Raw genomic sequence first — 57,671 nt, 5'->3', positions numbered from 1 at the left:
TGCTGGTGGTGAGCGACCGCAACGTGCTCGACGCGCAGTTGCGGGAGGCCATCTTCGACTTCGAGCGCACCACCGGGGTGGTGGCGAGCATCACGGGCGAAGCCGGCAGCAAGAGCGCGCAGCTCTCGCAGGCGCTGAAGGACGGCAAGAAGATCATCGTCTGCACCATCCAGACCTTCCCGTTCGCCCTGCAGGCGGTGCAGGAGCTGGCGGCGACCGAGGGCAAGCGCTTCGCGGTGATCGCCGACGAGGCACACAGCTCGCAGACCGGCGAGGCGGCGGCCAAGCTCAAGCAACTGCTCTCCGCGCAGGAATGGGCCGAGCTGCAGGACGGCGGCGAGGTCGATACCGAATGGCTGCTGGCGGCGCAGATGGAGGCCCGCGCCGGCGGGGGGGCGGGGCTGACCTACGTCGCCTTCACCGCCACGCCCAAGGCCAAGACCCTGGAGCTGTTCGGCCGCCCCGGCGCGGACGGGCTGCCGCAGCCCTTCCACGTGTATTCGATGCGCCAGGCCATCGAGGAGGGCTTCATCCTCGACGTGCTGCGGCACTACACGAGCTACAAGCTGGCGTTCAAGCTGGCGCACGAGGGGCGCGAGTACGACGAGCAGCAGGTCGAACGCAGCGCGGCGATGAAGGGCATCATGCAGTGGGTCCGGCTGCACCCGTACAACATCGCGCAGAAGGTGCAGATCGTCGTCGAGCACTACCGCGAGAACGTGCAGCCGCTGCTGGCCGGCCGTGCCAAGGCGATGGTGGTGGTGGGCAGCCGCAAGGAAGCCGTGCGCTGGCAGAAGGCCATCCGTGCCTATATCGCCCGGCAGAGCTACCCGCTCGGCGTGCTGGTGGCGTTTTCGGGCGAGGTGCATGACCCCGAGAGCTATCCCCAGGCGGTGACCGAGGCCAGCCGCGACCTGAATCCGGACCTGAAGGGCCGCGACATCCGCGAGGCCTTCGCGGAGGCCCGGTTCCACCTGCTGCTGGTGGCCAACAAGTTCCAGACCGGCTTCGACCAGGCGCTGCTGTGCGGGATGTACGTGGACAAGCGCCTGGGCGGCATCCAGGCGGTGCAGACGCTGTCACGCCTGAACCGCGCCCATCCGGGCAAGGACACGACCTACATCCTGGATTTCGTCAACGAACCGGCCGACATCCTCAAGGCCTTCAGGACCTACTACGACACGGCGGAGCTGGAGGCCGCGACCGATCCGCACCGCATCTACGACCTGCGCGCCAAGCTCGATGCGACGGGCTGCTACGACGACTTCGAGGTCGACCGGGTGGCCCGGGTCGGCCTGGACCCGCAGGGCACGCAGAAAGCCCTGGAGGCGGCCATCGCGCCGGTCGCCGACCGGCTGCTGAGGCGCTACAAAGCGGCGCAGGCGGAGCACGCCGCTGCCGCCGGGCAGGGCAACGACGGGGCGGCCAGGGCCGCCAGGGACGTGCTCGACGCGCTGCTGCTGTTCAAGAACGACATGGGCGCGTTCGTGCGCCTGTATGCGTTTCTCGGCCAGATCTTCGACTACGGCAACAGCGCCATCGAGAAGCGCTTCCTCTTCTACAAGTGGCTGATCCCGCTGCTGGAATTCGGCCGCGAGCGCGACGTCGTGGACCTCGGCAAGGTGCTGCTGACGCACCATGCGCTGAAGAACCGCGGCAGGCAGCCGATGGGGCTGAACCAGGACGGCCGCTGGAAGCTGCCGCCGCTGGACGCGGTGGGCAGCGGCGCGGTGCAGGAGAAGCAGCAGGTCTACCTGGTCGAGATCATCGAAAAGGTGAACGGCCTGTTCGAAGGCGACCTGAGCGACGATGACCAACTCGTCTACGTGAACGGCGTGCTGAAGGGCAAGCTGCTGGAGAACGAGATGCTGGTGCGGCAGGCCGCCAGCAACAGCAAGGAGCAGTTCGCCAACTCGCCGGACCTGAAGGACGCGCTGCTGCACGCCATCATGGATGCGCTCGACGCACACACGACGATGAGCACGCAGGCGCTGGGGTCGGAGCGGGTCCGCGACGGCCTGCGCGACATCCTGCTCGGCCCGGCGCAACTGTACGAAGCGCTGCGCGCCCGCTCGGGCGCGGGCGCCGCGGCGCCGTAGCCGTCGCTCCCCGCCTGTGCCGAACCGCCCTGAAGGGGCGTCGGCGCGCCCGAAGCGGGCCGGGCCACCGGTCGAATACGGCGCAGATCCGATGCTGGCCAGCACCCGGAGCTTGCTGCCGGCACGTCGGGCGCGCGCCGAAGCCGCCACCCTGCCGGTCGTGGCTGCTGCGGCGCACGATGAGTCGGGCCGGCTTCTGCGGCAGAATGCACGCCCCCGGTGCAACCCGCAGGACGACGATGAGCTTCAAGGTGACGGTGCGGCCGAGCGGCCAGACGTTCGAGGTCGGCCCGGACGAGAGCATTCTCGAGGCCGCGCTGCGCAGCGGCGAGGTCATCCCCTACAGCTGCCGCAACGGCAGTTGTACCTCGTGCGCCGGGCAGGTCGTCGAGGGCCGCGTCGCCTACCCGCGCGGCGTGCTGCCGCCGGGGCTGAGCGCGCGCGAGGCCGAGGCCGGGCGCGCGCTGCTGTGCCAGGCGCGCGCGTGCAGCGACCTGGTGCTGGACGTGAGCAGCGAGCGCGCGCCCGGCGAACCCGTGGTCAAGACGCTGCCGGCGCGCGTGGTCGCGCTGCACCGGCTGGCGCCCGACGTGATGCGCCTGTACCTGAAGCTGCCGGCGACCGAGGACTTCGTCTGGCGCGCCGGGCAGTACATCGACATCCTGCTGCGCGACGGCCGCCGGCGGGCGTTTTCGATCGCCAACCGGCCGGGTGCCGACGAGTTCCTCGAACTGCACGTGCGCCTGGTGCCCGGCGGGGAGTTCACCACGCAGGTGTTCGAGCAGATGCGCGAGCGCGCGATCCTGCGCCTGCAGGGGCCGTTCGGGCGCTTCTTCCTGCGCGAGGCGTCGCCGCGGCCGTGGCTGCTGATGGCCGGCGGCACCGGCTTCGCGCCGCTCAAGGCGATGCTCGAACAGGCGCTGCAGGGCGGGCTGAACCGCGCGGTGCACCTGTACTGGGGCGCGCGCGACCGCGCCGGGCTGTACCTGAACGAGCTCGTCGAGGGCTGGGCGGATACCGTGCCGGGGCTGCGCTACACGCCGGTGCTGTCCGAGGCCGATGCCGGGTGGCGCGGACGTACCGGCCTGGTACACGCGGCGCTGCTCGCCGACCACCCGCAGCTCGCCGGCTACGACGTCTACATGAGCGGGCCGCCGCCGATGATCGAGGCGGCGCGGGCGGGTTTCACCGCCCACGGGCTGCCCGCCGAGCAGTTGTTCTTCGATTCCTTCGACTTCGCGAGCGACGTCCGCGCGGCGCCGTGAGCGGCGCGCTCAGGCCTCCGGCAGCGGGATGAACTCGGTCTCGCCGGGCACCGTGGCGAAGCGGCCTTCGGCCCAGTCGCGCTTGGCCTGCTCGATGCGCTCGCGGCGGCTCGACACGAAGTTCCACCAGATCGTGCGCGGCGGCCCGTCGAGCGGGGCGCCACCGAGCAGCATCACCCGCGCCGGCGCGGCGCTGCGCAGCAGCGGCGCACCGCCGGCCGCGAGCACCGCGAGCTGGCCGGTGTGCAGGGGTTCGCCGTCGAGCTCGATGTCGCCCTCGGCCACGTACACCGCGCGTTCGGCGTGCTCCTCGGGCAGCGGCAGTGCCGCCCCGGCGGCGAGGCGGGCGTCGAGGTAGAAGGTCGGCGCACGCACCGCCGCCGGCGCGCGTTCGCCGTAGGCACTGCCGGCGATCAGCGTGAGCGCGGCGCCGCCGAGCGTGAAGCACGGCAGCGCCGACGCCGGGTGGTGATCGAAGGCCGGTTCCATCTCCTCGTCGGCCTGCGGCAGCGCGACCCAGGCCTGGATGCCGTGCAGCCGGCCGCCGGCGGCGCGCACCTCGGGCGCACTGCGCTCCGAGTGCACGATGCCGCGCCCGGCGGTCATCCAGTTGAGCTCGCCGGGGCGGATCGGCTGCACGTAGCCGAGGCTGTCGCGGTGCAGGATCTCGCCCTCGAACAGGTAGGTGACGGTGGCAAGCCCGATGTGCGGGTGCGGGCGCACGCTGATGCCGGCGCCGGGGGCGAAATCCACCGGCCCGAGGTGGTCGAGGAACACGAACGGCCCGACCTGGCGCCGGGTGCGGTGCGGCAGCAGGCGCCGCACGGTGAAGCCGCCGAGATCCTGCTCGCGCGGTTCGATGAGTCGTTCGATCGCCATCCCGATCCCCTTTGCGTCACGCCCCAGTGGCCGTTCCGACTGTAGGCGATAGCAGGCTCGGCGCGCAAAATGCCGCAGTGCGGCATGCAATGATCACGATGCGCAGTTGCAGCATCAGAAGCATGAAATCGCTGGAACGCCAGCCGGCATTCGCCACAAATTATTTTGATCGTGCGAAAAAATCTCACGTGAAGCAAATAGTTGGGGTATTGACGCAGCGCAGCAGCGCGCCCATATTGCAACGCAACATCCATGTTATGTGGGTGTTGCTCCTCCTTCCTCCTTGGTGGTTTGGGCCGGGATCCCCTCCCGGCCTCTTTTTTTTGCGCGCGTTCTGTCCGGTGTCAAACAATGCGCCTGCACACACGACACGGTTTCAGGATAACCTTCGGCCCGTCGCGAATAGCCGGCCGTTTCCGGTGATGGTGGTGCCGCGTCTCACTCCACCACGACGGGCGCCTGCGATTTTTGCGCCGTTTCGCGAGCCCCGATACCGTTTTTCATGAGGACCTCCATGCATCTGCCGCTCGGATTTGCCGATGTCAGTCCGTTTGCCTGCCGCCGTGTCCTGGCGGGCGCGTTCGTCGCCGTGCTGGGGTGGGCGGCACTGCCTGCCGGCGCCCAGGAGGCCCGCCCGCCCGCACCGGTGAGCTACGTCGAGGTGGTGCCGCGCAACACGCCGAAGCAGTTCGAGTACACCGGCAAGACCGAGAGCTCGCGCCAGGTCGAAGTCCGGGCGCGCGTCGAGGGCTACCTCGACAAGATCGCCTACATCGAGGGTTCGGTGGTCAGGACCGGCGACCTGATGTTCCAGATCGACCCGCGCCCGTTCCAGGCCGCCCTCGACAACGCCAAGGGTGCGCTCGCGCAGGCCCAGGCCAAGCTCACCAACGCCACCGCCACGCTGAAGCGCGTGCGCCCGCTGGCGAAGGAGAACGCACTGTCGCAGAAGGACCTCGACGACGCGGTGGCCGCCGAGCTCGAAGCCAAGGCCGCGGTGGTGTCGGCCCAGGCCGGCGTGCGCAACGCCGAGCTGAATCTCGAATACACCACGATCCGCTCGCCGCTGAACGGCCTGTCGGGGCGCTCGACGCAGCGCGAGGGCTCGCTGGTGCAGCCGGCGTCCTCGCAGCCGCTGACCACGCTGGTGCAGCTCGACCCGATGTGGGTCAACTTCGGCATCGGCGAGAACGACGTGCTGCGCTACCGCACCGGCATCGCCGCCGGCACGCTGCGCACGCCCGGCGAGGACAAGGTCGAGATCGAGCTGGTGCTCGCCAACGGCCAGGCCTACCCGCTGAAGGGGCGCATCAACTACGTCGATCCGGTGGTCGACGCGCAGACCGGCACGCTGAACCTCCGCGCCGAGGTGCCCAATCCGCAGGGCGTGCTGAGTCCGGGGCAGTTCGTGCGCGTGCGCATCCAGGGCATCGAACTCGTCAACGCGGTGCTGGTGCCGCAGCGCGCGGTGCTGCAGGGGCCGCAGGGCAAGTTCGTCTACGTGATCGTCGACGGCGACAAGGCCGAGGCGCGTCCGGTCGAGGTCGGCGAGTTCTACGGCGATCAGTGGATCGTGCCGAAGGGCCTGAAGGCGGGTGACAAGGTCGTCGTCGATGGCGCGATCAAGCTCGCGCCCGGTGCGCCGGTGAAGGTCCTCGGACCGGCCACCGAAACGCCGGCCGCCCCCAAGTAAGCGGAGCGCCACCATGATCTCGCGCTTTTTCATCGACCGGCCGGTGTTCGCGGCCGTGATCTCGATCGTGCTGACGCTGGCCGGCCTGGCGGCGATGCGCGTGCTGCCGATCGCCCAGTTCCCGGACATCACGCCGCCGCTGCTGCAGATCTCGACCTCGTACCTCGGCGCCACCGCCGACACCGTCGCCGGCACCGTGGCGGCGCCGATCGAGGCGCAGGTCAACGGCGTCGACGACCAGATCTACATGCAGTCGGCCGCGTCGCCTAACGGCGACCTGACGATCAACGTGTACTTCAACATCGGCGTCAACGTCGACAACCGGCTGACCGACCTGACCAACCGCGTCAACCTGGCCAGCCCGCAGCTGCCCTCGGACGTGCGCCAGAACGGCGTGACGATCAAGAAATCCTCGTCGAACATCCTCATGGTGCTGGCGATCCAGTCGGACGGCTCGCGCAGCTTCGACGAGGTCGCCAACTACGCCAACATCAACGTCCTCGACGAGATCAAGCGCATCCCCGGCGCCAACCAGTCGTCGCTGTACGGCCTCACCGACTACGCGATGCGCATCAACCTGCGCCCCGACCGCATGGCCGAACTCGGCATCACCGTCGACGACGTCAAGACCGCGATCCAGCAGCAGAACGCGCAGTTCGCCGCCGGCAAGATCGGCCAGCCGCCGACCAGCGCGCCGGTCAGCATGACCATCCCGGTGACCGCGCAGGGCCGCCTGACCGAGCCCGAGCAGTTCGCCAACATCATCCTGCGCTCCAACCCCGACGGCTCCAGCATCCGCATCAGCGACATCGGCGGCGCCGAGCTCGGCATCCGTTCCTACGACGTCGACGGGCGCGTCGACGGCAAGTCGGCGACGCTGATCATCGTCTACCAGCAGCCGGGCGCCAACGCGCTGACCGTCGCCGACGCCATCAAGGCCAAGATGGCGGAGCTGTCCGGGCGCTTCCCCTCCGGTGTCAGCTACACCATCCCCTACGACACGACGACCTTCGTCAAGCTGTCGATCGAGGAGGTGGTCCACACCTTCTTCGAGGCGCTGGCGCTGGTCGTCGTCGTGGTGTTCGTGTTCCTGCAGAACTGGCGCGCGACGCTGATCCCGGTGATCGCGGTGCCGGTGTCGATCGTCGGCACCTTCGCCGGCATGTACATGCTCGGCTTCAGCATCAACACGCTGACGCTGTTCGGCATGGTGCTGGCGATCGGCATCGTCGTCGACGATGCGATCGTCGTGGTCGAGAACGTCGAGCGCAACATGCACGAGTTCGGGCTGAGCCCGAAGGAGGCCGCCAAGCGCGCGATGGACGAGGTCACCGGGCCGGTGATCGCGATCGTGCTGGTGCTGTGCGCGGTGTTCATCCCGGTCGCCTTCCTCGGCGGCATCACCGGTCAGCTCTACAAGCAGTTCGCGATCACCATCGCGGTGTCGGTGGTGCTGTCGGGCATCGTCGCGCTGACGCTGTCGCCGGCGCTGGCGGCGCTGCTGCTGAAGCCCGCGCACGGCGAGAAGCACGGCTTCTTCCGGTGGTTCGAGGCCGGCTTCAACAAGCTGACCGGCGGCTACGCGGCCGGCGCCGGCTGGCTGATCCGGCGGGCGCTGATCGGCCTGCTGCTGTTCGGCGGGCTCGTGTTCTCGGTCGGCGGGCTGTTCAAGGCCATCCCCACGAGCTTCGTGCCCGAGGAGGACCAGGGTTACCTGGTGGCGGTGGCGATCCTGCCCGACGGCGCCAGCCTCGACCGCGCCAACGCGGTTTCCGACCAGGTCGAGGCGATCCTGCGCAAGCACCCGGAGGTGGCGCACATCCTGACGATGTCCGGCTTCAACACGCTGGACTCGCTGAACAAGCCGAACGCCGCGACCTACTTCATCGTGCTGAAGGACTGGCGCGAGCGCACCACGCCGGAAACCTCGGCCGATGCGATGCGGCTGAAGCTGCTGCGCGATTTCGCGACCATCTCCGACGCCGTGGTGCCAGTGTTCAACCCGCCGTCGATCCCCGGCCTCGGCGGCAACGCCGGCGGCTTCGAGTTCTGGATCCAGAACCGCGGCAGCGGCGATGCGCTGGAGCTGCAGAAGGTGATCAATGAGTTCATCGCCGAGGCGGCGAAGCACCCCGAGCTCGGGCCGCTCAGCTCGACCTTCCGCGCCTCCTCGCAGCAGCTCTACGTCGACCTCGACCGCGACAAGGCGCAGGCGATGAACGTCGACGTCAACAAGGTCTTCGACCTGATGCAGGGCCTGTTCGGCACCGTCTACGTCAACGACTTCAACAAGTTCGGCCGTACCTACCGGGTCCTGCTGCAGGCCCAGCCGGAGTACCGCACGCGGCCCGACGACATCAACCGCGTCTACGTGCGTTCCGACACCGGGCAGATGGTGCCGCTGTCGGCGCTGGTGCAGTTGCGCTACGTGTCGGGGCCCGACGTGGTCAGCCGCTTCAACGTGTTCCCCGCGGCGCGCCTGAACGGTGCCGCCGCCGCCGGCTACTCGTCGGGCCAGGCGATCGCGACGATGGAGGCCGTTGCCGCCAAGGTGCTGCCCGAGGGCTTCGGCTTCGCCTGGGCCGGACAGGCCTTCCAGGAGAAGCAGGCCGGCGCCTCCTCGGCGATCGCCTTCGGCTTCGGCCTGGTGATGGTGTTCCTGATCCTCGCCGCGCAGTACGAGAAATGGAGCCTGCCGTTCAGCGTGATGGTGGCGGTGCCGTTCGGCGTGTTCGGCGCGCTGCTCGCGGTGCTGCTGCGCGGGCTGAGCAACGACGTCTACTTCCAGATCGGCCTGGTGACGCTGATCGCGCTGGCCGCGAAGAACGCGATCCTGATCGTCGAGTTCGCGGTGATGAAGCGCGAGGAGGGCCTGCCAGTGATCGAGGCGGCGCTGGAGGCGGCGAAGCTGCGCTTCCGCCCGATCGTGATGACCTCGCTCGCCTTCATCCTCGGCTGCGTGCCGCTGGCGATCTCGACCGGCGCCGGCGCCGCCAGCCGGCACTCGATCGGCACCGGCGTGATCGGCGGCATGATCGGGGCCACGGTGCTCGCGATCTTCTTCGTGCCATTGGCCTTCCGCCTGTTCGAGGGCATGAGCGAGGGCTTCGGCGGCAAGAAAAAAGCCGCAGCGGCTGCGCTCGCAGAGGAGACCCCCCATGCATAAGCGCAGCGTTTCGTTGCTGGTTTCGGGCGCGCTCGCCGCGCTCGCGTCCGGTTGCATGCTGGTCGGCCCCGATTACGAGCGCCCGCCGGTGCAGGTGCCGTCCGACTGGCGGCTGCCGGCGGGTACCGCGGCCGAGCTGACCAACAGCCCGTGGTGGCAGCAGTTCGGCGATCCGGTGCTGGATCGGCTGATCACGACCGCGCTCGAAAACAACCGCGACCTCAAGCTCGCCGCGGCGCGGGTCGAGCAGTTCCAGGGCCAGCTCACCGCGACCACTGGCGAGCAGTTCCCGCTGCTCGACGCCGCCGGCACCGCCGGCCGCGAACGCCTGTCGGCCGACCAGCGCCTGCCCGGGGAGTCGGCGACCGTCGGCGTGAACGGCCTGGCGGCGGGCGTGTCCTTCGAACTCGACCTGTGGGGCAAGCTGCGCCGCGCCACCGAATCGGCGCGCGCGCAACTGCTGTCGAGCGAGGAGGCCCGCCGCACCGTGGTGCTGACGCTGGTGAGCGGGGTGGCGACCAGCTACATCAGCCTGCGTGACTTCGACGCGCGCCTGGCGATCGCCCGCAATACGCTCACCAGCCGCGCCGAGTCGCTGCGCATCGCGAAGCTGCGCTTCCAGGCCGGCATCACCTCGGAGCTCGACCTGCGCCAGGCGGAGTCCGAGTACGAGTCGACCCAGGCGGTGATCCCGCAGCTCGAACAGGCCATCGCGCAGCAGGAGAACGCCCTGTCGGTGCTGCTCGGCCGCGATCCGGGGCCGATCGAGCGCGGCCGCGCGCTGGGCGACCTGCGCGCGCCGGCGATCCCGGCGGGCCTGCCCTCCGACCTGCTCGAACGCCGCCCCGACATCCGCGACGCCGAGCAGCAGTTGATCGCCGCCAACGCGCAGATCGGCGTGGCGCGCGCGGCGTACTTCCCGACGATCTCGCTGACCGGCCAGGTCGGCACCGCCTCGACCCAGCTCGGCGAGCTGTTCACCGGGCCGGCGCGGGTGTGGCAGTACGCGCTGCCGATCTCGGTGCCGATCTTCACCTTCGGGCGCATCGAGGGCAGCGTGGCAGCCACCGAGGCGGTGCAGCGCCAGGCGCTCGAAAGCTACCGCAAGTCGATCCAGACCGCCTTCCGCGAGGTCGACGACGGCCTGATCGCCGCGCGCAAGACGCGCGAGCAGGGCGAGGCCCAGCGGCGGCAGACCGAGGCGCTGGCGCGCTACCTGAAGCTCGCGCGCCTGCGCTACGACAACGGCTACACCAGCTACCTCGAAGTGGTCGATGCCGAGCGCAACCTGTTCAACGCCCAGTTGTCGCTGGCGCAGACCCGTGGCAGCGAACTGGCCGCGCTGATCGGCCTCTACAAGGCGATGGGCGGTGGCTGGGTCGTCGATGCCACCGCGAGCGCCCCGGCCGCCCAGGGCCTGGCCGGACAGGCACGCCCCGCCAGCGCCGGCTGAACGTCGGATCCCCCTCTGCCGCCACCGGCCGCCCGGCCGGTGGCACCTTTCCCGCCCCTCGCCACTGCCGCGCCACCGATCGCGGCGTGCGCCGGTTTGTTGATGCCGGTCAACCGCCGGTTTTGATTTACCCGCAGCCCTCTCCTATACCGTTCCCGAGTACGGCGCCCGACTCCACCCGAAGGAGGTAGAGGCCGTATGCAGGCCGCACCCCCGATGGCACGGAGCCGGGGCCGGCCGATTGCCAGCGCCGATGGCGCCGACCACCGTGGAGACATGTCGTGGCGAACGGGAACGGGGACGCGGCGGGTCGCGCCGCGGAGGGTTTGGGGCTCGGCGCGCTGACCGCGCTGGTGATCGGCTCGATGATCGGCGGCGGCATCTTCAGCCTGCCGCAGAACGTGGCGGCCTCGTCGGGCGCGGGCGCGGTGCTGATCGGCTGGGTGATCACCGCCGGCGGCATGCTGACGCTCGCCTTCGTGTTCCAGACGCTCGCCAACCGCAAGCCCGACATCGACGGCGGCGTCTACGGCTACGCCCGCGCCGGCTTCGGCGACTTCATGGGCTTCAACACCGCGTGGGGTTACTGGATCAGCGCCTGGCTCGGCAACGTCTCGTACATGGTCGTGCTGTTCTCGGCGTTCGGCTACTTCGTGCCGGCCTTCGGCGAAGGCAACACGCTGCCGGCGGTGCTCTGCGCCTCGGCGCTGCTGTGGGGGCTGCACTTCCTGATCCTGCGCGGCGTCAAGGGGGCGGCGTTCATCAACGCCATCACCACCGTCGCCAAGCTGGTGCCGATCGCGATCTTCGTCGTGCTGGTGACGCTCGCGTTCCGCGTCGAGCAGTTCAAGCTCGACTTCTGGGGCAGCCCGACGCTCGGCTCGGTGCTCGACCAGGTCAAGGGCATGATGCTGGTGACGGTGTGGGTGTTCATCGGCATCGAGGGCGCCGGGGTGTACTCCTCGCGCGCACGCAGCATGCGCGACGTCGGCCGTGCCACCGTGCTCGGCTTCTTCATCACGCTGGCGCTCTTGGTGGCGGTGTCGGTGCTGGCGATGGGCATCCTCGGCCAGGCCGAGCTCGCGCAACTGAAGAACCCGTCGATGGCCGGCGTGCTGGAAAAGGTCGTCGGCCCCTGGGGCGCGGCGCTGATCAACGTCGGCCTGATCATCTCGGTGGGCGGCGCGCTGCTGGCGTGGACGCTGCTCGCGGCCGAGCTGCCCTACCTGGGCGCGAAGGACGGGACCTTCCCGCGCGCGATCGGCGAGGTCAACGCCAACGAGGCGCCGGCCAACGCGCTGTGGCTCACCAACGGGCTGGTGCAGGTGTTCCTGATCATCACGCTGTTCGCGAAGGGCACCTACCTGGCGCTGCTGTCGCTCGCCACCTCGATGATCCTCGTGCCCTACCTGCTGTCGGCCGGCTACGCGCTGCTGATCGCGTGGCGCAGCGAGAGCTATGCCGCCGCCGATGCCGAACGCGGCAAGGATCTGCTGATCGCGGCGATCGCGACGCTCTACGGCATCTGGCTGCTGTACGCGGCGGGGCCGCAGTACCTGCTGCTGAGCGCGCTGCTCTACTTCCCCGGCATCGTCTTCTACGCCAAGGCACGCAGCGAGAGCGGTGCCCGGCTGTTCCAGCCCTTCGAGCTGGGCATCTTCGCGGTGCAGATCGCCGCCGCGTTGTTCGCCGCGTGGGAACTCTACAGCGGCGCCGTCAGCCTCTAGCCCGCCCGCCGGGATGCGGACGGCGGGCGCGAGCCGAATCCAAGCACGCAACGACGTGCGAACCGAGGAAGCAGGAGGAAGCATGGAGACGAACACCTACGGGGTGCATTCCGAGACCGGCCGGCTGCGCAAGGTGATGGTCTGTCGGCCGGGGCTCGCGCACCTGCGCCTGACGCCGTCGAACTGCGACGAGCTGCTCTACGACGACGTGATCTGGGTGCACCAGGCCCGGCGCGACCACTTCGATTTCACCACCAAGATGCAGGAGCGCGGCGTCGAGGTGCTCGAAGTGCACGAACTGCTGGCGAAGACGCTCGAAAACGCCGAGGCGCGTGCCTGGATCCTCGACCGCAAGATCGGCCCGGGGACGGTCGGCCTGGGGCTGGTCGACGAGCTGCGCGCCTGGCTCGAGAGCCTGCCGACCGAGCAGCTCGCCGAGTACCTGATCGGTGGCGTCTCGGCCTCCGACCTGCCCGACGCCTACGGCGGGCAGATGATCAAGCTGTTCCGCGACTACCTGGGGCATTCGTCCTTCCTGCTGCCGCCGCTGCCGAACACGGTGTTCACGCGCGATACCACCTGCTGGATCTACGGCGGGGTGACGCTGAACCCGATGTTCTGGCCGGCGCGGCGCCAGGAAACGCTGCTGACCACGGCGATCTACCGCTTCCACCCGGACTTCGCCGGCGCCGGCTTCAAGGTCTGGTTCGGCGACCCCGACGTCGATCACGGCATGGCCACGCTGGAAGGCGGCGACGTGATGCCGATCGGCAGGGGCGTGGTGCTGATCGGCATGGGCGAGCGCAGCTCGCGCCAGGCCGTCGGCCAGGTGGCGACCGCGCTGTTCGCCGCCGGGGCGGCCGAGCGGGTGATCGTCGCCGGGCTGCCGAAGTCGCGCGCCGCGATGCACCTCGACACCGTGTTCACCTTCTGCGACCGCGACCTGGTGACGATCTTCCCGGAGGTGGTGCACCAGATCGTGGCGTTCTCGCTGCGCCCGGGCAGCGGCCCCGGCGGCGTCGACCTGCGCCGCGAGGACAAGCCCTTCCTCGACGTGGTCGCAGAGGCTCTGGGGCTGAAGGCGCTGCGCGTGGTGCAGACGGGCGGCGATTCCTACGAGCAGGAGCGCGAGCAGTGGGACGACGGCAACAACGTCGTCGCGCTCGAACCGGGCGTGGTGGTCGCCTACGACCGCAACACCTACACCAACACCCGGCTGCGCAAGGCCGGCGTCGAGGTGATCACGATCACCGCCAGCGAGCTCGGCCGCGGGCGCGGCGGCGGGCACTGCATGACCTGCCCGATCGCGCGCGATCCGGTCGACTACTGAGCCCGTCCCGCCGGACGCCTTGCCGGCGGGCACGCCCGCCGCGAATTCCAGGGGAATCGCCATGGCCTTCAATCTGCGCAACCGCAACTTCCTGAAGATGATGGATTTCTCCCCGCGGGAGATCCGTTACCTGATCGACCTCTCGCGCGACCTCAAGCGCGCCAAGTACGCCGGCACCGAGCAGAAGCACCTGCGCGACAAGAACATCGCGCTGATCTTCGAGAAATCCTCGACGCGCACGCGCTGTGCCTTCGAGGTCGCCGCGCACGACCAGGGCGCGCACGTCACCTACATCGACCCGACCGGCTCGCAGCTCGGCCACAAGGAGACCGCCAAGGACACCGTGCGCGTGCTCGGGCGCATGTTCGACGCCATCGAGTACCGCGGCTTCGACCAGGCGATCGTCGAGGAGATGGCCGCCTTCGCCGGCGTGCCGGTCTACAACGGCCTCACCGACGAATGGCACCCGACGCAGATGCTCGCCGACGTGCTGACGATGCTGGAGCACAGCGACAAGCCGCTGCACGACATCGCCTACGCCTACGTCGGCGACGCGCGCTTCAACATGGGCAACTCGCTGCTGGCGATCGGCTGCAAGCTCGGCATGGACGTGCGCATCGGCGCACCGAAGGCGCTGTGGCCGAGCGAGGAGCTGATCGAGCAGTGCCGCGAAGTCGCCGCCGAGACCGGCGCGCGGATGACGCTCACCGAGGACCCGCGCGCGGCGGTGCAGGGCGTGGACTTCATCCACACCGACATCTGGGTGTCGATGGGCGAACCGTTCGAGAAGTGGGGCGAGCGCGTGAGCCAGCTGTTGCCCTACCAGGTCAACCCCGAGCTGATGGCCGCCGCCGGCAACCCGCGCGTGAAGTTCATGCACTGCCTGCCGTCGTTCCACAACGCCGAGACCAAGGTCGGCAAGCAGGTGGCCGAACAGTTCCCCGCGCTCGCCAACGGCATCGAGGTCACCGAGAGCGTGTTCGAGTCGCCGGCGAACATCGCCTTCGAGCAGGCGGAGAACCGCATGCACACGATCAAGGCCGTGCTGGTCGCCACGCTGGCCGACTGAACGCCCCCCGCGCCGCGGCCCGGCACCGGCCGCCCGCCCACGCGGGCCGCCGGTGCCGGGCACCCATCGAGGTAATCCCCCATGCGTGTCGTCGTAGCCTTGGGCGGCAACGCCCTCCTGCGTCGCGGTCAGCCGATGACCGCCAACAACCAGCGCGAGAACGTGCGCATCGCCGCCGAGCAGCTCGCCAAGGTCCACCGCGCCGGCCACCAGTTGCTGATCGCCCACGGCAACGGGCCGCAGGTCGGCCTGCTCGCACTGCAGAACGCGGCCTACGCCAAGGTCGAGGCCTATCCGCTCGACGTGCTCGGTGCCGAGACCGAAGGCATGATCGGTTACATGATCGAGCAGGAGCTGGGCAACCTCGTGCCCTTCGAGGTGCCCTTCGCGACCATCCTGACGATGGTCGAGGTCGATCGCGACGATCCGGCCTTCCAGCATCCGAGCAAGCCGGTCGGCCCGGTCTACACCAGGGCCGAGGCCGAGCGGCTCGCCGCCGAGAAGGGCTGGACCATCGCGCCCGACGGCGAGCATTTCCGCCGCGTGGTGCCGTCGCCGCGGCCCAGGCGCATCTTCGAGCTGCGCCCGATCCAGTGGCTGCTGGAGAAGGGCACCATCGTGATCGCCGCCGGCGGCGGCGGCATCCCCACCGTGTACGACGACGCCGGGCGCATCCTCGGCGGCATGGAGGCGGTGATCGACAAGGATCTGTGCTCCTCGCTGCTCGCCCGCGAGCTCGGCGCCGACCTGCTGGTGATCGCCACCGACGTCGACGCCGTGTACCTCGACTGGGGCCAGCCGACGCAGCGCGCCATCCGCCGCATCCATCCCGACGCCCTCGAGGCCTACCCCTTCGCTGCCGGCTCGATGGGGCCGAAGGTCGAGGCGGCGTGCGAGTTCGCGCGGCTGAGCGGCAGGACGGCGGTGATCGGCGCGCTCGACGGCATCGAGGGGATCATGCGCGGCGAGGCCGGCACCGCGGTCAGCACCGCGGCCACCGAGACCCTGTTCTACTGACGTGCGGCGCGCGGCTCGGCGCGCGCCGCACGAGGAGAGCCCCGATGTCCCTGGGAACGCGCAAGATGGGGCTCGGCATGGCGACCATGCTGGTCGCCGGCAACATGATCGGCACCGGCATCTTCCTGCTGCCGACCACCCTCGCCGCGGTCGGCGGCATCTCGGTGTTCGGCTGGGTGGTGGCGACCGCCGGGGCCTTCGCGCTCGGCGCGGTGTTCGCCAAGCTCGGCCAGCTCGATCCGCAGCCCGGCGGCCCCTACGCCTACGCCCGCGATTTCCTCGGCCCCTACGTCGGCTTCCAGACCAACTACGTGTACTGGTTCGCCAACTGGGTCGGCAACGTGGCGACGGCGGTCGCGGTGGTCGGCTACCTGATCGAGTTCTTCCCCTTCCTCGCCCACCCGGTGGCGCGCATGCTCGCCAACCTGGCGGTGATCTGGGCGCTGACCTTCGCCAACATCCTCGGCCCGCGCGCGGTGGGCTGGCTCGAATCAGCCACCATGGGGCTCGCGCTGGTGCCGATCCTCGGCGTCGCCTTCTTCGGCTGGCTGTGGTTCGACCCGGCGGTGTTCATGGCCGGCTGGAACGTCAGCGGCGAGTCGGACGCGGCCGCGGTGTCGCGCGCCGCCGCGGTCGCGCTGTGGGCCTTCATGGGGGTGGAGAGCGCCTCGGTGTCGGCGGGGGTGATCGAAAACCCGCACCGCAACGTCCCGCTCGCCACGCTGCTCGGCCTGGCGATCGCCGCGGTGGTGTACGTGCTCTGCTCGACGGTGATCATGGGCATCCTGCCCAACGAGGTGCTGCGCAACGCGCACGCGCCCTTCGCCGAGGTCGCCCGCCTCGCGCTCGGCGATGCCGCGGTGTGGGTGATCGCGCTGTGCGCGGTCCTGAAGAGCGTGGGCTCGCTCGGCGGCTGGATCCTGCTCACCGGGCAGACGGCCAAGGCCGCCGCCGACGACGGCATGTTCCCGGCGGTGTTCGCGCGCACCAACGCGCACGGCGTGCCGGCGCCGGGCCTGCTGATCGTGGCGGTGCTGATGAGCGTGGTGGTGGTGGTCACCGCGTCGCCGACCGTCGCCGGACAGTTCGCGCGCGTCATCGACATCGCGGTGATGCTCACCGTCCTGCCCTTCCTGTACGCGTCGATCGCGGTGTGGAAGGTGTGCTACGTCAATGCCGTGCCGCGCGCGGTGCTCTACCGTTACATGGTGATCGGGCTGCTTGCCGCCGGTTACTGCGTGTGGGTGATCATGGGCGCGCACCCCACCGTGGCGCGCAACGGCATGATCGTGATGCTGCTGAGCGTGCCGCTCTACCCGTTCTTCATCCGCTCGATGCGGGAGGCCGCCGAGCGCAAGCGCTTCGAGGCGCTGATGGCGGAGAACCCCTGAGGCGGCGTGCAGGCGGGACGGTGGAGGGGAGGGGGCGAGATGAACCTGAAGGGCAGGCCCCTGCGCTTGCCGCTGTGGCCGCTGCCGCTGGTGTACGTGGGGGTGAGCATCGTCTGCGCCTTCGTGCTGCCGCGCCTGGAGCGCACCTACCTCGCCGACGTCCACCTCGGCATCGCCGTGAGCTCGGCCCAGGCCATGCTCTCGGCGATCGCCTCGGGCATGATCGCGCTGACCGGCTTCGTGTTCGCGCTCGCCTTCGTGATGGTGCAGTTCAGCGCGGTGGCCTATTCCCCGCGCCTGGTGGCGTGGCTGAGCCGCGACCCGACGACCTTCCACTCGCTCGGCATCTTCAACGCCACCTTCGTCTACGCGATCGCCGCGCTGGCCTGGGTCGATCGCGACGGCAGCGGCGAGGTGCCGGCGTTCTCGATGCTGCTGGTGACGGTGCTGCTGCTGCTCAGCATCATCGCCTTCGCCCGGCTGGTGCAGCGGATCAACGACATCCAGATCGCCAACGTGCTGGCCTTCATCGGCCGCGAGGGCCGCGAGACCCTGCGGACGATGTTCCAGCGCCTGGACGCGAGCGGGGCGGCGGCGGCCGATTCCTGGAAGCGGGCCGCCGAGGAGATGAGTCGCCGCCCGGTCACGCAGACGCTGCACTACCCGGACGAGCCCTTCACGGTCGCCCGCTTCGAGATCGGCACGCTGGTCCGGCTGGCGCGGGAGGCCGACGCGGTGATCGTGATCGAGTGCGCGGTCGGCGACACGCTGGTCGAGAACACCGTGCTGATGCGCGTGTACGGCGGCACGCGGCCCCTCGACGAGACGCGCCTGCGGCGTACCCTGCACCTCGCGCGCGAGCGCACCTTCGAGCAGGACCCGAAGTACCCGCTGCGGCTGCTGGTGGACATCGCCATCAAGGCGCTCTCGCCGGCCATCAACGACCCCACCACCGCGGTGCAGGCGCTCGACCAGATCGAGGACCTGCTGCGCCGCCTCGGCCGGCGCGTGCTCGACGCCGGCTGCGTGCACGACGAGCAGGGCGTGCTGCGCCTGGTGTTCCCCACGCCGTCGTGGGAGGACTACCTGACGCTCGCCTTCGACGAGATCCGCCAGTACGGCAGCGGTTCGGTCCAGGTCATGCGCCGGCTGCGCGCGGCGCTGTTCGGTCTCGCCGATGCGCTGACCGAGGCCGAGCGCAAGGCGACGGTGCTGCGCTACATCGAGCACCTGAACCTGGTGGTCGAACACTCGGTGCTCGATGCCGAGGACCAGACCATCGCGCTGCAGCAGGACCCGCAGGGCCTCGGCCTGACGCGCCGCGAGACCGAGCGGCGCGGGCCGCGCGCGGCATGACGATGATGCCCGCGCCAGCGGCCGGCGCACGCCTGCGCGCGCCGCGCACCGCCGCGGTGGCCGGCATCCTGTTCTCGCTGCTGCTGATGGCGAGCTTCTCGCTGCTGCGCCTGGCGATCACGGCCGAGGCGCAGGAGGCGGGGACGTGGCTGAAGACCCGCGCGAACGTCGTCACCCTCGCGCTGAACCTGGTGCCGTTCGCCGGCATCGCCTTCCTGTGGTTCATTGGCGTGCTGCGCGATCGCCTGGGGGAGCGCGAGGACCGCTTCTTCGCCACCGTGTTCCTCGGCAGCGGGCTCCTGTTCCTGGCGATGCTGTTCCTCTCGGCCGCCGTCACCGGCGGGTTGATCGTCGCCAACCTGTCGGCGCCGGCCGGGCTCAGCGGCTCGACCACCTTCAGCTTCGCCCGCGCGATCACCTACGAGGTGATGAACGTCTACGCGATCAAGATGGCGGGGGTGTTCATGATCTCGACCTCGACGCTGGCGCTGCGCACCGGCTTCCTGGCGCGCTGGATCACCTGGCTCGGCTACGCTTTCGCGCTGCTGCTCCTGCTCAGCAACCGGCACATCGAGGGCGTGATGCTGATCTTTCCCGCGTGGGTGCTGCTGATCAGCCTCTACATTCTGATCGACAACCTGCGCGCGCCGCCGCCGGCCCCGCCCGGCGCCGGCGGATGAGCACCCGCCGGCAGCGCGCGCCGGCCACGTCCTTCCCACCCACCACGACCGATGCCCCGTCGCGCATCGCAAGGAGCTGGCCATGAACCTCGCCAAGTACATTCTTCCCCTGCCGCTGGCGTGCCTGTTCGCCCTGACGCTGCTGTGCGGCCTGGCGCTGCCGGCACCGGCGCGTGCGGCCTCGGCGGCCGAGATCGACCGCGACGTCAGCGCCGCGCTGCAGAAGCTCTACGCGCGCTCGCCGGCCGCCAAGGCGCTGGGCGCCAAGGCCCGGGGCATCCTGGTGTTTCCGAATGTGATCAAGGGCGGGCTGATGGTCGGCGGCCAGTTCGGCGAGGGCGCCCTGCGCAGCCGCGGCAAGACGGTCGCCTACTACAACACGGCGTCGGCGTCCTTCGGCCTGCAGGCGGGGGCGCAGACCTTCGGCTACGCGCTGTTCTTGATGGACAACGAAGCGCTCGACTACCTCAACCGCTCCGACGGCTGGGAGATCGGTGTCGGTCCGAGCGTCGTCGTCGTCGACGAGGGCCTGGCCAAGACGCTGACCTCGACCACGGTCCAGAAGGGTGTCTACGCCTTCATCTTCGGCCAGCAGGGGCTGATGGCGGGCGTCGGCCTGCAGGGGTCGAAGATCACCCGCATCCACCCGTAGCCGGCGCGCGCGCGGCGCGCTGACGTGCATCAACCCGGCGCGCCGCGCCGTCGCCTAGAGTTAGCGGCATGCCGGCGCGAGGGCCGCAGGGCGGCGCAGGAGCCCCGCCCGAGGCTGTGCGTGCCGCGGTGGCGAGGAACAGACGATGAACGACAAAGCAGCGAACAAGAAATCCCACAAGGCCAAGCACGACAAGCCGCAGCCCGCGGAGGTGGCCAGCGAACTGCCGGTCGTCGCCCCGCCCACCCTGCCCGACGGACAGGATCGTGACGCGCGCATCGCCGCGGGCAAGGCGCGGCGCCAGCAGGTGTCGCGCGGCGTGCACGCCGAGTGGATGCCGCCGTCCGACCGGCGCGATCCGGTGGAGATCCTGATCGAGTCGAGCGCCGGCCGCCTGCCCGAACTGCTGCCGATCCGTTACGGGCGCATGCTGCAGTCGCCCTTCACCTTCTTCCGCGGCGCTGCGGCGGTGATGGCGGCGGACCTGGCGCGCACGCCGGCCAGCGGCATCCAGGTGCAGGCCTGCGGCGACTGCCACCTGCTGAACTTCGGCGCCTTCGCGACCCCCGAGCGCAAGCTGCTGTTCGATCTCAACGACTTCGACGAGACCCTGCCCGGCCCGTGGGAATGGGACCTGAAGCGCCTCGCCGCGAGCTTCGTGATCGCCGGGCGCAACAACGGCTTCCCCGACGCCGCCGCGCAGGACACGGCGCGCGCCGTCGCCCGCAGCTACCGCGAGCACATGGACGAGCTCTCCGGGATGCGCGCGCTCGATGTCTGGTACGCGCATATCGAGATGGACGCGCTGCTCGAACGCTTCGAGGACGCGGACACGGTGCGCCGCGCGCGCAAGCGCATCGCCAAGGCGGCGGCGCGCGACGTGCTGGAGGAGGACTACCCGGCGCTGGTCAGCGAGGAGGGCGGCAAGCCGCGCATCCGCGACAACCCGCCGCTGATCTATCACCCCGAGGCGTCGGGTACCGCGGCGTTCGAGGAGACGCTGCGCACGGCCTTCGCCGGCTACCGCGAGTCCCTGCCCGACGACCGGCGCCTGCTGCTCGACCGCTACCGCATCGAGGACCTGGCGATCAAGGTGGTCGGCGTCGGCAGCGTCGGCACCGCCTGCGGCATCCTGCTGATGCTCGCCGAGGTCGACGACCCGCTGTTCCTGCAGGTCAAGGAAGCGCGCACCTCGGTGCTCGAACCCTACCTCGGCCGCAGCCCCTACGCCTGCCGCGGCCAGCGCGTGGTCGTCGGCCAGCGGCTGATGCAGTCGGCCTCCGACATCTTCCTCGGCTGGACCGTCAGCCCGAGCGGGCGGCATTTCTACGTGCGCCAGCTGCGCGACATGAAGATCAAGCCGATGGTCGAGCTCTTCGACGTCGACGTGATGACCGCCTACGCCGAAGCCTGCGGCTGGGCGCTGGCCCGCGCCCATGCGCGCTCCGGCGACGCGGCGCGGATCAGCGGCTACCTCGGCAAGAGCGCGCGCTTCGACGATGCGCTGACCGCCTTCGCCGCCGCCTACGCCTACCAGAACGAGCGCGACCACGCGGCGCTGATGCAGGCGGTGCGCGCGGGCCGCATCGAGGCCTATCTGGAGCGCTGACGGCGATCGCGCCGGGCGGCAGGGCCGTGCGGCGGGCAGGGGGCAGGCGATGCGGACGGGAAACGGGCGGAGCAGCGGGGTGGCGGCGCGATGGCTGCGCGGCTGCGGGCCGGTGCTCGTGCTGCTGCTGGGACTCGCGGGGTGTGTCGGTGTCGGCCCGGGGACGGTCGGCCGCGATCGCTTCGACTACAGCGAGGCGATCGCCGATTCATGGAAGAGCCAGATGCTGCTCAACCTGGTGAAACTGCGCTACGGCGATACCCCGATATTCCTGGACGTCGGCCAGATCGTCAGCGGCTACACCGTGCAGAGCACCTTCTCGGCGCTGGGGAGTGCGTTCAACACCAGCGGCGTGGTACCGGGGGTGCCGAACGGCAGCGTCAGCCTCGGCGCGCAGGGCCAGTTCATCGACCGCCCGACCATCACCTACGCCCCGCTCGCCGGCGAGCGCTTCGCCCGTTCGCTGATGACACCGATCCCGCCGCCGGCGCTGATGAGCCTGATCGAGGCCGGCTACCCGGTCGACGTGGTGCTGCGGCTGACCACCGACGGCGTCAACGGCCTGCGCAACCGCGTCGGCGGTGACCTGCGCGCGCGGCCCGCCGACCCGGCGTTCTACGTGCTGCTCGACCGCCTGCGCCGCACCCAGTTGTCGGGCGCCATCGGCATGCGCGTGCAGCGCAGCCAGGGCAACGAGGCGATGCTGATGACCCTGCAGCAGCGCGCCGATCCGGACGTCGCGGCGAACACCCAGGTGATCCGGCAACTGCTCGGGCTCGACCCGAACGCCCGCGAGTTCCGCGTCGTCTACGGCGCGACCGCCGCCAACAACCGGGAGATCGCCGTGCTCAGCCGCTCCGTGCTGCTGATCCTGGTGGATCTGGCGTCATCCATCACGGTCCCCGAGGCGCACGTCGCCGATCAGCGCGTGACCCCGACCGCGGAGCCCGAGGTCGGCCCGGGCGGCCCGCTGCGGCCGCTGATCCGCGTCGGCAGTTCGCTGGAACGCCCCGCCGATGCCTTCGTCGCGGTGCCCTACCGGGGCTACTGGTTCTGGATCGACGACCGCGACATGCCGTCGAAGCGGGTGTTCAGCTTCATGCATTTCATCTTCGCGCTGACCGAGACGGGCAGTAAGGAAGGCATGCCCGTGGTCACCATCCCCACCGGCTGAGCCGGCGCCGGCGGGCTGGCGGGTGCGCCTGCCGCCACGGGCGGTGGGCGTGTGGTATACGGGACGCGCGAACGCGCGTGCGCCCGCCCCGGCTGCGCGCGGCGCGTTCACGCACGATGTTTGGCATCGGTTCACGACAAGGTGGTAGCGACCATGAGCAATTCCTCACACGATTCCGGCCTCGCCACGGTATTGCTGGAGCGGCTGGAGCAGCAGCGGCTCCCGCGCGCCCTGAAGCTGAAGGAGCGCGTCGACCAGGGCGAGGTCCTCGCCCCGTATGACATCGCCTTCCTGGCCGAGGTGTTCGCCGACGCCCGCGACGTGATGCCGCTCGTCAACAAGAACCCGCAGTATCAGGACCTCGTCGCGCGCGTGATGCACCTGTACAAGGAGATCACCGAGAAGGCGCTGGAGAACGAGCAGAACAGGAAGGCGTAAGCCTCGTGCGTCGGGCGGCGCCGTGATGCCCGGCGCCGTCCGACGCTGGCCGCGCGGGCGCCGCGGGACTACAATCGCCGCCCCGTTTTGCCTTTGCGGATCAACGCCATGCGTTACCCCGACGAATTCGACGTGATCGTGGTCGGTGGCGGCCACGCCGGCACCGAAGCCTGCCTGGCCGCCGCGCGCATGGGCGCGCGCACGCTGCTGCTGACGCACACCATCGAGACCGTCGGTGCGATGAGCTGCAACCCGGCGATCGGCGGCATCGGCAAGGGTCACCTGGTGCGCGAGATCGACGCGCTCGGTGGCGCGATGGCGCATGCCGCCGACCGCGGCGGCATCCAGTTCCGCACCCTCAACTCGCGCAAGGGGCCGGCGGTGCGCGCCACCCGCGCCCAGGCCGACCGCGCGCGCTACCGCGCCGCGATCCGCCACATCGTCGAGAACCAGCCGGGGCTCGCGGTGTTCCAGCAGGCGGTCGACGACCTGCTGGTGGACGGCGGGCGCGTCGCCGGGGTGCGCACGCAGACCGGCATCGAGTTTCGCGCGCGTGCGGTGGTGCTGACCGCCGGCACCTTCCTCGCCGGGCGCATCCACGTCGGGCTGGAGAACCACGAGGGCGGGCGCATGGGCGATCCGCCCTCCAACCGCCTCGCCGCGCGGCTGCGCGAACTGCCCTTCAACGTCGGCCGGCTGAAGACCGGCACGCCGCCGCGCCTCGACGGCCGCAGCATCGACTTCGCCGCGCTGCAGGAGCAGGCGGGCGACACACCCTGCCCGGTGTTCAGCTTCCTCGGCCATGTCGACGAGCACCCGCGGCAGGTGTCGTGCTGGATCACCCACACCAATGCGACCACGCACGCGATCATCCGCGAGGGGCTCGACCGCTCGCCGATGTACACCGGCGTGATCGAAGGCGTGGGGCCGCGCTACTGCCCCTCGGTCGAGGACAAGATCGTGCGCTTCGCCGACAAGGAGCGGCACCAGATCTTCCTCGAACCCGAGGGGCTCGACACCCACGAGTTCTATCCCAACGGCATCTCGACCAGCCTGCCGTTCGACGTGCAGTTGCTCCTGGTGCGCTCGATCCAGGGGCTCGAACGCTGCCACCTGACGCGCCCCGGCTACGCCATCGAGTACGACTTCTTCGACCCGCGCGACCTGCACCCCACGCTCGAAACCAAGCACCTCGGCGGGCTGTGGTTCGCCGGCCAGATCAACGGCACCACCGGCTACGAGGAGGCGGCGGCGCAGGGCCTGCTCGCCGGCCTCAACGCCGCGGCAGCCGCGCTCGGGCGCGAGGGCTGGTGGCCGCGGCGCGACCAGGCCTACATCGGCGTGATGGTCGACGACCTCGTCACCTGCGGCACGCGCGAGCCCTACCGCATGTTCACCTCGCGCGCCGAGCACCGCCTGCACCTGCGCGAGGACAATGCCGACCTGCGCCTGAGCGCGATCGGTCGCCGGCTGGGGCTGGTCGACGATGCCCGCTGGGTGGCCTTCGAGGCCAAGCGCGAGGCGATCGAGCGCGAGGGCCAGCGCCTGCGCGACTGCTGGGTGCGCCCGGCCGAACTGCCGGCCGGGGCGGCCGAGGCGGTGCTCGGTGCGCCGCTCGCGCGCGAAACGCGCGCCTTCGAGCTGCTGCGCCGCCCCGAGGTCGACTACGCCGCCCTCACCACGCTGGTCGGCAGCGCGGGGGTGGCGCCGGCGGTGGCCGAGCAGGTCGAGATCCAGGCCAAGTACGCCGGCTACATCGAGCGCGCGCAGTTCGACATCGCCCGCACGCAGCGCTTCGAGGACGCCGCCCTGCCTACCGGGCTCGATTACCGCAATGTGCGCGGGCTGTCCGCCGAGGTCTGCGAGAAGCTCAACCGCGTGCAGCCGGCCACCGTCGGCCAGGCCGGCCGCATCCCCGGTGTCACCCCGGCGGCGATTTCCCTGCTGCTGGTGCACCTGCGCCGCGCCGAACTGCAGCGCCGCGCCGGCGTCTGAGCAGCGCCGCGGCCGGCGGACGGCCGCACCGCGGGCTATTTTTCAGCTAGTGTCACCACGGCCCGCGCCGCGCGGGCCGGACGGGCGCCAGGTGGGCGCACCTCAGCACGGGGATGTCGATGAAACTCAATGTGAACGTCGAGGCCACGCCGCAGGAGCTGCGGGAATTCCTGGGGCTGCCCAACGTGCAGCCGCTGCAGGAGGAAATGATGGCGACGATCCGCGAAAACATGCGGAAGGGCGTCCAGGGCTTCGACCCGGTGACGCTGATGAAGCCCTTCCTGTCCCCGCAGGTGCCGATGCAGTCGCTCGAAAACCTGCAGAAGGCGTTCTGGGAAACCTTCAGCAAGGCCAGCATCGCCCGCCGGGACGGCGCCGAATAAGCACGAGCAGCGGCGCGGCCGGCTGCAGCGAGGGGGAGATGGCGAGCAAGATCCTGGTGGTGGACGACGAGCCCAACATTCTGCTGTCGCTCGAATTCCTGATGAAGCACGCAGGCTTCCAGGTGCGCACCGCGGGCGATGGCGATGCCGCGCTGGCCGCGGTGGCGACCGAGGTGCCCGACCTGGTGCTGCTCGACGTGATGATGCCGCGGCGCGACGGCTACGAGGTCTGCCAGGCGATCCGGCAGAACCCGGCGCTCGCGCACGTCAAGATCATCATGCTCACCGCCAAGGGGCGCGACGTCGAGCGCGAGAAAGGGCTGGCGCTCGGCGCCGACGACTACATCATCAAGCCCTTCGCCACCCAGGAACTGGTGAACAAGGTCAAGGAACTGCTCGCCGGCGGCAGCTGAGCCGCCCGCCGCGCCGGGCCTGCCGGCGGCGACGTCGTCACGAGGGGAACACCGACATGAGCGTTCGCGCGAAATTCTGGGCGCTGCTGCTCGCGCCGCTCGCGTTCACCGGGGTGTTCGCGGCGGTCTCGCTGTGGAAGCTGCCCGAGATCGTGCCCGACCCGTACACGCAGAGCCAGGTGATGACCTTCTACGCCGCCGGCGGGCTGCTCGCCTGCTTCGCCTACGCGCTGGTGTGGGCCTTCATCGACACCGCCTTCGTGCGTCCGCTGAAGGCGCTGCTGCACGGCGCGCGCATCATCGCGCGCAGCAACCCCGCGCACGAACTGCTGATGCCGCGCACCCACCTGCTGGGGTCGCTGCCGACGATCGTGCAGGAGCTCGGCGCCAGCCTGCACAAGGCGCGCCGCGAGGTCGCCGCCGCCACCGCCACCGGCACGCGCGAGATCGAGGCGCAGAAGTCGCGGCTCGAAGTGGTGCTGCGCGAACTCTCCGAAGGCGTGCTGATGTGCGACGCCGATGCGCGCATCGTGCTCTACAACCCGGCGGCGCTGAAGCTGCTGCCCAACCCCGACACGCTCGGCCTCGGCCGCCCGGTGTACGGCGTGCTCACCCGCGCGCCGATCGAGCACACCCTCGACTGGCTGCGGTTTCGCCAGAGCCAGGCCGGCGAGGGCGCGGCGCCGGCGTCCGATGCCGAGTTCATCTGTTCGAGCGCCGACGAATCGGTGCTGTTGCAGTGCCGCATGAGCCTGCTGCCGGCGCCGGGGGGCGCGCGCAGCTCCTTCGTCATCACCTTCCGCGACATCTCGCAGCAGGTGGCGCCGGGCACGCTCGGGCCGAGCGGCTTCAAGGAACTGGTCGAGGACCTGCGCCGCGAGCTCGCCAGCCTGCGCTTCGCCGCCGAGAGCCTGTCGCTTTACGAGGACATCGAGCCGGCGCAGCGCAAGGCCTTCGAGCAGGTGATCTTCGACGAGAGCGCGGCGCTCACCGAGCGCGTCGAGTACCTCGCCCACCACGTGCGCGCGCTGTTCGCGGCGCAGTGGCCGACCGCCGACGTGTTCAGCGCCGACATCATCGGCAGCGTGCTGCAGCGGCTGGAGCGCGCCGGCGGGCCGGCGGTGACGATGGTCGGCGAGCCGCTGTGGCTGCACTGCGACGGCCAGTCGCTGATGCAGCTGCTGGAGTTCTGCATCGGCCAGCTGCACGCGGCGCACCCGGGCGGCGCGCTCGAGGTGGAATGCCTGCTCGGCAACCGGCAGGTGTACATCGACCTGGTGTGGCAGGGCGAGCCGCTCGCGGCGGGCGAGATCGAGCGCTGGCTGGCGCAGCCGCTGCAGAACGTGGCCGGCGCGGCGACGGTGGGCGAGATCCTGCGCCGCCATCACAGCGACCTCTGGAGCCAGGCGCACCGGCGCCGCGGCTACGCGGTGCTGCGCATCCCGATGCCGGCGTCGCGCCGGCAGTGGCAGTCGCTGGTCGAGGCCACCCCCGAGCGCCCGGAGTTCTACGACTTCGGGCTCGAACAGACCCCGGCGGAGTTCTGCGCGCTCGCCGGGCGCGCGCTCAGGTCGCTCACCTACGTGGTGTTCGACACCGAGACCACCGGGCTCGCGCCGTCGAAGGGCGACGAGATGATCCAGATCGCCGGCGTGCGCATCGCCAACGGGCGCATCCTCGAAGGCGAGGCGTTCGAGCGCCTGATCAACCCCGGCAAGCCGATTCCCAAGGCCTCGATCAAGTTCCACGGCATCACCGACGAGATGGTGCGCGACCAGCCGCGCGCCGAGGCGGTGCTGCCGCAGTTCCGTGCCTTCGTCGGCGACGACGAGACCGTGCTGGTCGCCCACAACGCCGCCTTCGACATGAAGTTCCTCGAACTCAAGGAGGCCGCGGCGGGGGTGCGCTTCGGCAACCCGGTGCTCGACACCCTGCTGCTCTCGGGGGCGATCCACGACTTCACCGATGACCACACCCTCGACGCCATCGCCGAGCGCCTGGGCGTGGACGTGCACGACCGCCACAACGCGCTGGGCGACGCGCGGGTCACCGCGCGGGTGTTCGTCAAGCTGCTCGACCTGCTCGAAGCGCAGGGCGTCACCACGCTCGGCCAGGCGCTCGAACTGTCCGAGCAGATGATCGCCGTGCGCCGCCAGCAGGCGCGGTTCTAGGCCCGTGGACGGTCCCGGGCGCGACACCGTCGTGGCGCTGGCGCTGGCCGCCGCGCTCGGCTTCAACTATCCGCTGCTCGCGGTGTTCGACCGCCTCGCCGGCGTCTCCGGCATCCCGGTGCTGTACCTGTACCTGTTCGCGTTCTGGCTCGCGGTGATCGTGCTGGCCGCGTGGGTGGTGCCGCGCGTTCCCGACGACCCCGAGTAGCCCCCCGATGCTGTCCGACGCCCTCATCGTGCTCTGCGCGCTCGCCTACCTCGGCGTGCTGTTCGCCGTGGCCTGGCATGGCGACCGGCGCGCCGACGCCGGGCGCTCGCTGATCGCCAATCCCTGGCTGTACACGCTGTCGCTCGGCGTCTACTGCACCGCGTGGACCTTCTACGGCAGCGTCGGGCGCGCGGCGGGCGGCGGCGTGGGCTTCCTGCCGGTGTACCTGGGGCCGACGCTGGTGATGCTGCTCGGCTGGGTGGTGGTGCGGCGCATCGTGCGCATCACCAAGGTCAACCGCATCACCTCGATCGCCGACTTCATCGCCTCGCGCTACGGCAAGAGCCAGTGGCTCGCAGGGCTGGTGACGGTGATCGCGGTGCTCGGGATCATGCCGTACATCTCGATCCAGCTTAAGGCGATCGCGCTGAGCTTCGCGGTGCTGCGCGGCTACCCGGAGATCGCCCGCGCCGCCGTCGACACCACGCAGCCGGTGTGGGCCGACACCACGTTCTACGCGGCGCTGATGCTGGTCGCCTTCACCATCCTGTTCGGCACCCGCCACATCGACAACACCGAGCGCCACGAGGGCCTGGTCGCGGCGATCGCCTTCGAGTCGCTGATCAAGCTGGTCGCCTTCGTCGCCGTCGGCGCGTTCGTCACCTGGGGGCTGTACGGCGGCTTCGGCGACCTGTTCGCGCGTGCCGCCGGGCACCCGCAGCTCGCGCGGCTGCTGCACTGGGAGGCCGTGCCCGGCGGCTACGGCGGCTGGTTCACGCTGCTGGTGCTGGCGATGGCGGCGTTCCTGTTCCTGCCGCGGCAGTTCCAGGTGCTGGTGGTGGAGAATGTCGACGAGTCCCACCTGCGCACCGCGAGCTGGGCGTTCCCGCTGTACCTGTGGGGGATCAACCTGTTCGTGCTGCCGGTCGCGCTCGGCGGGCTGCTGCTGTTCGAAGGGCGCGGGCTCGACCCCGACCTGTTCGTGCTCGACCTGCCGATGCTCGCGCACGAGCCCTGGCTCGCGCTGATCGTGTTCATCGGCGGGCTGTCGGCGGCGACCAGCATGGTGATCATGGAGACCGTCGCGCTGTCGACGATGGTCTGCAATGACCTGGTGATGCCGGTGCTGCTGCGCCTGCGCCGGCTGCGCCTGACCGAGCGCGGCAACATCACCGGGCTGCTGCTGGCGATCCGCCGCGGCGCGATCAGCGTCACCATCCTGCTCGGCTACGTCTACTTCCGCGCGATCGGCGACTCCTACGCGCTGGTCAGCATCGGCCTGGTGTCGTTCGCCGCGGCGGCGCAGTTCGCGCCGGCGATCCTGATCGGCCTGTACTGGCGCCGCGCCAACCGTCTCGGCGCCACGCTCGGGCTGGGCGGCGGCTTCGCGGTGTGGGCCTACACCCTGCTGCTGCCGTCCTTCGCCAAGTCGGGCTGGCTGTCGGCGGATTTCGTCGAGTTCGGGGCGTTCGGCTGGGAACTGCTCAAGCCATACGCGCTGTTCGGCCTCCACGGCCTCGACCCGTACAGCCACGCGCTGTTCTGGAGCCTGTTCTGCAACGTCGGCGGGCTGGTCGCAGGGGCGCTGCTCGGCCGCCAGGACGCCGTCGAGCGGGTGCAGGCGAGCCGTTTCGTCGACATCTACGCGCGCCCGCATGCCGGCTCGGTGCTGTGGCGCGGCTGGCAGGGGCGCGCCGACTTCGGCGCGCTGCGCGGCCTGGTCGAACGCTTCCTCGGCCGCGAACGCGCGGCGAACGCCTTCGACCGCTACGCCCGCGAGCACGGCGTCGACCTCGCGCGCCTCGACCAGGCCGGCCCCGACCTGCTGCACTACGCCGAGAGCCTGCTCGCCGGCGCCATCGGTGCGGCCTCGGCGCAGGTGGTGGTGGCCTCGGTGGTGACGCGCCAGCAGCAGCTCGGCATCGAGGAGGTCATGGCCATCCTCGAGGAGACCTCGCAGGCGATCGAGTACAGCCGCCAGCTCGAACAGAAGTCGCGCGAGCTGCAGGCCGCCACCGACAGCCTGCGCGAGGCCAACGCGCGGCTGCAGGAGCTCGACCGCCTGAAGGACGAGTTCGTCAGCACCGTCACCCACGAACTGCGCACGCCGCTGACCTCGATCCGCGCCTTCGCCGAGATCATGCAGGGCGTGCCCGACATGCCGGTCGCGCAGCGCGCCGAGTTCCTCGGCATCATCGTCAAGGAGAGCGAGCGGCTGACGCGGCTGATCAACCAGGTGCTCGACATGGCCAAGATCGACTCGGGCCGCGTCGACTGGCGCAGCGAGCGCGTCGACCTGCGCGGGCTGCTGAACGACGCCTGCAACGCCACCAGCCAGCTGTTCCGCGACAAGGGCGTGGCGCTGGCGCTCGACCTCGACGCCGCCGCGCCCGCCGCCGCCAGCGTGATCACCGGCGACACCGACCGCCTCACCCAGGTGTTCATCAACCTGCTGTCGAACGCGGTGAAGTTCTGCCCCGACGCGGACGGGCGCGTGGCGGTGCGCCTGCGCGCCGATGCCGCGCGCGTGCGCATCGAGGTCGAGGACAACGGCCCCGGCATTCCCGCCGACCAGCTGCAGCAGGTGTTCGAGAAGTTCCACCAGGTGTCGAGCCAGCAGGCCGGCAAGCCCAAGGGCACCGGGCTCGGCCTGCCGATCAGCCAGAAGATCGTCGAGCGCCACGGCGGGCGCATCTGGGCCGACAGCGCCCCCGGGCGCGGCGCGACCTTCATCGTCGAGCTGCCGCACCAGCCGGTGCCGGCTGCCGATGCGTACGGCGACGTGGCGCGTCTTCCGCAGCCGGCGGCCGGTGGCTAGACTCGACCGCATGAACCCACTGCACTTCACCAAGATGCACGGCCTCGGCAACGACTTCGTCGTCGTCGACGGCGTGCGCCAGTCCGTCGCCCTGACGCCCGAGCAGGTGCGGCGCATCGCCGACCGCCACTTCGGCGTGGGCTGCGACCAGCTGCTGCTGGTCGAGGCGGCCGGCACCCCCGGCGTGGACTTCCGCTACCGCATCTTCAACGCCGACGGCGGCGAGGTGGAGCAGTGCGGCAACGGCGCGCGCTGCTTCGCGCGCTTCGTGCGCGAGCAGGGGCTCACCGACAAGCGCGAGATCGTCGTCGAGACCGCCGGCGGCGTCATCGTGCTGACCGTCGAGGCCGACGACGCGGTCACCGTCGACATGGGCGTGCCGCGCCTCGAACCGGCGGCGATCCCCTTCGTCGCCGAAGCCCGCGCGCCGGTCTACGGGCTCGACGCCGACGGCGAGCGCTTCGAGGTCGGCGCCGTCTCGATGGGCAACCCGCACGTGGTGCTGACGGTACCGGACGTCGACAGCGCCCCGGTCGCCACGCTGGGCCCGCGGCTGGAAGCGCATCCGCGCTTCCCGAAGCGCGTCAACGTCGGCTTCATGCAGGTGGTGGATCGCGGCCACGTGCGCCTGCGCGTGTTCGAGCGCGGCGCCGGCGAGACCCTCGCCTGCGGCACCGGCGCCTGCGCGGCGGTGGTCGCCGGGCGCGTGCAGGGCCGGCTCGACGCGACGGTGACGGTCGAGCTGCGCGGCGGACGCCTGCGCGTGCACTGGGAAGGCGAGGGGCAGCCGGTACTGATGACCGGCCCCGCCACGCGGGTGTTCGAGGGGACGCTCGCGCCATGAGCACGCCGCTGTCCCTGCCCGCCGCCCTGAGCGCGGCCGACGCCGAAGCCGCGGTCGCGCACTTCCTCGCCGAGCACCCCGACTTCTTCGGCCGCCACCTGGAGCTGCTGGCCACGCTCAGCGTGCCGCACCCGGTCGGCGGCGGTGCGACCTCGCTGGTCGAGCGCCAGCTCGGGCTGCTGCGCGAACAGAACGCCGCGCTGCGCACGCGCCTGGCCGAGCTGGTCGAGGTGGCGCGCGGCAACGACCGCCTGGCGGCGCGCATGCAGGCGCTGGCGCTGGCGCTGATCGAGGCGCGCTCGCTCGACGAGGTGCTCACCGTGGTGCCGGCGACGCTGCGCGACGAGTTCAGCGCCGACGCCTGCTGCCTGCGCCTCGCCGCCACGGCGACGGTCGCGCCGCCGGCGGGCGGGGTGTTCATCGATGCCACGCAGTTCGCGCGCTACCAGCACGCGATCGACGGCGTGCGCCCGGTCTGCGGGCCGCTCGACGAGGCGCTGGCGCGCGATCTCTTCGAGACCCTGCCGGTCGCCTCGGCGGCGCTGCTGCCGCTGCGCGGCGGCGGCTGGAACGGGCTGCTGGCGATCGGCAGCCGCGACGCGGCCCGCTTCGGCCCGGGCCTCGGCACGCTGTTCCTGTCGCGCATCGCCGCGCTGGTGGTGCAGGCGCTCGAACCGCACCTGGGCCCTCTGCAGGCCTGAGCCGCCGCGCGCGGGTGGCCTTTCCCGACTCAGCCGGCGTAGCCGAACCAGACGTCGAGGCGGGCATGGGCTTCGTCGACGCCGGTGCGGTCGTGCGACGAAAACAGCTGCACGCTGGCGTGCGGCAGCTCGCTCGCCAGCGTGCGCTGCACGCTCTGCAGGGCGGCCATCGCCGCGCCGCGCTTCAGCTTGTCGGACTTGGTCAGCAGGACGTGCGTGGCCAGGCCGCGGTGCCCGGCCCATTCGAGCATCTGCCGGTCGAGCGGGTTGAACGGGTGGCGGATGTCCATCAGCAGGAACAGCCCCACCAGCACCTGCCGCGTTTCGAGGTAGCGCGACAGCACCTGCTGCCAGTGCAGGCGCACCGCGGTGGGCACCTTGGCGTAGCCGTAGCCGGGCAGGTCGACGAGGCGCACGCCGGGCTCGACCTCGAACAGGTTGATGAGCTGCGTGCGCCCGGGCGTCTTGCTGGTGCGCGCGAGCGCGCGCTGCGCGGTGAGCGTGTTGAGCGCGCTCGACTTGCCGGCATTCGATCGCCCGGCGAACGCCACCTCGCGTCCCGCCTCGGGCGGCAGCTGGTGCAGCGCGTTCGCGCTGGTCAGGAAATGGGTGTGGCGGTAGCGCTGGGTCATCGCGGCACAAGCTCGTCGAAGGGCGCGGTGGCCCCGGGTTGCGATTGAACGGAAATACCGGAACTGGTATACAGCGCCGCTGTTCTGCTCGGTTGCACAGCACTCGCCTGCGGGCTCGGTCGCGGCGCGCAGGCTGTTCGCCCGGTGGTGTCCGAACCGAACCCGGAATGCTACAGGAGTCGATTTGACATGAAGAAGCTGCTTTTGATTGCCGCTGCAGGCGTCCTAGTCGGCTCGACCGGTGTCGTCTGGGCCAAGGGCGACGCGGCCGCCGGCCAGCAGAAATCGATGACCTGCGCCGCCTGCCATGGTGCCGACGGCAACAGCGCGAGCCCCGACTTCCCGAAGCTCGCCGGGCAGAACGAAGCCTACCTGTACAAGCAGCTCACCGAGTTCAAGGGCGGCGCGCGGGTCAACCCGACCATGCAGGGCATGGCGGCGCCGCTGTCGGATCAGGACATGCAGGATCTGGCCGCGTACTTCTCCAGCCAGAAGGTCGCCCGCGGCGAGGCCGACCCCGCGCTGGTCAAGCAGGGCGAGGCGGTGTTCCGCGGCGGCAACCTCGATACCGGCGTCGCCGCGTGCATGGCCTGCCACGGCGTCAACGGCGCGGGCAATGCGGGCGCGAAGTTCCCGGCGCTCGCCGGCCAGCACGCCAAGTACACCGAAGCGCAACTCGTCGCCTTCCGCGCCCTGGGCCGTGCCAACGACCCCGGCCAGATGATGCGCAACATCGCCGCGAAGCTGAGCGATGCCGAAATGAAGGCTGTCGCCTCCTACATCCAGGGGCTGCAGTGAGACGCGGTGCCGCGGGCTCCACGCCCCGCGGCACCCTGCGCACCGAGGGTGGCCCGAGGGCCACCCTTTTTCATTGGCGTGCGCGGCGGGCGAACCTTGCACCGCGCACCCGGTCTATGCCGTGCCCGTGCCCACGATGACCGCTCCCTTGCCCACGCCCGACGCCCCCAGCCCCGACCGGCCCCGTCGTCCGCGCCGCACCTTCGGCAGCCTGCTGCTGGAGCTCCTCGGCTCGATGAACCTCGCGATCACGCTGCTGGTGGTGGTCGCGGTCGCCTCCGTCGTCGGCACGGTGCTCAAGCAGAACGAGCCCTACACCAACTACGTGATCAAGTTCGGGCCGTTCTGGTTCGAGGTGTTCCGCCTGCTCGGGCTCGACGACGTCTACGGCGCCCCCTGGTTCCTCGCCATCCTGGCCTTCCTGCTGGCGTCGACCAGCGTCTGCATCTACCGCAACGCGCCCGGCATGCTGCGGGAGATGGGGCACTTCCGCACCGAAGTGCAGCTGAAGTCGCTGCGCGCCTTCCACAACCGCGCGCAGTGGGCGCTGCCGGGCGGTGAGCGCGAGCGGGTGCTGGCGACGCTGCTCGCGGCGCTGCGCGCGCAGGGCTACCGCACGCGCGTGGTCGAGCAGGCCGACCACACCCTGGTGGCGGCGATGAAGGGGGCGGTGAACCGCCTCGGCTACCTGTTCACCCACCTCGCCGTGGTGGTGATCTGCCTCGGCGCGCTGTTCGACGGCAACCTGTTCCTGAAGCTCAAGGAATGGAGCGGCGACGTGCGGCTCGAAACGCGCGACCTGCCGGCACGCGACTACGGGCCGGCGAGCCGCCTGGTGCCCGGCGCCACGCCGTCGTTTCGCGGCAGCGTGATGCTGCCCGAGGGCAGCGTCGCCAATTTCGTGTTCGTGCGCCTGCGTGACGGTGCCTTCGTCCAGGAGCTGCCGTTCGCGGTCGAGCTCAAGGCCTTCCGCGTCGAGCACTACGCGACCGGCCAGCCGAAGAACTTCGAGAGCGACGTGCTGATCCACGATCGCCAGCACCTCGCCGAGCCGATGGCGGCCACCATCCGCGTCAACCACCCGCTGGTGTACCGCGGCTACGCGATCTACCAGAGCGACTTCGGCGACGGCGGCTCGCTGCTCAAGCTCAAGGCCTGGCCGCTGGCCGGGCAGCGCGCCGAGCCGCCCGCGCTCGAAGGGCGGGTTGGCGAGAAGCTCGCGCTGCAGACGCCGCAGGGGCCGCGCACGCTCGAAATCGACGACTTCCGCCTGTTCAACATCCTGCCGGTGCCCGAGTCCGAGCAGGGCGACACCCCCGAGAAGAAGGTCCGCAACTTCGGCCCGAGCTTCACCTTCCGCCTGCGCGACGCCGCCGGGCAGGCGCTCGAGTACCAGAACTTCATGGCGCCGATGCGCCTCGGCGGGCGCGACTACTTCCTCACCGGGGTGCGGGGCTCGCCGGCGGAGGACTTCCGCTACCTGCACATCCCGGCCGATGCGGCGCTGTCGCCGGCGCGCTTCCTGCGCTTCGTCAACCTGCTCCAGCAGTCGCAGCGACGCGACGCGCTGCTCGACGAGCGCAGTGCCGCCGGTGCCGAGCCGGTGCCCGCCGAGATCCGCGAGGTGCGGCGGCGGCTGGTGGCGCTGTTCGCCGAGGGCGGCGTCGACGCGGTGATCGGGCGCGCCCGCAGCGTGGTGCCGGCCGAGCGGCTCGAGGAGGCCACGCGCCTCTATCTCGACATCCTGCGCAGCAGCCTCGGCGAGCTGTACCTGGCGGTGCTCGCCGAGGAGGGGGTCAAGGTCGACCAGGGCATCGGCCCGACCGAGGAGCGCTTCTTCAACGACGCCCTCAACGCGCTGGCGGTGCTGCCGGCCTACGGCGCGCCGTTCTACCTGCAGCTCACCGGCTTCGAGCAGGTGCAGGCCTCGGGCTTGCAGATCACGAAAAGCAGCGGCCAGAATGTCGTCTACTTCGGCTTCGCGCTGCTGATCGCCGGCGTGTTCCTGATGTTCTACTCCTCGCACCGGCGCCTCTGGTCGCGCGTGGCGCCGACCCCCGACGGCCTGCTGGACGTGCTCGTCGCCGGCACCGGCAATCGCCACCAGGGCGAGTTCGAGCGCGAGTTCGACACCCTGCGCGCGGGCCTCGCGCGCCACTTCGGGCCGGCATCGGGTCCGCACGATCACTAGGAGGTCGCCATGGCCGTCACGCGTGAACAGCTCGTCGAAGACTTCGAACGCCCCTCGCTGCTGCGCCGCCTGTCGTGGTTCGACGGCGCCTGGGCGCTGCTGCTGGTGCTCGGATCGGGCTATGCGTACCGGCTCTACCATCCGTACATGGACGCCTACGAGGTGGCCATCCAGGCCGCTGCCACGCTGGCGCTGATCGCCTGGGGCTGGTACTGGAAGCCGGTGCGCGGCCTCACCCTCGCGGTCGCCGCGCTCAGCCTGTTCGCGCTGTGGCGCTACGGCGGCAGCCTCGCGACGGCGCAGACCGACTTCTTCCTGAAATACCTGCTGGCGAGCCAGCAGGCCTTCATGTGGATGAGCGCGCTGTACGTGTTCGCCACCCTCGCCTACACGCTGATGATGTTCACGGGCTCGGCGTTCGTCGGTCGCACCGCGACCGCGCTGACCTGGTCGGCGACGGCGATGGGGCTCGCCGGCCTGATGGTGCGCTGGCGCGAGTCGTACCTGATGGGGACCGACATCGGCCACATCCCGGTCAGCAACCTCTACGAGGTGTTCATCCTGTTCGCGGTGATCACCGCGCTGCTCTACCTCTACCACGAGGGACGCGCGGCGACGCGGACGATGGGCACCTTCGTGCTGCTGGTGATCTCGGCCTCAGTCGGCTTCCTGCTCTGGTACACCTTCGATCGCGAGGCCTACCACATCCAGCCGCTGGTGCCGGCGCTGCAGAGCTACTGGATGAAGATCCACGTGCCCGCCAACTTCATCGGCTACGGCGCCTTCGCGTTCGCGGCGATGCTCGGCGTGGCGGCGATCCTGGCACAGCCGCGGCCGCTCGCGCCCGAGCGCCGGCGCGTGGTGCTGCCGCTCGCCGCTGCGGGCTTCGTCGTCGCCGGCGCGCTGCTCGCGGCCGGCCTGAGCGCCGGCGACGCGGGCTTCGGCGCGACGCTCGACGCCTGGGCGATGCTGCCGGCGACCGTCGCGCTGCTGTTCGTCGTCGCCGCCTGCCAGGGCCGCCTGGCCGCGCAACTGCCGGCGCCGGCCCTGATCGACGACATGATGTACAAGGCGATCGCGCTCGGCTTCGCCGCCTTCACGGTGGCGACGATCCTCGGCGCGCTGTGGGCGGCGGAGGCCTGGGGCGGCTACTGGTCGTGGGACCCGAAGGAAACCTGGGCGCTGATCGTCTGGCTCAACTACGCTGGTTGGCTGCACCTGCGCCTCACCAAGGGGCTGCGGGGGACGCCGATGGCGTGGTGGGCGGTGATCGGCCTGTTCGTGACCGCGTTCGCCTTCCTCGGCGTCAACATGTTCCTCTCCGGGCTGCACTCCTACGGCACGCTGTGAGCGCGCCGGCGCCCTTTTCCTGACCGGTAAACGATGCGATGACGACCCTGCTGCGCCGCTTCCTGCTCGCGATGCTCGCGACCCTGCCGCTGCTCGCCGGCGCGGCCGATGCGCCCTTCACCGCCGGCAAGCACTACCGGGTCCTGCAGACGCCGGTGGCGACCTCGACGCCGCCGGGGCAGGTCGAGGTGGTGGAGCTGTTCTGGTACGGCTGCCCGCACTGCTACGCGCTCGAACCGGTGATCGAGGGCTGGCTCGCGAACAAGCCCGCGGCGGCGACCTTCGTGCGCATTCCCGCGCCGCTCAATCCGCAGTGGGAGGTCGGCACCCGCACCTACTACGCGCTGGAAGCCCTGGGCTTGCTCGACAAGCTGCACCGGCCGTTGTTCGACGCCATCCACCGCGAACACCGCAACCTGTTCAGCGAGGAGGCGGTGGCGGACTTCGTCGCCGAGCAGGGCGGTGACCGCGACGCCTTCATCCGCGCCTACCGCTCCTTCGACGTCGACGCCAAGACCCGGCGCGCGCGCCAGCTCACTGGCCAGTACCGCGTCACCGGCGTGCCGTCGGTGATCGTCGCCGGCAAGTACATGACCGACATCGGCATGGCCGGGTCGCCGCAGGCGCTGATCGAGCTCATCAACTTCCTCGTGGCCCAGGAACGTGCCCCGGGCTGAGGCGGCGGTGCCGCGCGAGACCGGGCTCGTGGAGCGCCTGCGCCTGCGCCTGCTCAGCTACAACATCCAGTCGGGGCTGTCGACGCGCCGCTACTCGGACTACGTCACGCGCAGCTGGAAGCACCTGCTGCCGGTGCCGTCGCGGATGAACAACCTCGACGGCATCGCCTCGATGCTGAGCGATTTCGACATCGTCGGCCTGCAGGAGGTCGACACCGGCAGCCTGCGCAGCGGTTTCGTCGACCAGGCCGCCTACCTCGCCAGCCGCGGCGGCTTCCCGTTCGTGCACGACCAGACCAACCGCCGCATCGGCATGATCTCGCAGCACAGCAACGCGCTGCTGTCGCGCTTCCGCCCGAGCGCGATCGACGAGCACCGGCTGCCCGGCCTGATCCCCGGGCGCGGCGTGCTCGCGGTGCGCTACGGTAGCGGCGAGGACGCGCTGCACGTGTTCATCCTGCACATGGCGCTCGGCCGGCGCGGGCGCGTGCAGCAGTTCGACTTCCTCATACGGCTGATCGGCGCGCACCGCCACGTGATCGTGATGGGCGACCTCAACTGCCGGGTCGACAGCCCCGAACTGCTCGCGCTGCTGGCGGCGACGGGCCTGTCCGAGCCCGCCCCCGACCTGCACACCTTCCCGAGCTGGAGCCCGAAGCGCCAGCTCGACCATATCCTGGTGTCGCCGTCGATCGAGGTCGAGCACGTCGAGGTGCTGCAGCACACGTTTTCCGACCACCGCCCGCTGGCGATGCGGGTGGCGCTGCCGCGACGCAGCGTGTTCGGGGCCGTGTCGACGTATCAGTAGGCGGGGCTCCGGGCCGGCGGGGGCGGGGCCGCTTGCGGTACCTGCGCCGGCGCCGCAAACGCGCTAGAGTGCCGCTGCCGCGCCCGTTCGCCCCGCTGTCCCGGTAACGCCCCATGCCCCGCTGTCTCGTCGTGCTCTCCGGTGGTCAGGATTCGACCACCTGCCTGTACTGGTCGCTCGCCCGCTTCGGTGCGGCGAACGTCGACACCGTGACCTTCGACTACGGCCAGCGCCACCGCATCGAACTCGACTGCGCGCGCGCGATCGCCGCGCTCGCCGGCGTGCCGCACACGGTGCTGCCGATCGACACCTTCGCCGCCCTCGGCGGCAACGCTCTCACCGAATCCGCGATCGCCGTGCAGGCGGGGGTCGAGGCCGACGGCCTGCCGAACACCTTCGTGCCCGGGCGCAACCTGATCTTCCTGACCTTCGCCGCGGCGCTCGCCTATCGCCGCGGCATCACCGAGCTGGTCACCGGCGTGGCGCAGACCGACTACAGCGGCTACCCGGACTGCCGCGAGGCGACGATCCGGGCGCTGCAGCAGGCGCTGCGCCTCGGCATGGAGTGGGAGGGCACGCTCCACACGCCGCTGATGTTCCTCTCCAAGGCCGACACGGTGCGCCTGGCGCGCGATCTCGGCGCCCTGCCGGCGCTCGCGCTGAGCCACACCTGCTACAACGGCGTGCAGCCGCCGTGCGGCGTGTGCCCGGCCTGCCGGCTGCGCGCGCAGGGCTTCACCGAGGCCGGCATCCCCGACCCGCTGCTCGAACGCTTCGGGGGCGCGGCCGCGTGAGCGCCACGCTGTACCGGCTCGCGAGCGCACCGTTCGAGGCCGCCTGCCACGTCGGCGCGCTGCCCGAGGGGCACCGCGCGCGCCGCCTGCACGGCCACAGCTACCTCGCGCGGGTGCGTGTGCGCCACGCCGCGGCCGATGGTCCGTGCGACTGTGCCGGGCTCGCCGGGCGGCTCGCCGCCACCGTCGCGCCGCTCGACTACGCCTACCTCAACGACATCGTCGCCGAGCCGACCGACGAGAACCTCGCGCGCTGGATCGGCGCGCGGCTCGACCTGCCCGGCGTGGCCGCGCTCGGCATCCAGAGCACCCCGCTCGCCGGCGTCGACCTCGATGCCGGGGGCGGCGCGCACGTGTGGCGGCGCTTTCGCTTCGAGGCGGCGCACCGGCTGCCGCACGTGCCCCCCGGCCACCCGTGCGGGCGCATGCACGGGCACGGCTTCGAGGTCATCCTGCACGCGCAGACCGCGCTCGGCACGCGCGACCTGGCGCTCGACCACGACCACCTTGCGGCGCTGTGGGCGCCGCTGCACGCCGAGCTGCACCACGCCTGCCTGAACGACCTGCCGGGCCTCGCCAACCCGACCAGCGAGCTGCTCGCGGCGTGGATCTGGGCGCGGCTCAAGGGCGTGCTGCCCGAGCTGTCGTGGGTCACCGTGTACGAGACGGTGAGCGCCGGCTGCCACTACGACGGCCACCATTACCGGATCTGGAAGGAGCAGCGCTTCGAGGCCGCGCTGCAGCTCACGCGCGCCGCCGCCGGCGACCCGCGCCGCGGCCTGCACGGCCACAGCTACGTGGTGCGCCTGCACCTCGCCGCGCCGCTCGACACGGTGATGGGCTGGACCGTCGATTACGGCGAGGTCAAGGCGCTGTTCGCGCCGCTCTACCAGCAGATCGACCATCACCGGCTCGACGCGCTGCCCGGCCTCGACCAGGCCGATCCGGCGAGCCTCGCGCAGTGGCTGCGCGAGCGCCTGCACGCGGCGCTGCCGGCGCTCGACCGCATCGACCTGTTCGAGACCCCCGCCTGCGGGGTGGCGCTGTGCTGGGGCGGGCTCGGCCCGGCCCTGCCGGGGTGAGGCGGCGATGGGCTACGCGGTGAAGGAGATCTTCTACACGCTGCAGGGCGAGGGGGTGCGCAGCGGGCGCCCCGCGGTGTTCTGCCGCTTCAGCGGCTGCAACCTGTGGAGCGGGCGCGAGGCCGATCGCGCGCGCGCGACCTGCCGCTTCTGCGACACCGACTTCGTCGGCACCGATGGCCCCGGCGGCGGGCGCTTCGCCGGCGCGGCGGCGCTCGCCGCGGCGATCGCCGCGCAGTGGCCGCGCGCCACCCACCCGAAGGCGCGCCCCTACGTGGTGTGCACCGGTGGCGAGCCGCTGCTGCAGCTCGATGCCGCGCTGATCGAGGCGCTGCACGCGCGCGGCTTCGAGGTGGCGGTCGAGACCAACGGCACGCTGCCGGCCCCGCCCGGGCTCGACTGGATCTGCGTGAGCCCGAAGGCGGACGCCGCGCTCGCGCTGCGCGCAGGCGACGAGCTCAAGCTCGTCCATCCGCAGGCCGAGCCCGAGGCGCAGCCGGAGCGCTTCGTCGACCTCGATTTCGCGCATTTCCTGCTGCAGCCGCTGGACGGCCCGCAGCGGGCCGCCGCGACCGCCGCCTGCGTCGCCTACTGCCTCGCGCACCCACCCTGGCGCGTGAGCCTGCAGACCCACAAGCTGCTCGACATCCCCTGACGGCGCGACGCTAGCCCTCGTAGCGGATGCCGACGATCCAGTAGCTGGCCTCGCCGCCCGGCGTCTGCACCCGCACCTCGTCGTCGCGCTGCTTCTTCAGCAGCGCCCGGGCCATCGGCGAGTCGACGCTGATCCAGTGCTGCTCCGGGTCGAACTCGTCGGCGCCGACGATGCGCAGGGTGCGCGTCGCGCCGTCGGCGTCCTCGAGCTCGACCCAGGCGCCGAAGTACACGCGCGAGCGGTCGGCCGGGGCGCGCTCGACCACCGTGAGCACGTCGAGGCGCTTGGAGAGGAAGCGCACGCGCCGGTCGATCTCGCGCAACTGCTTCTTGCCGTAGGTGTATTCGGCGTTCTCCGAGCGGTCGCCCTGGGCCGCGGCCTCGGCCACGGCGCGGGTCACCTCGGGGCGGCGCACCTTCCACAGGTACTGCAGTTCGGCGTTCAGCCGTTCGTAGCCGGCGCGGGTGATGTAGGGCGAGGCGGGGGCCTGCGGCGGGCGGTAGCGCGACATGGATCGGCCTCAGCGCCAGAACGAGGGCTGGAACAGCAGCAGCAGCGGGAACACCTCGAGCCGCCCGATCAGCATCGACGCGGTGAGGATCCAGACGGCGTCGTCGTTGAGCGGGGCGAAGCTGCCCGCGGTCTGGCCGAGGCCGACCCCCATGTTGTTGATGCAGCCGGCAACCGAGCCGAAGGCGGTGATCAGGTCGACGCCGGTCATCGCCACGCCGACCGAGCACGCGCAGTAGGCGAAGATGTACAGGAAGTAGAACGCGAGCACCGCCTGCATCACCCGCTCGGGCACGGTGCGGTTGCCGAGCTTGACCGGGATCTGCGCCGTCGGCCGGATCAGCAGCTTGACCTCGCGCTGGCTCTGCCGGTACAGCAGCAGGAAGCGCACCGCCTTGATGCCGCCGCAGGTCGAACCCACGCAGCCGCCGAAGAAGCTGCCGAGCAGCAGCACCAGCACCACCCAGTGCGGCCAGTCGGGGTAGCCGGCGGTCACCAGGCCGTTGTCGGTGATGACCGACGCGGTCTGGAAGAAGCCGTGGTAGACCGCCTCCCACGGCGGGAAGGTGCCGCTCAGGTAGAGCCCGGCGATCGCCACGCCGATCAGCGTCCACATGACCTTCATGGCGAAGCGGAACTCCTCGTCGGCGAGGATCGCGCGCAGGCTGCGGGCGCGCCAGGCGAAGAAGAACAGCGCGAAGTTGACCGCCGCCACCAGCGAGAAGAAGCCGGCGACGAGTTCGATCGCCGGGCTCTGGTAGTAGCCGATGCTCGCGTCGTGGGTGGAAAACCCGCCGAGCGCGAGGGTCGCGAAGCTGTGGCAGACGGCGTCGAAGAGGTCCATGCCCGCCAGCAGGAACGCGGCCGTGCAGAGCAGGTTGAGCCCGACGTAGATGAACCAGAGGTTCTTCGCCGTCTCGGTGATGCGCGGCGTGAGCTTCTCGTCCTTCATCGGCCCCGGCGTCTCGGCGCGGTAGAGCTGCATGCCGCCGACGCCGAGCATCGGCAGCAGCGCCACCGCGAGCACCACGATGCCCATGCCGCCGAGGAAGTTGAGCTGGGCGCGGTAATAGACGATCGCCCGCGGCAGCGTGTCGAGCCCCGACAGCACCGTGGCGCCGGTGGTGGTGAGCCCCGAGACCGCTTCGAACACCGCGTCGACCAGCGGCATGTGCGGCGCGTCGGCGAGCATGAAGGGGATCGCCGACAGCAGCGACAGCGTGAACCAGAACGCCACCACCACCAGGAAGCCGTCGCGGTTGCGCAGGTCGATCTGGTGGCGGCGCAGCGGCAGCCAGCAGGCGAGCCCGGTGCCGAGCGACAGCGCGCCGGCCTGGACGAAGGCCATGCCGGCGCCGTCGCGGTAGATCGCGGCGACCAGGACCGGCGGCAGCATCGTCACCGCGAACATCATCAGCAGCAGGCCGAACAGCTTGACGCTGGCCTTGATCGGCGCCACCGGCAGCGGCAGGCCGACGGCGCGTTGCGGGCGCGGGTCGAGTGCCCGCGCGGCGGCGGGGCGGTGGCGTGGCGCGTTCACGGCGCGCAGGCCGGCTGGGCATCAGCGCACATGGGGGTCTCCGCTGGCCGGGTGAGGCGCGCCATCATGCCGGGGCCTGACCGCGCGTCAAGCCGATGCCGTGCCCGGCACCGGCAACGCCGCCTGCGCCAGCGCGAAGGCCGGTGCCGGCGGGCCGAAATAGTTGCCCTGGCCGAGCGGGATGCCGAGTTCGAGCAGCAGCGCGATCACCGCCTCGTCCTCGACGAATTCGGCGATCGCCTCGATGCCGAGCCCGGCGGCGAGGTTCGCGATGGCCTTGACGAAGATGCGGTCGGTGGGGTCGGTGAGGATGTTGCGGATGAAGCTGCCGTCGATCTTCACGAAGTCCACCGTGAGGTTCTTCAGGTAGTGCAGCGAGGAGAAGCCGGCGCCGAAGTCGTCGAGCGCGAAACGGTAGCCGGCCGCGCGCAGCGCGTGGATGAACTCGCGCGCGGTGGTGAAGTTCTCCACCGCGGCGGTCTCGGTGACTTCGAACACGATCGCCGCCGGATCGGCACCGTGGCGCAGCGTGGCGTCGCGGATCAGTTCGAGCAGGTCGGCGCCGCCGAAGTGACGCGCCGACAGGTTGATGGTCAGGTTCACCGGCCGGCCGACGCGCCGGCTCGCGCCCTGGGTGGCGATCGCGGTCTCGACCACCCAGCGGTCGAGTTCGCGGATCATGCCGAAGCGCTCGGCGATGGCGATGAAGGCCGCGGGGCGGATCTCCTCGCCGCCGTCGCCGAGCATGCGCAGCAGGCTCTCGTAGTGGTGCACCTGGCCGCTGCGCAGGTCGACGATGGGCTGGAACACCAGGCTCAGGCGCTCCTCGCGCAGGGCGCTGCGGATGCGGTCCTCCCAGTGGATCTTCTCGCGCATGCGCGCCTGGTCGAGCCCGCCCTCGAACACGCAGAAGGTGTTGCGGCCCTGGTCCTTGGCCTCGTACATCGCGGTGTCGGCGTTCGCCAGCAGCTCGCTGATGTGGCTGCCGTGCTGCGGGAAGAAGGCGAGCCCGATGCTCGCCGAGAACGGCGTGCGCCTGCCCTCGTGCACGAACTCCTGCTCGTTCAGCGTGGTGAGCAGCGCGCGGCACAGCGCCTCGGCCAGCGGCGGTGTGGTCACCGGCAGCAGCACGCCGAACTCGTCGCCGCCCAGGCGGCCCAGCACCGCGTCCGGCGGCAGCGGCCCCGGCAGCAGCCGGGCGACCTGGCGCAGGTACTTGTCGCCGGTCTGGTGGCCGTAGCTGTCGTTGATGTACTTGAACTGGTCGAGATCGATGAACAGCAGGGCGCCGCCGACGCTCGCCTCGCGCGCCCGGTCGACGTGGTGCTGCAGGAGCTCCTGGAAGCGGTGGCGGTTGTACAGCCCGGTCAGCGAATCGTGCGCGGCGAGGTAGGCGAGGCTCTCCTCGCCGCGCTTCTCGTCGGTGACGTCGAGCAGCAGCCCGGCGAGGCGCGGCCCGTCGGGCGTCGCCTCGGCCGAGCCGATCAGGCGCAGCCAGCGGTACTCGCCGCCGCGGTTGCGCACGCGCAGGTCGAGCGTGTGGCTGCGCACCGAATGCCCCGGGTGGGTGAGGAAGCCGCCCACCCAGAGGCGGTCCTCGGGGTGGACGAAGGTGCTGCAGAAGTCGCCCTGCAGCCACACGGCGACCGGGTGCCCGAGCAGTTCCTCGACTTCCGGGGCGACGTAGACGAAGCGGCCCTTGCGCGGATCGGCTTCCCACACCACCGCGCGGATGCCGTTCAGCAGCGCCGCCAGCCGGCGCGTCTCCTGGCGCATCGACTGCTGCTGCGCGCGGGCGCTGGCGTCGCGTTCGCCGAGGGCGCCCGCGAGGCGATTGACGGCATTGCCGAGTTCACCGACGTCGCCCGGCGGCAGCCCCGGCACGCGGTGCTCGTACTCGCCGCGCCCGAGCGCTTCGAGGCCGCGGCCGATCGCCTCCAGCGCGCGCCGCAGTCCCAGGCCGAAGCTGATGAAGCCGAAGCCCGCCAGCAGCATCCCGACCAGCACGATGCCGGCGTTCTGGCGCGCGAGTTCGGTGGCGAAGTACAGGCGCCGGCGCTCGAAGCCGAGGCTCAGCTCGCCCGCCACCTGGCCGGCGACGTACACCGGGCGCTCGACCCGCAGCAGTTCGCCGTCGCCGTAAAGGCGTGCCCCCCCCGCGGGGCCGCCGGTGGCGGCCATGCCGGTGGGCGGGGCGTCGCCGAGCGAGGCGAGCAGGTTCTGCTGGGCGTCGAACAGCGCGGCGAAACGCAGGCTGCGGTCGTCGCGCAGCAGTTCGAGCACCGCCAGCGCCTCGCTGCCGTTGCGGGCGGCGAGGCTGCGTTCGAGCGCCGCGGCGAGCAGTGCGCTGCGCTCGCGCAACGCACGGTCGACCTGTTCCTCGCCGCGCTCGTCGAGCATCCGCCAGGTGTTCCAGGCCACGGCCGCGAGCGCCAGGCACAGCACCACCGCAATCGCGAGCAGCAGCCGCAGCGAGGGACGGAGGCGGTTCATGGTGTGGTCGTGCGATCTCTGACGGCGCGGCGGGCCGTGATGACGCGCCGCTGGGCGGGTGCCTGGGCGTCCCCGTAGGCAAGTGTAGACGGCCGGATGCCGGCGGCAGGGCGGCTCAGGGAGGCGCGGTGCGCCCGGCGGCAGGCGCGGCTTCGACCGCCGGCGGCAGCCGCCGCGGCGCGTGGATGCGCAGGCGCTTGTCGCGCCCGCGGGCGCCGGCGAGCAGGCTCACCGCCGACGGCGGCACGCCGCAGAGCCCGGCGAGGAAGGCGCAGAGCTGGCGGTTGGCCGCACCATCGACTGGCGGCGCCGACAGGCGCACGCGGAGGCTGTCGCCCTGCACCCCGGCGAGCTCATCGCGGCCCGCGCGCGGCTGCACGCGCACCTGCACGATCAGGTCGGCGCCGTCCCAGCGGTACCACACCGCAGGCTCAGCCGCGCAGCAGCGCGAGGCCGACGTCGCGCAGCGGCGCCACCAGCAGCATCAGCACCAGCTGCAGCCCCACCAGCACCAGGATCGGCGACAGGTCGACGCCGCCCAGCGGCGGCAGCAGCCGCCCGGCCGGGCGCAGCACCGGCGCGGTCAGCCGGTTCACCAGCGCGTACAGCGGGTTGTAGGGGTCGCGGACGAACCAGCTCATCAGCGCCTGGATGATCACGCCCCACAGGAACACGTTGACCAGCCGCCCCGCCAGCTCGGCGACGGTGAGCACGAGCAGCCCGGCGATGCCGATCGGCAGGCCGCCGAGTCCGAGCACCAGGCACCATTCGAGCGCCTGCAGCGCGAACATCAGCACCACCGCGGCCATGTCGAGCCCGAACAGGCCGGGGATCCAGCGGCGCAGCGGCAGCAGCGGCGGGTTGGTCAGCTTGACCAGGAACTGCACCAGCGGGTTGTAGAAGTCGGCGCGTGCCCACTGCAGCAGGAAGCGCAGCATCAGCGCCAGGATGTACAGCCCGAACGCGGTCTCGATCAGGAAGATGCCGGCGTTGTTGAGGTAGGGCGCGCCGGTCATCGGTCGCTGCCCAGCAGGTCGCCGAGTTCGCGCGAGCGCGCGGCGGCGGCGGCGAGGGCGCGGCTGAAGATCGCCTCGATCCCGGCCTCGCGCAGCACCTGCACGGCGGCCTCGGTGGTGCCCTTCGGCGAGGTCACCCGCTCGCGCAGCTCGGCCGGGCTCTCGCTCGCCTCGAGCGCGATCTTGGCGGCGCCGAAGGCGGTCTGCAGCGCCAGCAGGCGCGCCGTGTCGGGCTTGAGGCCGAGCTGCACGGCGGCGGCCTCCATCGCCTCCATCACCAGGAAGAAGTACGCCGGCCCGCTGCCCGACAGCGCCGTCACGGCGTCGATGTCGGCCTCGTCGTCGACCCACACGGTCAGGCCCACCGCGCGCAGCACGCTCTCGGCCTGGCGCCGGCGCTCGGCGCTCACGCCCGCCGCCGCGTACAGCGCGGTGGCGCCGCTGCGCACCAGCGCCGGGGTGTTCGGCATCGTGCGCACCAGCGCCACGCCGCCGCCGAGCCAGCGGTCGATGTCGCTCATGCGCACCCCGGCGGCGATCGAGATCACCAGCGGCTTCTGGTGCTGCACCGCCTCGGCGATGCCCTGCGCGACCTCGCGCAGCACCTGCGGCTTGACCGCGAGCACCACGATGCCGGCACCGATGACGGCCTCGGGGCTGGCTTCGAAGGTTCGCACGCCGAACTGGGCGCGCAGGGCTTCGCGGCTTTGCGGCGCGCGCTCGGCGACCCACAGCGACTGCGCATCGACGCCATCGGCGATGAGGCCGCCGATGAGGCTGCGCGCCATGTTGCCGCCGCCGATGAAGGCAATGGGTGTGGAGGTCATCTGCAGGGTTCCCCGCGGTGATGGGCAAAGGTGCACAAGCTAAGCCGCGGCCGGCGACTTTGGCAACCGCACACACCACCGCCGCGGCCGCACGCAGGGTCCGCATCGTGCCGGCACCCGCACGGACCCGCCGCGGCGCCCGGGTGACGGTGCGGACAACGCGCGGCGTCAAGCGAATCGACGCTTGACGCGGGCGACGTCGCATGAAATATTTGGAACCGGTTCCAAAACAAACCTAAACCGATCCCCGCCGTGCGGCGGAGTGTCGGGGGAGGCGCGAAACCGGCCTGGCGGCAGCCACCGGAGCGGGCGGGACCGGGGCTGCGGGAAGAGGGATGAAACCTCTTTCTCGTGAAAAAATGGAACCGGTTCCATAACCGTTGACCCGACCCGCGAGCCGCCGAGCAGGAGGCGCCGGATGACCGGTCACGCGCCGCCCCGGCCCCGCCGCGGGGCCGGCAGAGGCATCACCCAGAACACCGGAGGAGAGACTTCATGCACACCGCATCGCCAGCAGGACCGCCCGCCGCCCGTGCCGCGCGCCGCCCGGCGGCGCCGCTGCCCGCTTCGTGCCGCGACGCCGCGGCGCGCCCGCAACGCCGCCGCGAGGCCGGAGGTCCGCGATGAACTACGTGTTCCAGTTCCAGGAAGTGTTCGCGGCGTGGCCCGAGCTGCTGCGCGGCGCCTGGCTGACGATCAGCCTGTCGGCCGGGGCGATGGCGCTCGGCCTGGTCGTCGCGGTGTTCGGTGCGCTCGGCAAGACCATGGGGCCGAAGCCGGTGCGCTGGCTGGTCGACGTGTACGTGGAGGTGATCCGCAACACGCCGTTCCTGATCCAGATCTTCATCATCTTCTTCGGCCTGCCGCGGCTCGGCATCCAGCTCAGCGCCAACCAGGCGGCGCTGATCGCGATGGTGGTCAACGTCGGCGCCTACGCCACCGAGATCGTCCGCGCCGGCATCGAGACCATCCACAAGGGGCAGATCGAGGCCGGCCTCGCGCTCGGGCTGCGGCCGCTGCAGGTGTTCCGCCACGTCGTGGTGTTCCCGGCGCTGCGCACCGTGTACCCGGCGCTGTGCAGCCAGTTCATCCTGCTGATGCTGACCTCCAGCGTGGTCTCGGCGATCTCCGCCGAGGACCTCACCGGGGTGGCCAACAACATCCAGTCGCAGACCTTCCGCAGCTTCGAGATCTACCTGGTGGTGACGGCGCTGTACCTCGGGCTGTCGCTCGCATTCTCGGCCGCGTTCGCCGGTATCTGGCGGGTGGTGTTCGCCCGCCAGGACCGGCGCTGAAGGAGCCCCGCCATGATCCGTCAATTCACCACCAACGAGTTCCTGTTCATCCTGACGGCGGTGCGCTGGACGCTGCTGCTGTCGCTGATCGCCTTCGTCGGCGGCGGCCTCGCCGGCCTGGGCGTGGCGCTGGCCCGCACCTCGCCGCGGGGCTGGCTGCGCCACCTGGCGACCGGCTACATCCAGGTGTTCCAGGGCACGCCGCTGCTGATGCAGCTGTTCCTGGTGTTCTTCGGCGCCAACATCCTCGGCTCCGGCATCGACCCGCTGCTCGCCGCCGCGATCGGCCTGACGCTCAACGCCGCCGCCTTCCTCGGCGAGATCTGGCGCGGCTGCATCCAGGCGATCCCGAAGGGCCAGTGGGAGGCCGGCACCGCGCTCGGGCTCGGCTACTGGACGCGCATGCGCCACGTCATCCTGCCGCAGGCGGCGAAGATCGCGGTCGCCCCCACCGTCGGCTTCCTGGTGCTGCTGGTGAAGAGCACCTCGCTTGCCTCGATCATCGGCTTCGTCGAGCTGACCCGCGCCGGGCAGATCGTCAACAACGCGACGTTCAAGCCCTTCCTCGTGTTCGGCATCGTCGCGGCGATCTACTTCGCCATCTGCTGGCCGCTGTCGCTGTGGAGCAAGCGCCTGGAAGCCCGCTTCGGCGTCGTCGCCCGCTGACTCACCCATCCGGGGCCCCGGCGCGTGGCCGCCGCCGGACCCGGGCCCCCCACGACCACCCGGCCCCGACCATCACCATCGAGAAGAGAGAGGAAACCCCATGTCCCTGAAGACGTTCGTCAACCGTGCCCGCCGTTCGCTGCTCGCCCTCGGCCTCGGTGCCGTCATCGCCGGCGCGCTCGCCGGCCCCGCCGCCGCGGCCGGCATCGACGACATCGTCAGCAAGAAGAAGCTGCAGGTCGGCGTGCTCGTCGACGTGCCGCCGTTCGGCATGACCAACGCCAACAACGAGCCCGAGGGCTACGACGTCGACGTCGCCCGGCTGATGGCGAAGTACCTCGGCGTCGAGCTCGAACTGGTGCCGGTCACCGGGCCGAACCGCATCCCCTTCCTGCTCACCAACAAGGTCGACGTGCTGATCGCGACCTTCGGCATCACGCCCGAGCGCGCCAAGCAGGTGCAGTTCGCGATCCCCTACAGCAGCTTCGACGTCGTGCTGCTGGCGCCCAAGGCCAAGGCGATCGGCGCGGCCAAGGACCTCAAGGGCGTCAAGGTCGGCGTGGCGCGCGCCAGCACGCAGGACACCGCGGTCACCGCGATGGCGCCGCAGGGCACGCAGATCATGCGCTTCGACGACGACGCCACCACCATGCAGGCGCTGCTGTCGGGGCAGATCGACGCGATCGGCGTCACCACGCTGATCGCCCGGCAGATCCAGGAGATGAACCCGGCCGCCGAGTACGAGGCCAAGTTCGTGCTGCGCCGCCAGCCCAACGGCATCGCGATGCGCCGCGGCGATGCCGACCTGCTGCAGTGGGTCAACACCTTCATCTACTTCATCAAGAACAACGGCGAACTCGACGCCATCCACCAGAAGTGGCTGGGCAAGCCGCTGGGCGAGCTGCCGGTGTTCTGAGCCGCCGCCGTGCCCGCGCCGGGCGCGCGTGCCGCGCGCCCCGATCGACCCGCATCCACCGGAGCATGACCACATGAACACCGCATCGAACGCCGTCGCCGCCCGTCCGCTCGCCGACGAAGTCATCATCACCCTCGATCACGTCGACAAGTACTACGGCGACTTCCACGTGCTGCGCGACGTCAACCTGGCGGTGCGCAGCGGCGAGCGCATCGTCATCTGCGGGCCTTCGGGCTCGGGCAAGTCGACGATGATCCGCTGCATCAACCAGCTCGAACACCACCAGAAGGGCCGCATCGTGGTCGACGGCGTCGAGGTCGGCCACGGCCACAAGAGCCTCGACACCGTGCGCCGCGAGGTCGGCATGGTGTTCCAGAGCTTCAACCTGTTCCCGCACCTGACGGTGCTGCAGAACTGCACGCTGGCGCCGATGAAGGTGCGCGGCATGGCGGCGGCCGAGGCGCGGGAGATCGCGATGAAGTACCTCGCCCGCGTGCGCATCCCCGACCAGGCCAACAAGTACCCGGGGCAGCTCTCCGGCGGCCAGCAGCAGCGCGTCGCCATCGCCCGCGCGCTGTGCATGAACCCCAAGGTCATGCTGTTCGACGAGCCGACCTCGGCGCTCGACCCGGAGATGGTCAAGGAGGTGCTCGACACCATGATCGCGCTCGCCGAGGACGGCATGACCATGCTCTGCGTGACCCACGAGATGGGCTTCGCCCGCCAGGTCGCCGACCGCGTGATCTTCATGGACAAGGGCGAAATCATCGAGCAGGACGCCCCCGAGGCGTTCTTCGCCAACCCGCGCTCGGAGCGCACCCGCGCCTTCCTCGGCCAGATCCTCAAGCACTGAGCCGCCGCACCGCTACCGGAGTGACCGACATGCCGCGATCCATACCGACCCTGTGCGGTTCCCTCACCGGCGAGCCGTTCGCGCTCGGGGTGCGCATCCACAACGCGAGCTACCGCGCGCTCGGGCTCGACTACACCTTCGTCTGCTTCGGCGTCGAGGACCCCGCGGCCGCGGTCGCGGCGATCCGCACGCTGGGCATCCGCGGCTCGAACGTGTCGATGCCTTACAAGTCGGCGGTGATGCCCCACCTCGACGCGATCGACCCGGCGGCGCGCGCGATCGGCGCGGTCAACACCATCGACAACCGCGACGGCCACCTGACCGGCTACAACTCGGACTACGTCGGTGCGCTGCGTGCGCTGCAGGAGGTCTGCGACTGCCGCGGGCGCCGTCTCGCGGTGCTGGGCGCCGGCGGCGCGGCGCGGGCGGTGGTCTACGGCGCGCGCGAGGCCGGCGCCGCGGTCACCGTGTTCAACCGCTCGGCGGCGCGCGGGCAGGCGCTCGCCGACGAGATGGGGGCCGCCTTCGGCGGGCCGCTGGAGGCGTTCCGCGCCGAGGACTTCGCCATCGTCGTCAACGCGACCTCGGTGGGCTTCCGCGCCCCCGACCTCAACCCGCTGGCCGGGCGGCTGGCGCCGCACCTGGTGGTGATGGACGTCGCCTTCATCCCGGCGCGCACGCGGCTGATCCGCGATGCCGAGGCGCTCGGCTGTCGCACGGTGCCGGGCACGCGCATGTTCCTGCACCAGTCCTGCCGGCAGATCGAGCTCTACACCGGCTGCGAGGCACCGCTCGCGGTGATGGAGGCGGCGCTGCTCGATGCCATCGCGCAGCTCGAGGCGGCCTGAGCGCCGCCTGCAAGACTTCGAAACATTCCCGCAAGATGCGGTAGCGCAGCGTTACGGAGTGTTCTCCGGCCCCTTGTTAGATTGCGTCCACGCCCGGCGCCGCACGCAGCGCCGGGACGACATAAGCACGCATCCCCAGAGGAGAACACCCATGAAGTTCCCGAAGCGTCTGACGCTGGCCGTCGGCCTGTCCGTTGCCCTGGGCTCCGCCCATGCCGGCGAGGTCGAAGTACTGCACTGGTGGACCGCGGGCGGCGAGGCCAAGGCCGCCGGCACGCTGCGCGCGCTGGTCGAACAGGAGGGCCACACCTGGAAGGACTTCGCGGTCGCCGGCGGCGGCGGCGAGGCCGCGCTGACGGTGCTGAAGTCGCGCGCGGTGTCCGGCAACCCGCCCGCCGCCGCGCAGATCAAGGGCCCGGCGCTGCAGGAGTGGGGCGAGCTCGGCTTCCTCGCCAACATCGACGTGGTCGCCGACAAGGCCGGCTGGGACAAGCTGCTGCCGAAGACCGTCGCCGACATCATGAAGGTCGACGGCCACTACGTCGCCGCCCCGGTCAACGTGCACCGGGTGAACTGGCTGTACGCCAACCCCGAGGTGCTGAAGCAGGCCGGCGTCGAGCTGCCGCAGACCTGGGACGCCTTCTTCGCCGCCGCCGACAAGCTCAAGGCCGCCGGCGTCATCCCGCTCGCCCACGGTGGCCAGGCCTGGCAGGACGCGACGGTGTTCGAGGACATCGCGCTCGGCCTCGGCGGCGTGGAGTTCTACCGCAAGGCGCTGGTCGAGGCCGACGAGGCCACCCTCAAGGGCCCGACCATGGTCAAGGTGCTCACCACCTTCAAGCGCCTGAAGGGCTACATGGACCCCAACCGCGCCAACCGCCTGTGGAACGACGCCACCGCGCTGGTCATCAACGGCAAGGCGGCGATGCAGTTCATGGGCGACTGGGCCAAGGGCGAGTTCAGCGCCGCCGGCAAGGTTGCCGGCAAGGACTATCTGTGCGCCCCGGCGCCGGGCACCGAGCAGGCGTTCAGCTACAACATCGACTCGATCGCGATGTTCAAGCTCAAGGGCGACAACACCGCGCAGCTCGCGCTGGCGCGGCTGATCATGGAGCCGACCTTCCAGGAGACCTTCAACCTCAACAAGGGCTCCATCCCGGCGCGCGGCGACGTCTCGATGGACAAGTTCGACGACTGCGCCAAGCGCTCCAGGGCGGACTTCGACGCCGACGCCAAGGCCGGCACGCTGGTGCCGAGCATGGCCCACGGCATGGCGGTGAAGACCGACGTGCAGGGCGCCTTCTTCGACGTCGTCACCAACTTCTTCAACGATGACGCGATGAGCGCCGAACAGGCGGCCGAACGCCTCGCCAAGGCCGTCAAGGCCGCGAAGTAAGGCAGGCGCGCCGCCCCTCTCCCGGCGCGGGAGAGGGGTGGCAGCGGGGCAGCCCCCGCCCGTCCCCTCAACACCCCCGGGAGGAGAACCGCCATGGCGACCGCCATCGACGCGGTGCGCGCGAGTGCGCGCGACACCGGCTTTCGCGACACCCTGCAGCGCTGGCTACCGAAGCTGGTGCTCGCCCCCACCGCGCTGTGCGCGCTGGTGTTCATCTACGGCTACATCGGCTGGACCGCGCTCCTGTCGATGACCAACTCGAAGATGCTGCCGAGCTACACCTTCGTCGGCTTCGACCAGTACGTGCGCCTGTTCGAGAACGAGCGCTGGCTGGTCGCGGCGAAGAACCTGGTGCTGTTCGGCGGCCTGTTCATCGGCGTCTGCCTGCTCGTCGGCGTGCTGCTGGCGGTGCTGCTCGACCAGAAGATCCGCAGCGAAGGCGCGCTGCGCGCGATCTACCTGTATCCGATGGCGCTGTCGTTCATCGTCACCGGTACCGCCTGGAAGTGGATCCTCGACCCCGGCCTCGGCCTGCAGAAGCTCGGCCAGGAGCTCGGCTGGAGCAGCTTCCGCTTCGACTGGATCACCGACCCCGACCGCGCCGTCTACACGCTGGTGATCGCCGCGGTGTGGCAGAGCTCGGGCTTCGTGATGGCGCTGTTCCTCGCCGGCCTGCGCGGCGTCGACCCGAGCATCGTCAAGGCCGCACAGCTCGACGGTGCCAGCCTGCCGCGCATCTACTGGCGCATCGTGCTGCCCTGCCTGCGCCCGGTGGTGTTCAGTGCGGTGATGATCCTCTCGCACATCGCGATCAAGAGCTTCGACCTGGTGATGGCGCTCACCGGCGGCGGCCCCGGCTACAGCTCCGACCTGCCCGCCACCTTCATGTACGCGCACACCTTCACCCGCGGGCAGATGGGCCTGGGCTCGGCGTCGGCGATGCTGATGCTCGGCGCCGTGCTCGCGATCATCGTCCCTTACCTGTACTCCGAACTGCGGGGGAAGCGCTGATGAGCCTCGAATCCCTGAGCCACGCGCCGCGCGGCCATGCCCGCACGCTGATCCACCTGGTGCTGATCGCCTGGGCCGGCTTCTACCTGCTGCCGCTGGTGGTGATGCTGCTGACCTCGGTGAAGCCGCTGGAGGAGATCCGCAGCGGCACGCTGCTGAGCCTACCGCACGCGCTGACCTTCGAGCCCTGGATCAAGGCCTGGTCGAGCGCCTGTACCGGCGCCGACTGCCGCGGCCTGGAGCGCTTCTTCGTCAACTCCTTCGCGATGGCGATCCCGGCGGTGCTGATCTCGACCGCGATCGGCGCGGTGAACGGCTACGCGCTGACCAAGTGGCGCTTCAAGGGCTCCGACCTGCTGTTCGGGCTGCTGCTGCTCGGCTGCTTCATCCCCTTCCAGGTGGTGCTGCTGCCGATGGCGCAGACGCTCGGCTGGCTCGGGCTCGCCAACACCATCCCGGGGCTCGTGCTGGTGCACGTGATCTACGGGCTCGCGTTCACGACGCTGTTCTTCCGCAACTTCTACGCCGGCATCCCGGACGAGCTGATCCGCGCCGCGCAGCTCGACGGCGCCGGCTTCTTCACGATCTTCGTGCGCATCCTGCTGCCGATCTCGGCGCCGATCATCGTCGTCTGCGTGATCTGGCAGTTCACCCAGGTGTGGAACGACTTCCTGTTCGGCGTCGCCTACTCCGGCAACGAGACCAAGCCGGTGACGGTGGGCCTGAACAACCTCGTCAACACCTCGACCGGGGTCAAGGAATACAACGTCGACATGGCCGCCGCGCTGATCGCCGCGCTGCCGACGCTGGTGGTGTACGTGCTCGCCGGCAAGTACTTCGTCCGCGGCCTGACCGCCGGCGCGGTCAAGGGCTGAGCGCGCGCCCGGTCCGTCCCTTTGCGTCGCGCCGCGCGTGCCGGGCCCGGGGCCCCGCGCACGGCGCCGTACCGTCCCGTCTCTGAGAGGTTTGCATCCATGTCCGCTCTCGAAATCCGCAAGGTCAACAAGCGCTACGGTTCCGTCCACGTGCTCAAGGAGATCGACCTGTCGATCGAATCCGGCGAGTTCCTGATCCTGGTCGGCCCGTCCGGCTGCGGCAAGTCGACGCTGATGAACGCGATCGCCGGGCTCGACGAGATCAGCGACGGCTCGATCCACATCGGCGGGCGCGACGTCACCCACGTCGGCCCGAAGGATCGCGACATCGCGATGGTGTTCCAGAGCTACGCGCTGTACCCGAGCATGAACGTGGCCGAGAACATCGCCTTCGGCCTGGAGATGCGCGGCGTCGACAAGGCCAGGCGTGCGCAGGAGGTCGCCCGCGTCGCCAAGCTGCTGCAGATCGACCACCTGCTCGAGCGCAAGCCGGCGGCGCTCTCCGGTGGCCAGCGCCAGCGCGTCGCGATGGGCCGGGCGCTCGCCCGCCAGCCGCAGATCTACCTGTTCGACGAGCCGCTCTCCAACCTCGATGCCAAGCTGCGCGTGGAGATGCGCACCGAGATCAAGAAGCTGCACCAGCGCCTCGGCACCACCATCGTCTACGTCACCCACGACCAGATCGAGGCGATGACGCTCGCCAACCGCATCGCGGTGATGAAGGACGGCGTGCTGCAGCAGTTCGCCACGCCGCAGCAGATCTACGACGAGCCGGTGAACATGTTCGTCGCCGGTTTCATGGGCTCGCCGGCGATGAACTTCATCCGCACCCGCGTGGTGCGCGCCGGCAGCCACTACGGCGTCAGCGTGCGCAACGGCGCCGGCCGCGACGTCGTGCTGCCGCTGCCCGAGCGTGGCAACGGGCTGTCGGCGTGGGTCGACCGCGAGGTCGTGCTCGGCCTGCGCCCGGAGCAGATCACCCACGTCACGCCGCACCGCCTGGAGCGTCCGCTGGTGACCGAGCTGCCGTGCACGGTCGAGGTGGCCGAGCCGACCGGGCCGGACACGCTGATCCTGATCCGCATGAACGACCAGGAGGTCGCCGCGCGCATCGAGCCGCACGCCCAGGCGCCGGTCGGCTCGCCGATGCCGCTCGCCTTCGACATGAGCAAGGCGGTGCTCTTCGACCCGGCGACGCAGCAGCGCTGCCATTGACGGTCGCCCTGGTGGCGGCGCCACCACACCGTTGTGGCGCGGACGCGGTGTGGTGGCGCGTGGCGATGTAGTATTGCAACAGATGTGTAGTATTGCTACAATTTGCCCAGATGAAGCGACCACGTGAATCTGCGTACGACCAGGCCCTCATTCGGCGCCAGTCACGAGCAAATTCAGTTAACTCCGTTAACTGAGCAGAAACAATCGATGTTCGGCTGTAGCGTAAGATTCATCGCCGATTATCGTCGACCGGTTATTTTGCTACACCGGAGCCTTTGGGCTTCGCCCGGAGCGGCCACGAAGGCTGCGGACACGAATTCCACGTCGCGGCCGGGCGCGGCGAATACCCCAGAACGTGCCCGCGTGGGCCCCAAGATCACTAAAAGGGAGTCGAAACCCATGAACCGCTCCAAGCACCTGCTCCTTGCGACCGCCGTCGCCGCGGCGCTCGCCGCTGCCGGCGCCGCCCAGGCCGAGACCACGCTGTTCGGACGTGCCGGCATGGCCGTGGTCAACAGCGACGGCTTCCCTGGCGGCAACGGCAACCACGCCTGGGACGTGCGCGCCGACGACAGCTACATCGGCGTCGAAGGCAAAGAGGACCTCGGCGGCGGGCTCTCCGCGGTGTACTTCTACAAGTTCGTCGTCAACGCCGACGGCTCGGCCAGCGGCCAGCCCTTCGACCAGAAGGA

At 70.6% G+C, this 57,671-nt stretch carries 50 protein-coding genes (1 of these 50 running past the window's edge); 42 read left to right on the top strand and 8 right to left on the bottom strand.

The features are described 5' to 3' along the window. On the top strand, nt 1–2,099 hold the 3' portion of the coding sequence (locus EV699_RS03780) for a type I restriction endonuclease subunit R (RefSeq protein ID WP_132539122.1). 1,012 nt of this gene lie to the left of the window's left edge; only the last 2,099 of its 3,111 coding nucleotides appear in the window; the start codon falls outside the window, past its left edge; its stop codon occupies nt 2,097–2,099. 239 nt (nt 2,100–2,338) lie between these two features. Beyond that, nucleotides 2,339–3,364 (top strand): CDP-6-deoxy-delta-3,4-glucoseen reductase, encoded by a 1,026-nt coding sequence (locus tag EV699_RS03775; protein WP_132539120.1) that lies wholly within the window; start codon nt 2,339–2,341, stop codon nt 3,362–3,364. Nucleotides 3,365–3,373: 9 nt separating this feature from the next. Here EV699_RS03775 and EV699_RS03770 read toward each other — a convergent pair whose 3' ends face one another. Then, entirely contained in the window at nt 3,374–4,243 is an 870-nt protein-coding gene (locus tag EV699_RS03770; protein WP_132539118.1) for a pirin family protein, read from the bottom strand. 514 nt (nt 4,244–4,757) lie between these two features. On the opposite strand from EV699_RS03770, the gene EV699_RS03765 reads away from it, so the two are divergent. The 22 genes from EV699_RS03765 to EV699_RS03660 all read left to right on the top strand — a co-directional run bounded on the left by EV699_RS03765 (nt 4,758) and on the right by EV699_RS03660 (nt 32,531). Continuing rightward, nucleotides 4,758–5,936 (top strand): efflux RND transporter periplasmic adaptor subunit, encoded by a 1,179-nt coding sequence (locus EV699_RS03765; RefSeq protein WP_165904018.1) that lies wholly within the window; start codon nt 4,758–4,760, stop codon nt 5,934–5,936. Nucleotides 5,937–5,949: 13 nt separating this feature from the next. Continuing rightward, nucleotides 5,950–9,102 (top strand): efflux RND transporter permease subunit, encoded by a 3,153-nt coding sequence (locus EV699_RS03760; RefSeq protein ID WP_132539114.1) that lies wholly within the window; start codon nt 5,950–5,952, stop codon nt 9,100–9,102. After that, nucleotides 9,095–10,555: an efflux transporter outer membrane subunit gene (locus EV699_RS03755; RefSeq protein WP_132539112.1), complete on the top strand. Its 1,461-nt coding sequence runs from the start codon at nt 9,095–9,097 to the stop codon at nt 10,553–10,555. Before EV699_RS03760 ends, EV699_RS03755 begins: the two co-directional genes overlap by 8 nt. Nucleotides 10,556–10,920: 365 nt before the next feature. Further along, nucleotides 10,921–12,282 carry an arginine-ornithine antiporter gene (arcD, locus tag EV699_RS03750; RefSeq protein WP_243662554.1) on the top strand — a complete coding sequence of 454 codons (1,362 nt, stop codon included), beginning with the start codon at nt 10,921–10,923 and terminating at the stop codon, nt 12,280–12,282. 82 nt (nt 12,283–12,364) lie between these two features. Continuing rightward, nucleotides 12,365–13,612, top strand: a complete 1,248-nt coding sequence (gene arcA, locus EV699_RS03745) for an arginine deiminase (protein WP_132539108.1) — start codon at nt 12,365–12,367, stop codon at nt 13,610–13,612. Nucleotides 13,613–13,673: 61 nt separating this feature from the next. After that, nucleotides 13,674–14,681, top strand: coding sequence for an ornithine carbamoyltransferase (locus EV699_RS03740; protein ID WP_132539106.1), 1,008 nt, complete (start codon nt 13,674–13,676; stop codon nt 14,679–14,681). Between the two features lie 81 nt (nt 14,682–14,762). Continuing rightward, nucleotides 14,763–15,698, top strand: coding sequence for a carbamate kinase (arcC, locus tag EV699_RS03735; RefSeq protein ID WP_132539104.1), 936 nt, complete (start codon nt 14,763–14,765; stop codon nt 15,696–15,698). 44 nt (nt 15,699–15,742) lie between these two features. After that, on the top strand, nt 15,743–17,089 hold the full coding sequence (locus EV699_RS03730) for an amino acid permease (protein WP_132539102.1): 1,347 nt from the start codon (nt 15,743–15,745) through the stop codon (nt 17,087–17,089). Nucleotides 17,090–17,128: 39 nt separating this feature from the next. After that, nucleotides 17,129–18,445 (top strand): DUF2254 domain-containing protein, encoded by a 1,317-nt coding sequence (locus EV699_RS03725; RefSeq protein ID WP_132539100.1) that lies wholly within the window; start codon nt 17,129–17,131, stop codon nt 18,443–18,445. Beyond that, a complete protein-coding gene (locus tag EV699_RS03720; RefSeq protein WP_341540212.1) occupies nt 18,442–19,125 on the top strand; it encodes a hypothetical protein in 684 nt (227 codons plus the stop codon). Before EV699_RS03725 ends, EV699_RS03720 begins: the two co-directional genes overlap by 4 nt. Before the next feature lie 82 nt (nt 19,126–19,207). Continuing rightward, complete coding sequence (locus EV699_RS03715) at nt 19,208–19,777, top strand: lipid-binding SYLF domain-containing protein (protein WP_132539098.1); 570 nt, start codon at nt 19,208–19,210, stop codon at nt 19,775–19,777. A gap of 145 nt (nt 19,778–19,922) precedes the next feature. Continuing rightward, nucleotides 19,923–21,386: a DUF2252 domain-containing protein gene (locus EV699_RS03710; RefSeq protein ID WP_132539096.1), complete on the top strand. Its 1,464-nt coding sequence runs from the start codon at nt 19,923–19,925 to the stop codon at nt 21,384–21,386. 79 nt (nt 21,387–21,465) lie between these two features. Further along, complete coding sequence (locus EV699_RS03705; RefSeq protein ID WP_132539093.1) at nt 21,466–22,560, top strand: hypothetical protein; 1,095 nt, start codon at nt 21,466–21,468, stop codon at nt 22,558–22,560. A gap of 153 nt (nt 22,561–22,713) precedes the next feature. Continuing rightward, nucleotides 22,714–22,998: a hypothetical protein gene (locus EV699_RS03700; RefSeq protein ID WP_132539091.1), complete on the top strand. Its 285-nt coding sequence runs from the start codon at nt 22,714–22,716 to the stop codon at nt 22,996–22,998. Nucleotides 22,999–23,106: 108 nt separating this feature from the next. Further along, nucleotides 23,107–24,993, top strand: a complete 1,887-nt coding sequence (gene mnmG / locus EV699_RS03695; protein ID WP_132539088.1) for a tRNA uridine-5-carboxymethylaminomethyl(34) synthesis enzyme MnmG — start codon at nt 23,107–23,109, stop codon at nt 24,991–24,993. A 119-nt stretch (nt 24,994–25,112) separates the two neighbouring features. After that, the gene (locus tag EV699_RS03690; RefSeq protein ID WP_132539086.1) at nt 25,113–25,376 is read left to right on the top strand and encodes a DUF6489 family protein; all 264 of its coding nucleotides are present in this window, start codon (nt 25,113–25,115) and stop codon (nt 25,374–25,376) included. 38 nt (nt 25,377–25,414) lie between these two features. Then, nucleotides 25,415–25,789, top strand: a complete 375-nt coding sequence (locus tag EV699_RS03685) for a response regulator transcription factor (protein WP_132539084.1) — start codon at nt 25,415–25,417, stop codon at nt 25,787–25,789. A 56-nt stretch (nt 25,790–25,845) separates the two neighbouring features. Beyond that, nucleotides 25,846–27,960 (top strand): 3'-5' exonuclease, encoded by a 2,115-nt coding sequence (locus EV699_RS03680; protein WP_132539082.1) that lies wholly within the window; start codon nt 25,846–25,848, stop codon nt 27,958–27,960. 4 nt (nt 27,961–27,964) lie between these two features. Then, complete coding sequence (locus EV699_RS03675; RefSeq protein WP_132539080.1) at nt 27,965–28,168, top strand: hypothetical protein; 204 nt, start codon at nt 27,965–27,967, stop codon at nt 28,166–28,168. A gap of 7 nt (nt 28,169–28,175) precedes the next feature. Then, nucleotides 28,176–30,986 (top strand): sensor histidine kinase, encoded by a 2,811-nt coding sequence (locus tag EV699_RS03670; protein ID WP_132539078.1) that lies wholly within the window; start codon nt 28,176–28,178, stop codon nt 30,984–30,986. Nucleotides 30,987–30,996: 10 nt separating this feature from the next. After that, a complete protein-coding gene (dapF, locus tag EV699_RS03665) occupies nt 30,997–31,830 on the top strand; it encodes a diaminopimelate epimerase (RefSeq protein ID WP_132539076.1) in 834 nt (277 codons plus the stop codon). Beyond that, nucleotides 31,827–32,531: a DUF484 family protein gene (locus tag EV699_RS03660; RefSeq protein WP_132539074.1), complete on the top strand. Its 705-nt coding sequence runs from the start codon at nt 31,827–31,829 to the stop codon at nt 32,529–32,531. The genes dapF and EV699_RS03660 overlap by 4 nt, the downstream gene beginning before the upstream one ends. Nucleotides 32,532–32,560: 29 nt before the next feature. Here EV699_RS03660 and yihA read toward each other — a convergent pair whose 3' ends face one another. Continuing rightward, complete coding sequence (yihA, locus tag EV699_RS03655) at nt 32,561–33,163, bottom strand: ribosome biogenesis GTP-binding protein YihA/YsxC (protein ID WP_132539072.1); 603 nt, start codon at nt 33,161–33,163, stop codon at nt 32,561–32,563. A gap of 189 nt (nt 33,164–33,352) precedes the next feature. Between yihA and EV699_RS03650 the strand changes: the two genes are divergently transcribed. From EV699_RS03650 to queE, 8 genes are all read left to right on the top strand, one after another. Continuing rightward, nucleotides 33,353–33,961: a c-type cytochrome gene (locus EV699_RS03650; RefSeq protein ID WP_132539070.1), complete on the top strand. Its 609-nt coding sequence runs from the start codon at nt 33,353–33,355 to the stop codon at nt 33,959–33,961. A 136-nt stretch (nt 33,962–34,097) separates the two neighbouring features. Continuing rightward, complete coding sequence (locus tag EV699_RS03645; protein WP_132539068.1) at nt 34,098–36,152, top strand: cytochrome c biogenesis protein ResB; 2,055 nt, start codon at nt 34,098–34,100, stop codon at nt 36,150–36,152. 9 nt (nt 36,153–36,161) lie between these two features. Continuing rightward, nucleotides 36,162–37,502 carry a c-type cytochrome biogenesis protein CcsB gene (ccsB, locus tag EV699_RS03640; protein ID WP_132539066.1) on the top strand — a complete coding sequence of 447 codons (1,341 nt, stop codon included), beginning with the start codon at nt 36,162–36,164 and terminating at the stop codon, nt 37,500–37,502. Between the two features lie 38 nt (nt 37,503–37,540). Next, complete coding sequence (locus EV699_RS03635) at nt 37,541–38,179, top strand: thiol:disulfide interchange protein DsbA/DsbL (protein WP_132539064.1); 639 nt, start codon at nt 37,541–37,543, stop codon at nt 38,177–38,179. Beyond that, nucleotides 38,166–38,987 carry an endonuclease/exonuclease/phosphatase family protein gene (locus tag EV699_RS03630; protein ID WP_243662547.1) on the top strand — a complete coding sequence of 274 codons (822 nt, stop codon included), beginning with the start codon at nt 38,166–38,168 and terminating at the stop codon, nt 38,985–38,987. Before EV699_RS03635 ends, EV699_RS03630 begins: the two co-directional genes overlap by 14 nt. Before the next feature lie 113 nt (nt 38,988–39,100). Next, nucleotides 39,101–39,781 (top strand): 7-cyano-7-deazaguanine synthase QueC, encoded by a 681-nt coding sequence (queC, locus tag EV699_RS03625; protein ID WP_132539062.1) that lies wholly within the window; start codon nt 39,101–39,103, stop codon nt 39,779–39,781. After that, nucleotides 39,778–40,863, top strand: coding sequence for a 6-carboxytetrahydropterin synthase (locus tag EV699_RS03620; RefSeq protein ID WP_132539060.1), 1,086 nt, complete (start codon nt 39,778–39,780; stop codon nt 40,861–40,863). Before queC ends, EV699_RS03620 begins: the two co-directional genes overlap by 4 nt. A gap of 7 nt (nt 40,864–40,870) precedes the next feature. After that, nucleotides 40,871–41,518, top strand: a complete 648-nt coding sequence (gene queE, locus EV699_RS03615) for a 7-carboxy-7-deazaguanine synthase (protein WP_132539058.1) — start codon at nt 40,871–40,873, stop codon at nt 41,516–41,518. A 10-nt stretch (nt 41,519–41,528) separates the two neighbouring features. Here the strand turns inward: queE and greB are convergent, their stop codons facing one another. The 6 genes from greB to proC all read right to left on the bottom strand — a co-directional run bounded on the left by greB (nt 41,529) and on the right by proC (nt 47,904). Next, on the bottom strand, nt 41,529–42,029 hold the full coding sequence (gene greB / locus EV699_RS03610; RefSeq protein WP_132539056.1) for a transcription elongation factor GreB: 501 nt from the start codon (nt 42,027–42,029) through the stop codon (nt 41,529–41,531). A gap of 9 nt (nt 42,030–42,038) precedes the next feature. Further along, a complete protein-coding gene (locus tag EV699_RS03605; protein WP_341540211.1) occupies nt 42,039–43,568 on the bottom strand; it encodes a potassium transporter TrkG in 1,530 nt (509 codons plus the stop codon). An 87-nt stretch (nt 43,569–43,655) separates the two neighbouring features. Next, nucleotides 43,656–46,061, bottom strand: coding sequence for a putative bifunctional diguanylate cyclase/phosphodiesterase (locus EV699_RS03600; RefSeq protein WP_132539054.1), 2,406 nt, complete (start codon nt 46,059–46,061; stop codon nt 43,656–43,658). A 115-nt stretch (nt 46,062–46,176) separates the two neighbouring features. Further along, the gene (locus EV699_RS03595) at nt 46,177–46,485 is read right to left on the bottom strand and encodes a DUF167 domain-containing protein (RefSeq protein WP_132539052.1); all 309 of its coding nucleotides are present in this window, start codon (nt 46,483–46,485) and stop codon (nt 46,177–46,179) included. Nucleotides 46,486–46,492: 7 nt separating this feature from the next. Then, nucleotides 46,493–47,077: a YggT family protein gene (locus EV699_RS03590; protein ID WP_132539050.1), complete on the bottom strand. Its 585-nt coding sequence runs from the start codon at nt 47,075–47,077 to the stop codon at nt 46,493–46,495. Then, nucleotides 47,074–47,904, bottom strand: a complete 831-nt coding sequence (gene proC / locus EV699_RS03585; protein ID WP_132539048.1) for a pyrroline-5-carboxylate reductase — start codon at nt 47,902–47,904, stop codon at nt 47,074–47,076. The genes EV699_RS03590 and proC overlap by 4 nt, the downstream gene beginning before the upstream one ends. Nucleotides 47,905–48,527: 623 nt before the next feature. Here proC and EV699_RS03580 point away from each other — a divergent pair. From EV699_RS03580 to EV699_RS19820, 10 genes are all read left to right on the top strand, one after another. Continuing rightward, nucleotides 48,528–49,199, top strand: a complete 672-nt coding sequence (locus EV699_RS03580; protein WP_132539046.1) for an amino acid ABC transporter permease — start codon at nt 48,528–48,530, stop codon at nt 49,197–49,199. A gap of 12 nt (nt 49,200–49,211) precedes the next feature. After that, on the top strand, nt 49,212–49,865 hold the full coding sequence (locus EV699_RS03575) for an amino acid ABC transporter permease (RefSeq protein ID WP_132539044.1): 654 nt from the start codon (nt 49,212–49,214) through the stop codon (nt 49,863–49,865). Between the two features lie 100 nt (nt 49,866–49,965). Next, a complete protein-coding gene (locus tag EV699_RS03570; protein WP_132539042.1) occupies nt 49,966–50,781 on the top strand; it encodes a transporter substrate-binding domain-containing protein in 816 nt (271 codons plus the stop codon). Nucleotides 50,782–50,854: 73 nt separating this feature from the next. Beyond that, a complete protein-coding gene (locus tag EV699_RS03565) occupies nt 50,855–51,634 on the top strand; it encodes an amino acid ABC transporter ATP-binding protein (protein ID WP_132539040.1) in 780 nt (259 codons plus the stop codon). Nucleotides 51,635–51,663: 29 nt separating this feature from the next. Beyond that, nucleotides 51,664–52,482 carry a shikimate dehydrogenase family protein gene (locus EV699_RS03560; RefSeq protein WP_132539038.1) on the top strand — a complete coding sequence of 273 codons (819 nt, stop codon included), beginning with the start codon at nt 51,664–51,666 and terminating at the stop codon, nt 52,480–52,482. Nucleotides 52,483–52,633: 151 nt separating this feature from the next. Next, nucleotides 52,634–53,878 (top strand): ABC transporter substrate-binding protein, encoded by a 1,245-nt coding sequence (locus EV699_RS03555; protein ID WP_132539036.1) that lies wholly within the window; start codon nt 52,634–52,636, stop codon nt 53,876–53,878. A 93-nt stretch (nt 53,879–53,971) separates the two neighbouring features. Continuing rightward, nucleotides 53,972–54,889, top strand: a complete 918-nt coding sequence (locus EV699_RS03550; RefSeq protein ID WP_132539034.1) for a carbohydrate ABC transporter permease — start codon at nt 53,972–53,974, stop codon at nt 54,887–54,889. After that, a complete protein-coding gene (locus EV699_RS03545) occupies nt 54,889–55,764 on the top strand; it encodes a carbohydrate ABC transporter permease (RefSeq protein WP_132539032.1) in 876 nt (291 codons plus the stop codon). The genes EV699_RS03550 and EV699_RS03545 overlap by 1 nt, the downstream gene beginning before the upstream one ends. A gap of 99 nt (nt 55,765–55,863) precedes the next feature. Continuing rightward, nucleotides 55,864–56,979: an ABC transporter ATP-binding protein gene (locus tag EV699_RS03540; protein WP_132539030.1), complete on the top strand. Its 1,116-nt coding sequence runs from the start codon at nt 55,864–55,866 to the stop codon at nt 56,977–56,979. Between the two features lie 399 nt (nt 56,980–57,378). Then, nucleotides 57,379–57,671 (top strand): porin (locus EV699_RS19820; protein WP_165904016.1); only part of this gene is annotated, 293 nt, incomplete at its 3' end.

Origin of the sequence: Plasticicumulans lactativorans (genome assembly GCF_004341245.1) — a bacterium.
Classification (GTDB): domain Bacteria; phylum Pseudomonadota; class Gammaproteobacteria; order Competibacterales; family Competibacteraceae; genus Plasticicumulans_A; species Plasticicumulans_A lactativorans.
Note: the sequence above shows the minus strand (reverse complement) of the source record. Positions and strands in the feature narration are given on the sequence as shown.

Excerpts from the sequence above, each read along its gene's own strand:
- EV699_RS03775 (WP_132539120.1), top strand. The coding sequence starts at position 2,339 with ATGAGCTTCAAGGTGACGGTGCGGCCGAGCGGCCAGACGTTCGAGGTC.
- EV699_RS03770 (WP_132539118.1), bottom strand. The coding sequence starts at position 4,243 with ATGGCGATCGAACGACTCATCGAACCGCGCGAGCAGGATCTCGGCGGC.
- EV699_RS03765 (WP_165904018.1), top strand. The coding sequence starts at position 4,758 with ATGCATCTGCCGCTCGGATTTGCCGATGTCAGTCCGTTTGCCTGCCGC.
- EV699_RS03760 (WP_132539114.1), top strand. The coding sequence starts at position 5,950 with ATGATCTCGCGCTTTTTCATCGACCGGCCGGTGTTCGCGGCCGTGATC.
- EV699_RS03755 (WP_132539112.1), top strand. The coding sequence starts at position 9,095 with ATGCATAAGCGCAGCGTTTCGTTGCTGGTTTCGGGCGCGCTCGCCGCG.
- arcD (WP_243662554.1), top strand. The coding sequence starts at position 10,921 with ATGATCGGCGGCGGCATCTTCAGCCTGCCGCAGAACGTGGCGGCCTCG.
- arcA (WP_132539108.1), top strand. The coding sequence starts at position 12,365 with ATGGAGACGAACACCTACGGGGTGCATTCCGAGACCGGCCGGCTGCGC.
- EV699_RS03740 (WP_132539106.1), top strand. The coding sequence starts at position 13,674 with ATGGCCTTCAATCTGCGCAACCGCAACTTCCTGAAGATGATGGATTTC.
- arcC (WP_132539104.1), top strand. The coding sequence starts at position 14,763 with ATGCGTGTCGTCGTAGCCTTGGGCGGCAACGCCCTCCTGCGTCGCGGT.
- EV699_RS03730 (WP_132539102.1), top strand. The coding sequence starts at position 15,743 with ATGTCCCTGGGAACGCGCAAGATGGGGCTCGGCATGGCGACCATGCTG.
- EV699_RS03725 (WP_132539100.1), top strand. The coding sequence starts at position 17,129 with ATGAACCTGAAGGGCAGGCCCCTGCGCTTGCCGCTGTGGCCGCTGCCG.
- EV699_RS03720 (WP_341540212.1), top strand. The coding sequence starts at position 18,442 with ATGACGATGATGCCCGCGCCAGCGGCCGGCGCACGCCTGCGCGCGCCG.
- EV699_RS03715 (WP_132539098.1), top strand. The coding sequence starts at position 19,208 with ATGAACCTCGCCAAGTACATTCTTCCCCTGCCGCTGGCGTGCCTGTTC.
- EV699_RS03710 (WP_132539096.1), top strand. The coding sequence starts at position 19,923 with ATGAACGACAAAGCAGCGAACAAGAAATCCCACAAGGCCAAGCACGAC.
- EV699_RS03700 (WP_132539091.1), top strand. The coding sequence starts at position 22,714 with ATGAGCAATTCCTCACACGATTCCGGCCTCGCCACGGTATTGCTGGAG.
- mnmG (WP_132539088.1), top strand. The coding sequence starts at position 23,107 with ATGCGTTACCCCGACGAATTCGACGTGATCGTGGTCGGTGGCGGCCAC.
- EV699_RS03690 (WP_132539086.1), top strand. The coding sequence starts at position 25,113 with ATGAAACTCAATGTGAACGTCGAGGCCACGCCGCAGGAGCTGCGGGAA.
- EV699_RS03685 (WP_132539084.1), top strand. The coding sequence starts at position 25,415 with ATGGCGAGCAAGATCCTGGTGGTGGACGACGAGCCCAACATTCTGCTG.
- EV699_RS03680 (WP_132539082.1), top strand. The coding sequence starts at position 25,846 with ATGAGCGTTCGCGCGAAATTCTGGGCGCTGCTGCTCGCGCCGCTCGCG.
- EV699_RS03670 (WP_132539078.1), top strand. The coding sequence starts at position 28,176 with ATGCTGTCCGACGCCCTCATCGTGCTCTGCGCGCTCGCCTACCTCGGC.
- dapF (WP_132539076.1), top strand. The coding sequence starts at position 30,997 with ATGAACCCACTGCACTTCACCAAGATGCACGGCCTCGGCAACGACTTC.
- EV699_RS03660 (WP_132539074.1), top strand. The coding sequence starts at position 31,827 with ATGAGCACGCCGCTGTCCCTGCCCGCCGCCCTGAGCGCGGCCGACGCC.
- yihA (WP_132539072.1), bottom strand. The coding sequence starts at position 33,163 with ATGACCCAGCGCTACCGCCACACCCATTTCCTGACCAGCGCGAACGCG.
- EV699_RS03650 (WP_132539070.1), top strand. The coding sequence starts at position 33,353 with ATGAAGAAGCTGCTTTTGATTGCCGCTGCAGGCGTCCTAGTCGGCTCG.
- EV699_RS03645 (WP_132539068.1), top strand. The coding sequence starts at position 34,098 with ATGACCGCTCCCTTGCCCACGCCCGACGCCCCCAGCCCCGACCGGCCC.
- ccsB (WP_132539066.1), top strand. The coding sequence starts at position 36,162 with ATGGCCGTCACGCGTGAACAGCTCGTCGAAGACTTCGAACGCCCCTCG.
- EV699_RS03635 (WP_132539064.1), top strand. The coding sequence starts at position 37,541 with ATGACGACCCTGCTGCGCCGCTTCCTGCTCGCGATGCTCGCGACCCTG.
- queC (WP_132539062.1), top strand. The coding sequence starts at position 39,101 with ATGCCCCGCTGTCTCGTCGTGCTCTCCGGTGGTCAGGATTCGACCACC.
- queE (WP_132539058.1), top strand. The coding sequence starts at position 40,871 with ATGGGCTACGCGGTGAAGGAGATCTTCTACACGCTGCAGGGCGAGGGG.
- greB (WP_132539056.1), bottom strand. The coding sequence starts at position 42,029 with ATGTCGCGCTACCGCCCGCCGCAGGCCCCCGCCTCGCCCTACATCACC.
- EV699_RS03600 (WP_132539054.1), bottom strand. The coding sequence starts at position 46,061 with ATGAACCGCCTCCGTCCCTCGCTGCGGCTGCTGCTCGCGATTGCGGTG.
- EV699_RS03590 (WP_132539050.1), bottom strand. The coding sequence starts at position 47,077 with ATGACCGGCGCGCCCTACCTCAACAACGCCGGCATCTTCCTGATCGAG.
- proC (WP_132539048.1), bottom strand. The coding sequence starts at position 47,904 with ATGACCTCCACACCCATTGCCTTCATCGGCGGCGGCAACATGGCGCGC.
- EV699_RS03580 (WP_132539046.1), top strand. The coding sequence starts at position 48,528 with ATGAACTACGTGTTCCAGTTCCAGGAAGTGTTCGCGGCGTGGCCCGAG.
- EV699_RS03575 (WP_132539044.1), top strand. The coding sequence starts at position 49,212 with ATGATCCGTCAATTCACCACCAACGAGTTCCTGTTCATCCTGACGGCG.
- EV699_RS03570 (WP_132539042.1), top strand. The coding sequence starts at position 49,966 with ATGTCCCTGAAGACGTTCGTCAACCGTGCCCGCCGTTCGCTGCTCGCC.
- EV699_RS03565 (WP_132539040.1), top strand. The coding sequence starts at position 50,855 with ATGAACACCGCATCGAACGCCGTCGCCGCCCGTCCGCTCGCCGACGAA.
- EV699_RS03560 (WP_132539038.1), top strand. The coding sequence starts at position 51,664 with ATGCCGCGATCCATACCGACCCTGTGCGGTTCCCTCACCGGCGAGCCG.
- EV699_RS03555 (WP_132539036.1), top strand. The coding sequence starts at position 52,634 with ATGAAGTTCCCGAAGCGTCTGACGCTGGCCGTCGGCCTGTCCGTTGCC.
- EV699_RS03550 (WP_132539034.1), top strand. The coding sequence starts at position 53,972 with ATGGCGACCGCCATCGACGCGGTGCGCGCGAGTGCGCGCGACACCGGC.
- EV699_RS03545 (WP_132539032.1), top strand. The coding sequence starts at position 54,889 with ATGAGCCTCGAATCCCTGAGCCACGCGCCGCGCGGCCATGCCCGCACG.
- EV699_RS03540 (WP_132539030.1), top strand. The coding sequence starts at position 55,864 with ATGTCCGCTCTCGAAATCCGCAAGGTCAACAAGCGCTACGGTTCCGTC.